53 protein-coding genes and 1 tRNA gene (1 of these 54 running past the window's edge) are annotated in these 56,500 nt (G+C 69.0%); 23 read left to right on the forward strand and 31 right to left on the reverse strand.

The annotated features are described in order from the left end of the window. Positions 1-157: 157 nt before the first annotated feature. Together VHB92_RS13055 and VHB92_RS13060 are read left to right on the forward strand one after the other, a co-directional pair. The gene (locus tag VHB92_RS13055) at positions 158-1,498 is read left to right on the forward strand and encodes an ABC transporter substrate-binding protein (protein ID WP_325454195.1); all 1,341 of its coding nucleotides are present in this window, start codon (positions 158-160) and stop codon (positions 1,496-1,498) included. Next, complete coding sequence (locus VHB92_RS13060; RefSeq protein WP_325454196.1) at positions 1,495-2,664, forward strand: hypothetical protein; 1,170 nt, start codon at positions 1,495-1,497, stop codon at positions 2,662-2,664. The genes VHB92_RS13055 and VHB92_RS13060 overlap by 4 nt, the downstream gene beginning before the upstream one ends. On the opposite strand, the gene VHB92_RS13065 is transcribed toward VHB92_RS13060, so the two are convergent. The 4 genes from VHB92_RS13065 to VHB92_RS13080 form a co-directional block, all read right to left on the reverse strand. After that, positions 2,646-3,158, reverse strand: coding sequence for a mycothiol transferase (locus VHB92_RS13065; protein ID WP_325454197.1), 513 nt, complete (start codon positions 3,156-3,158; stop codon positions 2,646-2,648). The genes VHB92_RS13060 and VHB92_RS13065 overlap by 19 nt on opposite strands. Positions 3,159-3,376: 218 nt before the next feature. Next, complete coding sequence (locus VHB92_RS13070) at positions 3,377-4,294, reverse strand: cyclase family protein (protein WP_325454198.1); 918 nt, start codon at positions 4,292-4,294, stop codon at positions 3,377-3,379. A 79-nt stretch (positions 4,295-4,373) separates the two neighbouring features. Then, positions 4,374-5,552: a cystathionine gamma-synthase gene (locus VHB92_RS13075; protein WP_325454199.1), complete on the reverse strand. Its 1,179-nt coding sequence runs from the start codon at positions 5,550-5,552 to the stop codon at positions 4,374-4,376. A gap of 67 nt (positions 5,553-5,619) precedes the next feature. Continuing rightward, positions 5,620-6,984, reverse strand: a complete 1,365-nt coding sequence (locus VHB92_RS13080; RefSeq protein ID WP_325454200.1) for a cystathionine beta-synthase — start codon at positions 6,982-6,984, stop codon at positions 5,620-5,622. Positions 6,985-7,534: 550 nt separating this feature from the next. On the opposite strand from VHB92_RS13080, the gene VHB92_RS13085 reads away from it, so the two are divergent. Continuing rightward, complete coding sequence (locus VHB92_RS13085) at positions 7,535-8,206, forward strand: metal-dependent transcriptional regulator (protein WP_325454201.1); 672 nt, start codon at positions 7,535-7,537, stop codon at positions 8,204-8,206. Here the strand turns inward: VHB92_RS13085 and VHB92_RS13090 are convergent. Beyond that, positions 8,203-9,396, reverse strand: a complete 1,194-nt coding sequence (locus tag VHB92_RS13090; protein WP_325454202.1) for an MFS transporter — start codon at positions 9,394-9,396, stop codon at positions 8,203-8,205. The genes VHB92_RS13085 and VHB92_RS13090 overlap by 4 nt on opposite strands. 293 nt (positions 9,397-9,689) lie before the next feature. Between VHB92_RS13090 and VHB92_RS13095 the strand changes: the two genes are divergently transcribed. After that, positions 9,690-10,367, forward strand: coding sequence for a GntR family transcriptional regulator (locus VHB92_RS13095; RefSeq protein WP_325454203.1), 678 nt, complete (start codon positions 9,690-9,692; stop codon positions 10,365-10,367). A gap of 25 nt (positions 10,368-10,392) precedes the next feature. Then, positions 10,393-11,274: a LysR family transcriptional regulator gene (locus VHB92_RS13100; protein WP_325454204.1), complete on the forward strand. Its 882-nt coding sequence runs from the start codon at positions 10,393-10,395 to the stop codon at positions 11,272-11,274. 91 nt (positions 11,275-11,365) lie between these two features. Here VHB92_RS13100 and VHB92_RS13105 read toward each other — a convergent pair whose 3' ends face one another. Then, complete coding sequence (locus VHB92_RS13105; RefSeq protein WP_325454205.1) at positions 11,366-12,340, reverse strand: aldo/keto reductase; 975 nt, start codon at positions 12,338-12,340, stop codon at positions 11,366-11,368. A 305-nt stretch (positions 12,341-12,645) separates the two neighbouring features. Between VHB92_RS13105 and VHB92_RS13110 the strand changes: the two genes are divergently transcribed. The 5 genes from VHB92_RS13110 to VHB92_RS13130 all read left to right on the forward strand — a co-directional run bounded on the left by VHB92_RS13110 (position 12,646) and on the right by VHB92_RS13130 (position 17,302). After that, positions 12,646-13,938: an ABC transporter substrate-binding protein gene (locus VHB92_RS13110; RefSeq protein WP_325454206.1), complete on the forward strand. Its 1,293-nt coding sequence runs from the start codon at positions 12,646-12,648 to the stop codon at positions 13,936-13,938. 114 nt (positions 13,939-14,052) lie between these two features. Continuing rightward, the gene (locus VHB92_RS13115) at positions 14,053-15,069 is read left to right on the forward strand and encodes a sugar ABC transporter permease (RefSeq protein ID WP_325454207.1); all 1,017 of its coding nucleotides are present in this window, start codon (positions 14,053-14,055) and stop codon (positions 15,067-15,069) included. Beyond that, the gene (locus tag VHB92_RS13120) at positions 15,066-15,989 is read left to right on the forward strand and encodes a carbohydrate ABC transporter permease (protein WP_325454208.1); all 924 of its coding nucleotides are present in this window, start codon (positions 15,066-15,068) and stop codon (positions 15,987-15,989) included. Before VHB92_RS13115 ends, VHB92_RS13120 begins: the two co-directional genes overlap by 4 nt. A gap of 4 nt (positions 15,990-15,993) precedes the next feature. After that, positions 15,994-16,290 (forward strand): hypothetical protein, encoded by a 297-nt coding sequence (locus VHB92_RS13125; RefSeq protein WP_325454209.1) that lies wholly within the window; start codon positions 15,994-15,996, stop codon positions 16,288-16,290. A 7-nt stretch (positions 16,291-16,297) separates the two neighbouring features. Further along, entirely contained in the window at positions 16,298-17,302 is a 1,005-nt protein-coding gene (locus tag VHB92_RS13130; RefSeq protein ID WP_325454210.1) for a LacI family DNA-binding transcriptional regulator, read from the forward strand. A gap of 51 nt (positions 17,303-17,353) precedes the next feature. Here VHB92_RS13130 and VHB92_RS13135 read toward each other — a convergent pair whose 3' ends face one another. Next, on the reverse strand, positions 17,354-18,694 hold the full coding sequence (locus tag VHB92_RS13135; protein ID WP_325454211.1) for an MFS transporter: 1,341 nt from the start codon (positions 18,692-18,694) through the stop codon (positions 17,354-17,356). 4 nt (positions 18,695-18,698) lie between these two features. Beyond that, positions 18,699-19,208, reverse strand: coding sequence for a MarR family winged helix-turn-helix transcriptional regulator (locus VHB92_RS13140; protein WP_325454212.1), 510 nt, complete (start codon positions 19,206-19,208; stop codon positions 18,699-18,701). A 372-nt stretch (positions 19,209-19,580) separates the two neighbouring features. Here VHB92_RS13140 and VHB92_RS13145 point away from each other — a divergent pair, with 372 nt between their 5' ends. After that, positions 19,581-19,787, forward strand: a complete 207-nt coding sequence (locus VHB92_RS13145) for a hypothetical protein (protein ID WP_325454213.1) — start codon at positions 19,581-19,583, stop codon at positions 19,785-19,787. Here VHB92_RS13145 and rplL read toward each other — a convergent pair. Beyond that, on the reverse strand, positions 19,780-20,172 hold the full coding sequence (rplL, locus tag VHB92_RS13150; RefSeq protein WP_325454214.1) for a 50S ribosomal protein L7/L12: 393 nt from the start codon (positions 20,170-20,172) through the stop codon (positions 19,780-19,782). The two genes, VHB92_RS13145 and rplL, sit on opposite strands and share 8 nt — an antisense overlap. 71 nt (positions 20,173-20,243) lie before the next feature. Then, on the reverse strand, positions 20,244-20,759 hold the full coding sequence (gene rplJ / locus VHB92_RS13155; protein WP_325454215.1) for a 50S ribosomal protein L10: 516 nt from the start codon (positions 20,757-20,759) through the stop codon (positions 20,244-20,246). Positions 20,760-21,355: 596 nt separating this feature from the next. Between rplJ and VHB92_RS13160 the strand changes: the two genes are divergently transcribed. Next, positions 21,356-23,155 (forward strand): MDR family MFS transporter, encoded by a 1,800-nt coding sequence (locus VHB92_RS13160; protein ID WP_414653113.1) that lies wholly within the window; start codon positions 21,356-21,358, stop codon positions 23,153-23,155. Between the two features lie 23 nt (positions 23,156-23,178). Beyond that, complete coding sequence (locus tag VHB92_RS13165) at positions 23,179-23,661, forward strand: MarR family winged helix-turn-helix transcriptional regulator (RefSeq protein ID WP_325454216.1); 483 nt, start codon at positions 23,179-23,181, stop codon at positions 23,659-23,661. 77 nt (positions 23,662-23,738) lie between these two features. On the opposite strand, the gene VHB92_RS13170 is transcribed toward VHB92_RS13165, so the two are convergent. The 3 genes from VHB92_RS13170 to VHB92_RS13180 all read right to left on the reverse strand — a co-directional run bounded on the left by VHB92_RS13170 (position 23,739) and on the right by VHB92_RS13180 (position 27,425). After that, positions 23,739-24,593, reverse strand: coding sequence for an NAD(P)-dependent oxidoreductase (locus VHB92_RS13170; RefSeq protein ID WP_325454217.1), 855 nt, complete (start codon positions 24,591-24,593; stop codon positions 23,739-23,741). Positions 24,594-24,699: 106 nt separating this feature from the next. Beyond that, positions 24,700-26,421: a HAMP domain-containing sensor histidine kinase gene (locus VHB92_RS13175; protein ID WP_325454218.1), complete on the reverse strand. Its 1,722-nt coding sequence runs from the start codon at positions 26,419-26,421 to the stop codon at positions 24,700-24,702. 236 nt (positions 26,422-26,657) lie between these two features. Further along, a complete protein-coding gene (locus VHB92_RS13180) occupies positions 26,658-27,425 on the reverse strand; it encodes a response regulator transcription factor (protein ID WP_325454219.1) in 768 nt (255 codons plus the stop codon). A 227-nt stretch (positions 27,426-27,652) separates the two neighbouring features. On the opposite strand from VHB92_RS13180, the gene VHB92_RS13185 reads away from it, so the two are divergent. Together VHB92_RS13185 and VHB92_RS13190 are read left to right on the forward strand one after the other, a co-directional pair. Then, the gene (locus VHB92_RS13185) at positions 27,653-29,248 is read left to right on the forward strand and encodes an ABC transporter permease (RefSeq protein ID WP_325454220.1); all 1,596 of its coding nucleotides are present in this window, start codon (positions 27,653-27,655) and stop codon (positions 29,246-29,248) included. A gap of 86 nt (positions 29,249-29,334) precedes the next feature. After that, complete coding sequence (locus VHB92_RS13190; RefSeq protein WP_325454221.1) at positions 29,335-30,006, forward strand: ABC transporter ATP-binding protein; 672 nt, start codon at positions 29,335-29,337, stop codon at positions 30,004-30,006. A 4-nt stretch (positions 30,007-30,010) separates the two neighbouring features. Here VHB92_RS13190 and VHB92_RS13195 read toward each other — a convergent pair whose 3' ends face one another. Genes VHB92_RS13195 through VHB92_RS13205 form a run of 3 tightly spaced genes read right to left on the reverse strand, consistent with a single transcriptional unit; the run spans position 30,011 to position 33,005 of the window. After that, positions 30,011-31,129: a Gfo/Idh/MocA family oxidoreductase gene (locus VHB92_RS13195; protein ID WP_325454222.1), complete on the reverse strand. Its 1,119-nt coding sequence runs from the start codon at positions 31,127-31,129 to the stop codon at positions 30,011-30,013. Beyond that, complete coding sequence (locus VHB92_RS13200) at positions 31,129-32,259, reverse strand: Gfo/Idh/MocA family oxidoreductase (RefSeq protein WP_325454223.1); 1,131 nt, start codon at positions 32,257-32,259, stop codon at positions 31,129-31,131. The genes VHB92_RS13195 and VHB92_RS13200 overlap by 1 nt, the downstream gene beginning before the upstream one ends. Next, complete coding sequence (locus tag VHB92_RS13205) at positions 32,256-33,005, reverse strand: sugar phosphate isomerase/epimerase (RefSeq protein ID WP_325454224.1); 750 nt, start codon at positions 33,003-33,005, stop codon at positions 32,256-32,258. Before VHB92_RS13205 ends, VHB92_RS13200 begins: the two co-directional genes overlap by 4 nt. Before the next feature lie 222 nt (positions 33,006-33,227). Between VHB92_RS13205 and VHB92_RS13210 the strand changes: the two genes are divergently transcribed. Next, positions 33,228-34,418, forward strand: coding sequence for an ROK family transcriptional regulator (locus VHB92_RS13210; protein WP_325454225.1), 1,191 nt, complete (start codon positions 33,228-33,230; stop codon positions 34,416-34,418). A gap of 374 nt (positions 34,419-34,792) precedes the next feature. After that, the gene (locus VHB92_RS13215) at positions 34,793-35,461 is read left to right on the forward strand and encodes a YqaJ viral recombinase family protein (RefSeq protein ID WP_325454226.1); all 669 of its coding nucleotides are present in this window, start codon (positions 34,793-34,795) and stop codon (positions 35,459-35,461) included. Positions 35,462-35,742: 281 nt separating this feature from the next. On the opposite strand, the gene VHB92_RS13220 is transcribed toward VHB92_RS13215, so the two are convergent. Further along, on the reverse strand, positions 35,743-36,279 hold the full coding sequence (locus VHB92_RS13220; RefSeq protein WP_325454227.1) for a GNAT family N-acetyltransferase: 537 nt from the start codon (positions 36,277-36,279) through the stop codon (positions 35,743-35,745). Positions 36,280-36,541: 262 nt separating this feature from the next. Between VHB92_RS13220 and VHB92_RS13225 the strand changes: the two genes are divergently transcribed. Next, positions 36,542-37,909: an NAD-dependent succinate-semialdehyde dehydrogenase gene (locus VHB92_RS13225; RefSeq protein WP_325454228.1), complete on the forward strand. Its 1,368-nt coding sequence runs from the start codon at positions 36,542-36,544 to the stop codon at positions 37,907-37,909. 367 nt (positions 37,910-38,276) lie between these two features. On the opposite strand, the gene VHB92_RS13230 is transcribed toward VHB92_RS13225, so the two are convergent. Further along, complete coding sequence (locus VHB92_RS13230; RefSeq protein ID WP_325454229.1) at positions 38,277-38,630, reverse strand: iron chaperone; 354 nt, start codon at positions 38,628-38,630, stop codon at positions 38,277-38,279. A gap of 111 nt (positions 38,631-38,741) precedes the next feature. Here VHB92_RS13230 and VHB92_RS13235 point away from each other — a divergent pair, with 111 nt between their 5' ends. Then, positions 38,742-39,038: a DUF503 domain-containing protein gene (locus tag VHB92_RS13235; protein WP_325454230.1), complete on the forward strand. Its 297-nt coding sequence runs from the start codon at positions 38,742-38,744 to the stop codon at positions 39,036-39,038. Between the two features lie 191 nt (positions 39,039-39,229). Here the strand turns inward: VHB92_RS13235 and VHB92_RS13240 are convergent, their stop codons facing one another. The 8 genes from VHB92_RS13240 to VHB92_RS13275 form a co-directional block, all read right to left on the reverse strand. Beyond that, positions 39,230-41,164 (reverse strand): S53 family peptidase, encoded by a 1,935-nt coding sequence (locus VHB92_RS13240; RefSeq protein WP_325454231.1) that lies wholly within the window; start codon positions 41,162-41,164, stop codon positions 39,230-39,232. A gap of 426 nt (positions 41,165-41,590) precedes the next feature. Further along, complete coding sequence (gene rplA, locus VHB92_RS13245; protein WP_325454232.1) at positions 41,591-42,280, reverse strand: 50S ribosomal protein L1; 690 nt, start codon at positions 42,278-42,280, stop codon at positions 41,591-41,593. A gap of 17 nt (positions 42,281-42,297) precedes the next feature. Then, the gene (gene rplK, locus VHB92_RS13250; protein WP_325454233.1) at positions 42,298-42,726 is read right to left on the reverse strand and encodes a 50S ribosomal protein L11; all 429 of its coding nucleotides are present in this window, start codon (positions 42,724-42,726) and stop codon (positions 42,298-42,300) included. 322 nt (positions 42,727-43,048) lie between these two features. Continuing rightward, entirely contained in the window at positions 43,049-44,026 is a 978-nt protein-coding gene (nusG, locus tag VHB92_RS13255; RefSeq protein ID WP_325454234.1) for a transcription termination/antitermination protein NusG, read from the reverse strand. Between the two features lie 99 nt (positions 44,027-44,125). Beyond that, entirely contained in the window at positions 44,126-44,401 is a 276-nt protein-coding gene (gene secE, locus VHB92_RS13260) for a preprotein translocase subunit SecE (protein ID WP_325454235.1), read from the reverse strand. Positions 44,402-44,440: 39 nt separating this feature from the next. Then, positions 44,441-44,513: transfer RNA gene (locus VHB92_RS13265), tRNA-Trp, on the reverse strand. Positions 44,514-44,891: 378 nt separating this feature from the next. Further along, positions 44,892-45,545 carry a response regulator transcription factor gene (locus tag VHB92_RS13270; RefSeq protein WP_325454236.1) on the reverse strand — a complete coding sequence of 218 codons (654 nt, stop codon included), beginning with the start codon at positions 45,543-45,545 and terminating at the stop codon, positions 44,892-44,894. Further along, the gene (locus tag VHB92_RS13275) at positions 45,542-46,759 is read right to left on the reverse strand and encodes a PspC domain-containing protein (protein ID WP_325454237.1); all 1,218 of its coding nucleotides are present in this window, start codon (positions 46,757-46,759) and stop codon (positions 45,542-45,544) included. The genes VHB92_RS13270 and VHB92_RS13275 overlap by 4 nt, the downstream gene beginning before the upstream one ends. A gap of 114 nt (positions 46,760-46,873) precedes the next feature. Here VHB92_RS13275 and VHB92_RS13280 point away from each other — a divergent pair, with 114 nt between their 5' ends. Together VHB92_RS13280 and VHB92_RS13285 are read left to right on the forward strand one after the other, a co-directional pair. Further along, positions 46,874-48,472: a PspC domain-containing protein gene (locus VHB92_RS13280; RefSeq protein ID WP_325454238.1), complete on the forward strand. Its 1,599-nt coding sequence runs from the start codon at positions 46,874-46,876 to the stop codon at positions 48,470-48,472. Between the two features lie 17 nt (positions 48,473-48,489). Next, positions 48,490-49,101: a hypothetical protein gene (locus VHB92_RS13285; protein WP_325454239.1), complete on the forward strand. Its 612-nt coding sequence runs from the start codon at positions 48,490-48,492 to the stop codon at positions 49,099-49,101. Positions 49,102-49,158: 57 nt separating this feature from the next. On the opposite strand, the gene VHB92_RS13290 is transcribed toward VHB92_RS13285, so the two are convergent. From VHB92_RS13290 to VHB92_RS13300, 3 genes are read right to left on the reverse strand one after another with little or no spacing between them, the layout of a single operon-like run. Further along, positions 49,159-50,349: a UDP-N-acetylmuramate dehydrogenase gene (locus VHB92_RS13290; protein ID WP_325454240.1), complete on the reverse strand. Its 1,191-nt coding sequence runs from the start codon at positions 50,347-50,349 to the stop codon at positions 49,159-49,161. 40 nt (positions 50,350-50,389) lie between these two features. Continuing rightward, on the reverse strand, positions 50,390-50,833 hold the full coding sequence (locus tag VHB92_RS13295) for a MaoC family dehydratase (protein WP_325454241.1): 444 nt from the start codon (positions 50,831-50,833) through the stop codon (positions 50,390-50,392). Continuing rightward, the gene (locus tag VHB92_RS13300) at positions 50,833-51,279 is read right to left on the reverse strand and encodes a MaoC family dehydratase N-terminal domain-containing protein (protein ID WP_325454242.1); all 447 of its coding nucleotides are present in this window, start codon (positions 51,277-51,279) and stop codon (positions 50,833-50,835) included. The genes VHB92_RS13295 and VHB92_RS13300 overlap by 1 nt, the downstream gene beginning before the upstream one ends. 807 nt (positions 51,280-52,086) lie before the next feature. Here VHB92_RS13300 and VHB92_RS13305 point away from each other — a divergent pair. After that, entirely contained in the window at positions 52,087-53,073 is a 987-nt protein-coding gene (locus VHB92_RS13305; RefSeq protein ID WP_325454243.1) for a hypothetical protein, read from the forward strand. Positions 53,074-53,218: 145 nt separating this feature from the next. Then, positions 53,219-54,931, forward strand: coding sequence for a chaplin family protein (locus tag VHB92_RS13310; protein ID WP_325454244.1), 1,713 nt, complete (start codon positions 53,219-53,221; stop codon positions 54,929-54,931). Positions 54,932-55,143: 212 nt separating this feature from the next. On the opposite strand, the gene VHB92_RS13315 is transcribed toward VHB92_RS13310, so the two are convergent. Continuing rightward, positions 55,144-55,533 carry a VOC family protein gene (locus VHB92_RS13315; RefSeq protein ID WP_325454245.1) on the reverse strand — a complete coding sequence of 130 codons (390 nt, stop codon included), beginning with the start codon at positions 55,531-55,533 and terminating at the stop codon, positions 55,144-55,146. 456 nt (positions 55,534-55,989) lie between these two features. Further along, a protein-coding gene (locus VHB92_RS13320) for an aldo/keto reductase (protein WP_325454246.1) crosses the window boundary here: on the reverse strand, positions 55,990-56,500 show its 3' portion. Its footprint extends 1,493 nt past the window's final position; only the last 511 of its 2,004 coding nucleotides appear in the window; its start codon lies off the right edge, out of view — the gene reads right to left on this strand; it ends in the stop codon at positions 55,990-55,992.

Below are 56,500 nucleotides of genomic sequence, written 5' to 3' on the forward strand. Positions count from 1 at the left end.
AGCCGCCAGGAACCTCTGAGAAGGTCTCAATCAGAAAGCGATTTCTGAAAAGCGCTCCGCACGCTTGACACGTTCCAACGAGCCTCACCATAATGTGGCAGACGGCGCGGGAAAGCGTTTGCCCGTCGTGACCACAGCATGGCAAGGAGGCCACAACATGTCACAGCAGATGTCCCGGCGCCAGTTCGGTGCACTGGCACTCACGGGGATCGGCACGACGTTGCTGCTCGCCGGGTGCGGAACGTCGGCCACGCCTGCCGGAGGCGGCGCAAGCTCGACCGCGGCAGCGGGAGACGCGTTCAAGAAGGCGACGCTGAACTTCGAGTGGTGGACCAACCCGGTGCGGTCGGAGTACACCGACAAGATCATCACGCAGTACACCGCGGCCCACCCCAAGGTGACCATCAATCAGGCCCCTGGCCAGTGGGCGACGTACTGGACCAAGCTCTCGACGCAGGTGGCAGGGCAGACCGAGCCCGACGTCATCCAGATGGACCAGGCGTACATCGCCGAATACGGCGCGCGCGGCGCGCTGCTCGACATGTCCACCGTCGCCTCGATCGACACGAAGCCCCTGAAGTCGTCGCTCGCCGCCGGAACGCTCGGCGGCAAGCTCTATGGCATCCCGACCGGCAACAACGCCTACGGCATCGCCGCCAACAAGACGCTGTTCGAGAAGGCCGGCGTCAAGGTGCCAGACGACAAGACCTGGACGTGGGACGACTACCTCGACCTGTGCAGCAAGCTCAAGCAGGGTTCCGGCGGCGCCTTCACGGGAACCACGTGGCAGAGCGGCGACCAGGACATCCAGATCTGGCTGCACCAGCACGGCGAGCAGCTCTACACCGACAAGGGCAAGCTGGGCTTCAAGGTCGGCACCCTCACCGACTGGTTCGCCATGATCAAGAAGCTCTTCGACGCCGGCGATGCGCCGACGCCTGACGAGTTCACGAACGACGTCGCCGCGTCGCTGCAGCAGACCCTGTTCGGCACGAACAAGGCTGCGCTCGGCTGGACGTGGAGCAACCAGATCACCGCCTACCAGCAGTCCAACGGCGGCGAGATCGTGCTGCTGAGGCCGCCGAGCGTCGCGGGATCCGCGAGCAAGAACGGGTTGTACTACAAGCCGTCGATGTACTGGTCGATCGGCTCGCAGAGCAAGTACCCCGCTCAGGCAGGCGGCATCATCAACTATTTCCTGAACAGCACGGATGCCGCGAAGCTCCAGCTCGCCGAGCGCGGCGTGCCGGCGAACGCCGAGGTTCTCAAGGTCGTGAAGCCGAAGCTGTCGCCGACGGATCAGCTCGCCGTCGATTACCTCCAGAACATCAAGAGCGAGATCAAGTGGGTGCCGCCGGTGCCGCCGAAGGGCACGAGCACCGCGGCGTCCGTCGCCCAGCGCCACACGCAGGATGTCGTCTTCGGACGCGCGACGCCGGCCGATGCGGCGAAGGCGTTCACGACCGAGCTGCAGGGACTCATCAACTCCGCGTCGTGACGGCGCAGGAGGAGGATGCAGCCGTGGGACGGGACGGCCGGGCGGGCGAGCGCTCCGCCACCCGGCCGTCCGCCATCCCCGGCTACGAGGACTGGCCGGCGTTCGCGTCGTCCGCTGAACCGTTCGCCGCCGACGATCCGGCGGTGCAGTCGCTCGCCGACGTCCTCGGCCTTCGAAGGATGCCTGCCGCGGCCGACCTCGAGCGCGGAGCGCCTGCCGTGCACGACGGCGTGGCCATCATCCGGCTCACGTGGCGCACGCCGTACGGACCGACGACTCGTGCCTGGGAGCTCAGACCGGCCGCGCACGGCTCGCCGGACGGCGACGAGGAGCGGATGCCCGGCATCCTGGCGCTGCATCCGCACGGCGGACGGCGGTCGACAGGCGCGGCCCAGCTCATCGACTTCGACGGCGAGAACCCGTCGGCGCCGGCCAACCGCCTGGCGCGGGCGGGCTTCGTGGTGCTCGCGCACGACGCGTTCTCGTGGGACAGCAGAAGGTTCGACCTGTCGGAGCCGCCGCCGAAGCTCGCTCGCGCACGCGACGCGATGCTCGCGCTCTGGGCGGCCGAAGGGCATCGTCCGACCGATGCCGAGGTGTTCGATGCCGTCTCCAGCGCGCACGAGGACCTGGTGGCGAAGGCCGCCGGCGTGCTCGGTCAGTCGTTCGCCGGCATGGTGGTGGCCGACGACCTCGTGGCACTCGACGTGCTCGCCGGCCTTCCCGCCGTGGATCAGCAGAGGATCGCGGCACTCGGCTTCTCCGGAGGTGGCGGCCGCGCCCACCTTCTCGGCGCACTCGACGCGAGAGTCGGCGCTGTCGTCATCGCGTGCATGATGGCCACGTTCGGCTCACTCGTGCCGGACTACCTCGAGACGCATTCCTGGCTGCTGCACAGTCCAGGCCTGCCTGGCCTCTGCGACTGGCCCGAACTGGCCAGCGTCGGGTGCCGGCGCGAGCTTCTCGTGCTCTACGGGGAGCGCGACCCGCTGTTCCCGCGAGAGGGCATGCACGCCGCCCACGCTCTGCTCGCCGGAGTGCCCGGGTACCAGGGTCGCTTCTTCGATGCGGGCCACGAGTTCAACGACGAGATGCTGGGCGTCGCGATCGACTTCCTGCTCGAGTCGCGCTCGACTGGCGCCCGGGCTCAGCTCCCGGCGCGCTGAGCGAGCCCCTTCACGTACTCGGCCTGCCCGAGGTGCTTGACGTCGTCGTCGATGATGCTGATGAGACGAACGCCGAGCGTGACGGGCGGGTCCCACCTGGTGTCGACGACGCGATCCAGGTCCGCGTCGCTCGTCGCCGCGATCCGGGCGAGCGTCACGTCCTGCGTAGCGTCGTAGTAGCCGAGCAGGAGCTGCGGATCCACGCGCACCGCGGCGACCTCGTCACTGGACTGCCCGTATCCGGTGGCCCCCTGCGAGAACGGCAGTCCGAAGCGCTTCGACCACCCGCCCGACGTCCACACCTGCTCGAGTCCGTACACGTCCGCGATCTGCGCATCCTGTCCCCTCGTCAGATGCCAGACGAGCCAGGCGACGGTGTTCGCGTCAGGGTCGGGCCGGTAGCTCAGCAGCGCCTCGTCCGCTCCCTGCACGAGCCTGTGCACGCCCTGCCCGACCCGCTGCACGGCGTCTGTCAGTAGCTGCCTGGTGTCCATATCGCCTCCGTGATCCGTCGTCGGTCGTGAGCCGTTCATCAGCCGCTGCCGGTGAACGACCCGTCGTTCTGCCTCGCGCCTCAGCACGCCGCGGCGCGCCCGGTCGCCTGCAGGCGAGCGCCGGCGGCGCCGCCTCTCGGCATCCGGTTCGACACGTTACGCGGACGACCCCGGCACGTGGGCCGGCCCGGCCCGCTGCCGGGCCTCGCGGTCGGACCTCACGGCCAGACGATCGCGAACGCCCGCACCGGGAAGGTGCCGAAACCCTCGACGGCGGGTGGGGCCGCCGTGAAGCGGGCTCCGCGCGCCGGCAGGCTCCCGAGGTTGGTCAGGTGCTCGACCACGTGGATGCCCGCGGCAAGCAGCCCGGAGTGCGCCGGCCGTTCGCCTCCCGCCTCCGTGTCGTCGATGTTGAGCGAATCGATGCCGACGAGCGCGGCGCCCTGCTCCACGAGGTACTCGACGGCATCCGTAGCGAGGAACGGAGCTCCCTTCGCATACTCGGGCGAGCCGAAGTGCCGGTCCCACCCGGTGTGCACGAGCACGGCGGCGCCTCTCACATCGCGGTCGAAGAACACGGATGCCGGCACGCCGCGCTGCGACGAGTCCGTCACGTGCAGCACTTCGGCGCGCAGATCGACGAGTGTCTCCAGGTCGAGCGAGGCCAGGTCGCCGCCCTCCGCGTAGCGATGGTACGGGCTGTCGAGATACGTTCCCGTGTTGCCGAGCATCGTGATGACATCCATCGCGAACTCCGTGCCGGGCGCGTACACCGACCGGGATGCCTCCCTCGTCAGGTGCGGTGCGATCCAGGGCGCCGGCAGGCCGGGATACGTGATCATCCCCGCCCGGATGCGATGGCTCAGATCGATCACGCGGCGGGCGGACGTGCCGGCCGCGGCCGAGTCCGCCTGCTCCATGCCACGGCTACCCCTGTGCTGCTCCGCCACGATCCGCAGGTCGCGCACGTGCACGTCGCCCACGAGCGCGAGACCCAGGTGCTGCACGAAGAGCCGTCCGACCTCGGTCTCGTCGACGTCCGGCCGAGGGAGGTCGAGGCGGAAGCCCTCAGCCTTCAGCGATCCACCGTTGACGAACTCCACCGTCGCGTCGAAGTGGGCGCGGTACTCGGTCATGCTGCTCCGATCGGCGAAGAGGGGCGACGAAGCGCCAGACTATCCGGGCCGGGGCGGAGCATCCAGCCGCGGGTCGCCGCTACCGCGCGCTCTGGGCAGCCTGGTCGAGGGCCTGCTCGAGGTCGCCGATCAGATCGTCGACCGACTCGATGCCCACCGACAGCCGCACGATGTTCGCCGGCACCTCCAGCGCCGTGCCCCGAACGGACGCGTGCGTCATCTCGCTCGGGTACCCGATGAGCGATTCCACGCCGCCGAGCGACTCGGCCAGCTGGAACACCCTGGTGGATTCGACGAAGCGACGGGCCGCGCCCTCTCCGCCTGCGAGGGCGACCGAGAGCATGCCACCGAAACGAGACATCTGCCTCGCCGCGAGCTCGTGGCCGGGATGCGTCGGCAGGCCGGGGTAGTAGACGCGCTCGATGGCGGGATGCCGCGACAACCGGTCGGCGATCGCCTGCGCGTTCTCGGAGTGCCGTTGCATGCGCACCTCGAGCGTCTTGATGCCTCGCAGCGTGAGCCACGCCTCCATGGGTGCTGCGATGGCTCCGGCGGCGAACTGCTGGAAGGCCAGCTTGTCGGCGAGTTCGCCTGTGTTCAGAACGACGGCGCCGCCGATCACGTCCGAGTGGCCGCCCAGGTATTTGGTGGTCGAGTGCACCACGACGTCGGCGCCGAGCGCCAACGGCTGCTGCAGCGCGGGCGACGCGAACGTGTTGTCGACGACGACGGCGGCGCCCACGGCGTGTCCGAGCTCGGCGAGCGCCGCGATGTCGCTGACCTTCATGAGCGGATTGCTCGGCGTCTCGATCCACAGCAGTCGTGTGCCGTCCACGTCGAGCGCGTTCCGCACGGCATCGAGGTCGGTCAGGTCGACGGCGGTATGCCTGATGCCCCACGCTCCGTGGATTCGATCAATCAGACGGTGCGTTCCGCCGTAGACGTCGTTGCCGAGCACGAGGTGGTCCCCTGCTGCGAGGGCGCAGCGCAGCAGTGCGTCCTCCGCCGCGAGGCCCGACGCGAAGGCGAGCGCTCGATCACCGCCCTCGAGGGAGGCCAGCGCCACCTCGAGCGAGGTGCGCGTCGGGTTGCCGGAGCGGCCGTACTCGTACCCGCCGCGCAGGCCCCCGACGCCGTCCTGCACGAACGTCGAGGTCTGGTAGATGGGCGGCACGACAGCCCCGGTGGTCGGGTCGAACGCCTGCCCGGCATGGATGGCGCGGGTCGCGAATCCCTGTTCCGCATCGGCGTTGGTCATGGTCGTCTCTCCTCCGTGTGGTCGCGGGCCTGCTTCGTCGGAACGGGCACCGGCATCCTCTCGGCCGTCAGCGGCTCAGGAACGCGAGCAGGTCGGCCCTGGTGATCACCGAGACCGGCTTGCCCTCGTCGGTCACGAGCAGCGCGCTCGTCTCGCCGAGCGCCGCCCTTGCCGCACCGACGGGCTCGTTGAGGCCGATCAGGGGCATGGGCGGGGCCGCGAGCGATCCGACGCTGTCGGCCATCTTCGCCTCGCCCGCGAACACGCGGTCGAGCAGCGTCCGCTCGTCGAGCGATCCCACCACTTCGCCGATGACGACGGGCGGCTCCGCGCTGAGCACGGGCAGCTGGCTCACGCCGTACTCCGCCATGATGGCCACGGCGTCGTGCACCGTGTCGCTGGGATGCGCGTGCACGAGATCCGGAAGCGAGCCCGCCTTCGTCGCGATCACGTCGCGCACGGTCGCCACGCCCGAGACCTCGCTGAAGCCGTAGGAGCGCATCCATGCGTCGTTGAAGATCTTGCCCAGATACCCGCGGCCCCCGTCCGGAAGGAGCACGACGACCACGTCGTCAGGGCCGAGGTCGCGCGCAGCGCGCAACGCGGCGACGACGGCCATGCCGCTCGATCCGCCGACGAGCAGGCCCTCCTCGCGCGCGAGCCGGCGCGTCATCGCGAACGAGTCGGCGTCGGAGACGGCGATGATCTCGTCGGGGACCGACGGATCGTAGGCATCCGGCCAGAAGTCCTCTCCGACGCCCTCGACGAGATACGGCCGCCCGGTGCCGCCGGAGTACACGGAGCCCTCGGGGTCGGCGCCGACGATGCGCACGCGGCCGTCGGACACCTCCTTGAGGAATCGTCCGGTCCCCGTGATCGTGCCGCCCGTGCCGACACCGGCCACGAAGTGCGTGATGCGCCCATCGGTGTCTCGCCAGATCTCCGGACCCGTCGTCTCATAGTGGCTGCGAGGGCCGTTCGGGTTGGCGTACTGGTTGGGCTTGTACGCGCCCGGGATCTCGCGGACGAGCCGGTCGGACACGCTGTAGTACGAATCGGGGTCGTCGGGTGCGACGGCCGTCGGCGTGACGACGATCTCGGCTCCGTATGCGGTGAGCACGTTGCGCTTGTCCTCGCCCACCTTGTCAGGCAGCACGAAGACGCACCGGTACCCGCGCTGCTGCGCGACGAGCGCGAGCCCGACGCCGGTGTTGCCGCTCGTGGGCTCGACGATGGTTCCGCCCGGCCCCAGCAGACCGTCTCGCTCGGCTACGTCGATGATGCGCTCGGCGATGCGGTCCTTGCTCGAACCGCCCGGGTTCAGATACTCCACCTTCACCAGCACCGTAGCCCGGATGCCTTCGGTGACGCGGTTGAGGCGGACGAGCGGGGTGTTTCCGACCAGGTCGGTGACTGAGGCGGCGAACTTCATGGTTGTCCTGGCTTCTCGTAAGGTCGGTCGTCGGTCGGATGCCGCGCGCACGCCTCACGGGCGGCACGCTCTCAGCGACGACAACAGTTCAGGAACACGTGCACCAGCCTACGGGAAGCTCCGGGTTTCTCCGTACACCGCCGGTCGAGCCCGTCGAAACCGGGCCACCCCTACCGCCGGTTGAGCCTGTCGAAACCGGGCCACCCCAGCCGCCGGTTGAGCTCATCGAAACCGCGCCACCCCTACCGCCGGTCGAGCCCCGCCGAAACCGGGCCACCCCAGCCGCCGGTTGAGCTCATCGAAACGGGGCCACCCCTACCGCCGGTTGAGCCTGTCGAAACCGGGCCACCCCTGCCGCCGGTTGAGCTCGTCGAAACCGGGCCACCCCTGCCGCCGGTTGAGCTCGTCGAAACCGGGCCACCCCAGGAGGGTTTCGACATGCTCAACCCTCGGTGGCGGCTCAACCCTCGGTCGCAGCTCAACCCCCCGGTCGCGCTCGACAGGCCGACCCGCGGTGCTCGACATCGCGGGCGTCCCTAGACTGATCGCCATGTCCGTCTCGTCCCTCACGAACACGGCGCAGGACTACCTCAAGGTGATCTGGGCGGCGAACGAGTGGGAGCAGACCCCCGTCACGGTGTCCGCGCTCGCGGCCCGCATCGGGGTGCGAACGGCCACGGTGAGCGACGGCATCCGGCGTCTGACCGAGCAGGGCCTCGTGGTGCACGAGCCGTACGGCGCGGTGGCACTCACGGAGTCGGGCCGCACGCACGCCCTGGCCATGGTGCGCAGGCACCGGCTGATCGAGACCTTCCTCGTGGAGACCCTGGGGTACCCGTGGGACGAGGTGCACGACGAGGCCGAGGTGCTCGAGCACGCCGTCTCGGACACGCTGGTGGATCGCATCGACGCGGCGCTCGGGCATCCGGTGCGCGACCCGCACGGCGACCCGATTCCCACTGTCGACGGCGACCCCCGCACACCGCGGGCCCATCGGCTGGTCGAAGCCGATGCCGCTGTGGATCAACGGATCGTGCGCATCTCCGATTCCGATCCTGCCGTGCTGCGGTACCTGGCCGAACGCGGAGTCCGGCTGGATGCCCGGGCCACCCTCCTGGAGACCCGGCCGTTCGCCGGCGACGTGGTCGTCTCGATCGACGGCGGCGACCCGATCACGGTCGGCGTTGTCGCGGCAGACGCGATCTGGGTGGCGACCGTCTAGCCCCGGGCCGGCTGCGACGCGGCCCCCGCCTGCTGCAGTTCGGGCTCGACCTCGGCGGATTCCCGCGGAACGATCGGCACGGCCGCGAAGGGCGCGAGCGCGACGACGGCGAACGCGATCGGGAACCCGACCAACGAGATGAGACCGCCGACCGCCGGGCCCACGATCGAGGCGGCCAGGAACTGCCCGGTGTTCTGGGTGCCCAGCGCCCGTCCCGACCAGAACGGCCCGGCGATCTCGGCGACCGCGGTGTACGCGAGCCCGTTGTCGGCGACGGTGATCGTGGCGGCGAGGATGAGCGCCGCGGCACCGGCCCACGCCGGCGCAAGCTCGGACAGCGCCAGCACGATCATGACGGCCGCGGCCGTCCACGCCACCCAGCGCAGCGGGCGCAGCCTCGAGCCGACACGGTCGGACAGCACCCCGACGGCCACGCGGCCGAGGGCGCCGACGAACTGGGAGACGCCGACCACGATGCCTGCCGCCGTGGTGTTCATGCCTCGGTCGGCCGTCAGCCAGATGAGGCCGAAGATCGACACCGTGAACTGCGGAACGACCAGCAGCGCCGATGCCAGGTGGATGCGGGCCAGCGTCGCCCCTCCTCGGTAGGGGTTCGCCGGCTTCTGCCCTGCGGCGGCCTTGGCCGCCTGCCGCGGCGGATCGGCGATCACGATCGCGCTGAGAACGGCCAGCGCGCCGGTGAGCACGAACGGCAGCAGCATCGCCACGGAGATGCCACCCGCCGCGGCCAGCGGCGGCACCGCGACCGCGGCCACCGCAACGCCGAGCGGCTGGCACATCTGCCTGACGCCCATCGCCAGCCCGCGGCGCTCCTTGGGGAACCATCCGACGACGACCCGGCCGCTCGCCGCGTTCGTGCTCGCGGATGCCGCGCCGCCGAGCAGCAGGAACCCGGCGAGCCCCAGGTATCCCGACGCGGTCATCGCGCCGAGCGCGGCGAGCGCCGTGAGCGCCATACCGCCCGCGATCACCCACCGCTCCCCCACGCGATCCGTGAGAGCTCCCCAGGCGACGAGCGTCAGCACGAGTCCGAGCGTCGGCGCCGACGCCAGCAGCCCCGCCTGCGCGAGCGGGATGCCTCGCTCGGTGTGCAGCAGCGGGATGAGGAACGCGGGCGCCGACTGGAAGACGGTCCCGGCGCCCTGCGCCAGTACTGCCGTGCCGAGCATGAGCCACGGCCGAACGGATCCCGTTCGGGGCGTCGAAGCGGTGTGTGCTGGTCGTCTCGGCGCCATAAGGCCTTCTCCTCACCGACGGGCCGCGCGCCCGGAGAACGTGCCGTCTCCGTGCGGCGGCCGCGGGCTCGATCGACCGTGACTCGTGCTCGTTATGGGATACCATAATGGTATACCAAGCATCGGGCAACATCCTCTTGATCGGCTCGCCCTCGTTCGGCCCATACTGGATCGGCCCGTGCCGTCGGCGACGGGGCCGAACGCGACGAAAGCGGGAACGAGCATCCATGCAAGGCGCCTCACAGACCGACCAGGTCTACGACCAGGTGCGACAGGCCATCCTGTCGCTCGACATCGTGCCGGGTGCCCGGCTCAGCGAACGAGGTCTCGAGGCGGACTTCGGTGCGTCGCGCACGCCCGTGCGTGCCGCGCTCATGCGGCTGCAGAACGAGGGCCTCGTCGCCCGCGACGGCCGCGCGTGGCTGACGACCCCCATCGATCTCGACGAGGTCGCCGCGCTGGCCGAGTACCGGGAGGCGGTCGAAGCGGCGGCCGCCAGGCTGGCCTGCGAACGGGCATCCGATGCCGAGCTGGCGCGGTTCGCCGAGGCGGTCACGGCGCAGAGCACGGAGCCGGACGACGAGCACGCCGGCATGCGGCGCGGATCAGACTTCCACGAGGGCCTGGCGGCGCTGAGCGGCAACAGCTTCATCGTGCAGGCGGTCGCGGATGCCGTGACCCGCATGGCACGGGCCCGCTGGCTGGAGATGCGCACGGAGGAGGGCAGGGCTGCCGCGTGGAAGGAGCACGCGGAGATCGTGGATGCCATCGCGCACCGCGATGCCGACGCCGCGGCCACCGCGATCGCCAGGCACACGCAGGCGAACCTGGACCGGCTGCTCGCCTCGATCCGTTCGGATCGGCGGGCCTTCGGAGCGCGCGGACTGCGCATCGTCGGCGAGTGACGTGCAGGTGGCGTAGCGTCGCGTCGTGGAATTGCGGCAACTGGAACACTTCATCGCCGTCGCGGAGGCACGGCACTTCACCAAGGCGGCACGCTCGCTGAACATCTCGCAGTCCGGCCTGTCGGCATCCATCAGGGCTCTCGAGACCGAGCTGCGCACCGAGCTCTTCCTGCGCAGCACGCGCAAGGTGGAGCTGACGCAGGCGGGACGCGCCCTGTTCGCCGAGTCGGTGCGCACCGTGGCGAGCGCCGCTGCCGCGAAAGACGCGGTCGCGGCCGTTCGCGAGGTGATCTCCGGCACGCTCTCGGTCGGGTCGGAGCAATGCCTCGGGCTCGGGGACCTGCCTGCTGAGCTCGCGGACTTCAGATCCGCGCATCCCGGAGTGCGCGTGCGTCTCGGCTTCGCGGGCTCTGCCCGCCTGCTGGATGACGTCGCATCCGGTCGCCTCGACGTCGCGCTGATCGCCGAGTGCGGCGTGAATCCGCTGGGCGTGCGCGTTCGCAGGGTCTCGACCGAGCCGTTCACGGTGCTGTGCAGCACGAGCCACGACTGGGCGTCGCGGGCGTCGGTCACCCTGCACGACATCGCGAAGGAGACCATCGTCGGCTTCCAGAGCGACTGGGGCGCTCAGCTGCTGGTCGGCAGGGCGCTGGCCTCGATCGGCGCGAATCACACGGCCGACCTGGAGACGAACGACGTGCACTCCCTGCTCGACCTCGTTCAGCACGGCCTCGGCGTCGCCGTCGTGCCCGCGCACTTCGCGAAGAAGCGGCCGAACGCGTTGGCGTCCGTGCCGCTGGATGCGCCCGGCCTCGAGTGGTCGGTCGGCGTCGCCACGCCCGAGATCGTCGGGCCCGCCGCCACCGCCTTCCTGACACAGCTGGAGGGGTCGGCCCTCGCCGCGTGAACGGGCCCGCTGCGGGCTGAGCCTGTCGAAGCCCGGCACTGGGCACGGTATTCGACAGGCTCAACCCGCGGTATCGGTCGGCGCCGACGATCTACCAGGCGTAGTCCTCGGGGGCCGTCTTGTACCCGGGGAAGATCTCGTCGAGGCGCGCGAGCGCTGCCTCGTCGAGCTTCACGTCCAGCGTTCCGAGGATGCTCGTGAGCTGCTCGGGCGTGCGGGGCCCGGTGATCGGACCGGTCACCGCCGGCTGGTGGAGCAGCCAGGCCAGGGCGAGCTGCGCCGGCTCGACGCCCAGCTCGTCGGCGAATGCCTCGTACTCCTCGAGCTGCTGGCGGTGTCCCTCCAGCGACTGCGCAGAACGGCCCTCGTTACGACGGGATGCGTCGGCCTGCTTCTTGATGATGCCGCCGAGCAAACCGCCCTGAAGCGGGGACCAGGGGATGATGCCGAGCCCGTACTGCTGTGCGGCGGGGATCACCTCGCGCTCGAGATCGCGAACGATGAGATTGTAGAGCGACTGCTCGCTCACGAGTCCCAGGAAGTGGCGTGAGGCCGCGGCCTCCTGCGCCTGAGCGATGTGCCAGCCGGCGAAGTTGCTGCTTCCCGCGTAGATGACCTTGCCCTGCTGAACGGCCACCTCGATCGCCTGCCAGATCTCGTCCCACGGGGTGTCGCGGTCGACGTGGTGAAACTGGATCAGCTCGACGTGGTCGGTCTGAAGCCGGCGAAGGCTGGCGTCGATCGAGTTGCGGATGTTCAGGGCGGACAGCTTGCCGCTGTTCGGCCACGAGTTGCCCATGTCGCCGTAGAGCTTGGTGGCCAGCACGGTCTTCTCCCGGCGTCCACCGCCCTGCGCGAACCAGTTGCCGATGATCTCCTCGGTTCGGCCGTGGTGGTCCGGGCCGCCGTAGCCGTTCGCGGTGTCGAAGAAGTTGATGCCCTCGCCCAGGGCGGTGTCCATGATGGCGTGAGAGGTCTGCTCGTCGGTCTGGGGGCCGAAGTTCATCGTTCCGAGCACGATGCGAGACACCGTGAGACCGGTGCGTCCGAGATGCGTGTAGTCCATGCCATAAAGACTTGTCTCCCGAGCACTCATGCGTCCAACGGGAGAATTCGATCATTTCGAACGACCAGCGTTCTCAATAACGGCTCGGATACAGCTTGTAAGCGTTTGACGCAAACGCTTACATTTTGGGCCTGGGTGGGCTTATCGTTCCCTGTGACACGGTGCGGTCTTGCCTGTGCGCCGCTGTTGGCGGTGCAGCGAGGGGCAGAACGGCATCCGCTGGCATCTCACAAGGAACGCCACGTGTCGACACTCAGCACATAGGCACACAGCACACGAAGCATCACGCTCGAAGAGGAGTGGACATGAGAAGAGCGCGCAAAACGGCCCTGCGGATGTCGGGGGTCGCCGGCGTCGCCATACTCGGCATGGTCTTGGCCGGTTGTTCTGGCGGCGGCGGAAGCTCCAACCCGTCGCAGGAGAACCTCGACGGCAAGGGCCCGATCACATACGTGCAGGGCAAGGACAACAGCAACGTGGTCCGCCCCCTGATCGCCAAGTGGAACAAGGCGCACCCGGACGAGAAGGTCACCTTCAAGGAGCAGTCCGACAAGGCCGACCAGCAGCACGACGACCTCGTGCAGAACTTCCAGGCGAAGAACGCCAATTACGACGTCGTCGACGTGGACGTCGTGTGGACGGCCGAGTTCGCGGCCAAGGGCTGGCTGCAGCCGCTGACCGGAAAGATGAAGATCGACACGTCGAAGCTGTTCAAGCCCACCATCGCGACGGGCACGTACAACAACACGCTGTACGCAGCGCCCCAGACCAGCGACGGCGGCCTGCTCTACTACCGGACTGACCTCGTCAAGACGCCGCCCACCTCGTGGGACGACATGATGAAGGACTGCGACATCGCGAAGCAGGCGGGCATCGGATGCTACGCGGGCCAGTTCGCGCAGTACGAAGGCCTCACCGTGAACACGGCCGAGGCGATCAACACCGCGGGCGGCACGATCGTCGGCAAGGACGGCAAGACGCCGACGGTCGACTCGCCTGAGGCGAAGAAGGGCCTCCAGCGACTCGTCGACGGCTTCAAGGACGGCAACATCCCGGCTGAGGCCATCACGTATCAGGAGGAGCAGGGTCGTCAGGCGTTCGAGTCCGGCAAGCTCCTGTTCCTGCGCAACTGGCCGTACGTCTACAACCTCGCGAAGACCGACGGCTCGAGCGTGGTGAAGGACAAGTTCGGTGTGGCGCCGCTGCCCGGCAACGGCGACGGCAAGCCCGGCGCATCCAGCCTCGGTGGACACAACGCTGCGATCAGCGTGTACTCGAAGCACAAGCAGACCGCGCACGACTTCATCGAGTTCCTGCAGAGCGCCGAGACCCAGAAGTTCTTCCTCACGCAGGGGTCCCTGGCTCCCGTTCTCGCCTCGCTGTACGACGACGCGGCGCTGAACAAGCAGTTCGGGTACCTGAGCACGCTGAAGAAGTCGATCGAGAGCGCGGTTCCTCGTCCGGTGACGCCGTTCTACCCGGCCGTCACCAAGGCCATCCAGGACAACGCGTATGCGGCGCTCAAGGGTGACAAGACGGTGGACAAGGCGCTGAGCGACATGTCGGCGGCGATCAAGTCGGCGGGCTCGGGCAGCTAGCCGAAGCGGCGGTCCGGCGACGAGGCATCTGCTCGCCGCCGGACCGCTCCATACTCTCCTCGGCTCCGCCACGATGCACGGCGGGCCATCGGCACCAAGCGACTGGAGACGCGCATGTCAACGGAGACAGCGACACCGATCGGGACGGTCAGGGCACCGCGCCCCGGCCGGCAGCAACGCAAACGCGGGCAGGTGAGGGTGGCCCTGTGGCTGCTCCTGCCCACCATGGCCCTGTTGGCGGTGGTGATCGGCTACCCGATCGTCAGCGCCGTCGTGATGTCGTTCCAGAAGGACGCCGGGCTCGATTCAGCCACCGGCATGTTCGTTCAGGGCGGCTTCGCGGGCTTCTCGAACTACACGCACTGGCTTCTGCAGCAGTGCTCCTCGTCGACGGGAACCGTCGCCTGTCCGCCTGGCAGCCTCGGCGCTCAATTCTGGAACGCCGTCGGCGTGACCTTCTTCTTCACCGTGGTCACGGTGGTGCTCGAGACGCTGTTCGGGCTCTGGATGGCCATCATCATGAACCGCACGTTCCACGGCCGCGGCATCGTGCGGGCCGCCATCCTCGTGCCGTGGGCCATTCCGACGGCCGTCACCGCGAAGCTCTGGTTCTTCATCTTCTCGGCGGCGGGCATCGCGAACGCCCTCATCGGGCAGCGCGTGCTGTGGGTGAGCGGCGAATGGTCGTCGCGGTGGGCGATCATCATCGCCGACACGTGGAAGACCACGCCGTTCATGGCGCTGCTCATCCTGGCCGGCCTGCAGCTCATTCCCGAGGAGCTCTACGAGGCGGCGAAGGTGGACGGCACGACCACCGTGCAGCGCTTCTGGCGCGTGACGCTTCCGCTGCTGAAGCCTGCTCTGATGGTCGCCGTGCTGTTCCGCATCCTGGATGCGCTGCGCATCTACGACCTGCCCGCCATCCTCACCGGCGGCGGAGGCGGCAGCGGCAACGCGACCACCACCCTCTCGATCCTGGTCGTCGACCAGATCAGACAGGGACCGAACAGCGCATCGGCGCTGTCGACGATCACGTTCATCATCATCTTCCTGGTCGCCTTCATCTTCGTGCGCTTCCTCGGCGCCAACGTCGTGCGAACCCAGGAGTCCCAGCAGAAGGGCACGCTATGAGCGCCATCGCGGGGCCGACCACGGCGACGGTCGAAGGAGACCAGCTGCGACGATCGGGGACGAAGACGGCGAACAAGACCGGACGCCGCCGCCGTCGGAATCAGAGCATCCGCACCGGGATCAGCGCGATCATCATCGTCGTCTGGTGCCTCGCACCGTTCTACTGGATGATCGTCAGCTCGTTCCGCGACGTGGGCTACACGTTCGACACGACGCCGTGGTTCACCCACTTCACGTTCGACAACTACGTGACCGCCCTGTCGACCAACCTCGGAAACCACCTGGGTCTGGCGCTGCTGAACAGCCTCATCATCGGCGGCGTGACCACCGTGGTCTGCCTGCTGTTCGGCATCTTCGCGGCGTACGCCCTTGCCCGGCTCGACTTCAGGTTCAAGGGCATCGTGATGGGCGTCATCCTCGGCGCATCCATGTTCCCGGGTGTCGCCCTGCTGACCCCGCTGTTCCAGCTGTTCACGAACTGGGGCTGGATCGGCACGTACCAGGCGCTGATCCTCCCTGACATCTCGTTCGCGCTTCCGCTGACGGTGTACACGCTCACGTCGTTCTTCCGTGAGATGCCGTGGGACCTGGAGGAGGCGGCGCGGATCGACGGATGCACGCCGGCGCAGGCGTTCCGCAAGATCATCCTGCCGCTGGCCGCTCCTGCCGTGTTCACGACCGCGATCCTCGCGTTCATCGCGAGCTGGAACGAGTACCTCATCGCCAGCCAGCTGACCACTGATGCCACGCAGACCGTCACCGTCGCGATCGCCGGCTTCACGGGCAGCCAGCCGCACCAGGAGCCGTACACCGCGGTCATGGCGGCCGGCGTGGTCGTGACCATTCCGCTGGTGATCCTGGTGCTGATCTTCCAGCGCCGCATCGTGGCCGGCCTCACCGCCGGTGGGGTGAAGGGGTAGAGCCATGCACGGCATCCGGGTGATGAGCAGCAACGCCCAGCGCGACCCGCGGGAGATCCTCGACCTCTTCCTGGGAGCCACGGGGTTCTTCACTGCCGCGTTCTTCGTCATCACGGTGCTCTACGAGGTCACCGGTCAGGATGCCCTCGGCTGGGCGCTCGCGCTGCTCGCGTTCGTCGTGCTGCTGGCGCTGCTGCTCGCAGCACGCCACCGCATGACCAGACGGATGCTCGCGGCGCAGGAGACCGCGGCCGCCGCGAGCTCCGGCCCGGCAGACGGCGCCGACCCGCTCCTCCCCTAGAACGGCCATGACGGGCATCGACGACGTCGCGCGCGCGAGCGGTGTGTCAACGGCCACCGTCTCGCGCGCGCTGCGCGGCCTGCCGAACGTCGCCCCGACGACGCGGGAAGCCGTGCGGCGCGCGGCAGACGATCTCGGGTACGTACCGTCGTCGAGCGCCGCTGGGCTGGCATCCGGGCGCACGCTCGCCATGGGCGCCGTGGTTCCTTCGGTGAGCCGGTGGTTCTACACGGCGGTGCTCGAGGGCATCGACCGGGAGCTGCGCGCGGCCAGCTACGACCTCATCCTCTTCAACCTCGGCGGCCGGGGAGGCGACCGTTCCCGCGTCTTCCACCGCTCCATCCTGCGCAAGCGCACGGATGCGCTCGTCGCGCTGTGCCTCGACTTCAGTGCGGAGGAGCGCAGGCAGCTGGCCTCGACGGGACACCCCACGATGGTCGTCGGCGGGCCGGTGCGGGGCATCAGGCACATCGGCATCGACGACAGAGGAGTGGCTGAGGCGGCGACACGCCACCTCATCGAGCTCGGGCACACCGACATCGCGTTCCTCGGCGGCGACGACGAGGAGGGGCTGAATCACGTGGTGCCACAGGCGCGGGAGGCGGGCTGGCGCCGAGCGATGACGTCAGCCGGCCTGCCCGTCCGCGCCGACCGCGTGCTGCACGGCAGGTTCGACACCGAGACGAGCCGCAGGTCGGTGGATGCGATGCTCGACGGCGGCGCTCGTCCTACGGCCGTGTTCGCGGGAAGCGATGAGATGGCGATGGGCGGCATGCTCTCGCTGTGGGCGCACGGGCTGCGCGTGCCGCACGACGTGTCGGTGATCGGGATCGACGGGCATCCGCTGTCGCCCGTGTTCTCGCTCAGCACGTTCGAGCAGGACCCCGCCGCTCAGGGCGCCGCCGCAGTGCGGATGCTGCTCGAGGAGCTCACGGGGAGCAGGACGCGCCTGCGCTCTGAACGGTATCCGGTGCGGTTCGTCGACAGAGGCAGCACGGCGCCGCCTCGGTGATCCGGCGGCGCCGCGGTACCGCGCGTGATCAGGCGGTCCGAGTGCGCGTGATCAGGCGGCGTCGCCGATGCCGATGGCCTCCGCCTCGTCTTCCACGTCTTCCACCGCGCCGTCGGCACGGCGAAGAGCGCGACGGCCGACGATCACGATGAGCGTGGCGATCACGAGCACGGCTGTGCCGAAGAAGAACGGCACGGCGGCCCCGAAGGCGTTACCCAGGGCGGCCGCCACCGGCGGGGCGATGGCACCGCCGATGAACCGCACGCCGGAGTACGCAGACGAAGCGACCGGACGCGGCAGGTCGGTGGCCTCCATCGAGCATTCGGTCAGCACCGTGTTCAGAACCCCGAGGAAGATTCCACCGAGGATCACGAGCACGATGATCGCGACGATCGACGTGACGAGCAGCGCGACGAGGAGCAGATCGAGCGCAAGCAGCGGGATGACGACCATCAAGACCGTCGTGCGGCGCATCCGGTTCGTCAGGGCGGGAGCGAGCCACACCGACGAGATGGCGAGGCACACGCCCCAGCCGGTGAAGATGAGGCCGAGCGGGATGGCCGCATCCAGTCCCAGATCGGCGAGCGCGAACGGCGTGTACGCGAGCAGCACGAAGAAGCCCATGTTGTAGAAGAGGGCGGCCGAGGCCATCACGCCGAGGCCGGGCCTCGCCAGGCCTCGGAAGGGCGCCGTCAGCTTCGTGGGGGTCGGCTTCGTCTCGCTCCCCTTGCGCAGCATGGTCATGATGGCGATGAAGCCAACGGCCATCAGCGTGGCCGTGCCGAAGAACGGGCCGCGCCAGGAGATGTTGCCGAGCAGGCCGCCGACGAGCGGTCCGAGCGCCATGCCCAGTCCGAGTGCCGCCTCGTAGAGGATGATCGCCTGCGACGCGCCGCCGGATGCCGCGCCCACGATCGCGGCGAGCGCCGTCGAGATGAAGAGCGCGTTGCCGAGACCCCAGCCGGCTCGGAAGCCGATGATCTGCCACACGGATCCGCTGGCACCCGCCAACGCGGCGAAGACCACGATCACGGCGAGGCCGATGAGCAGCGTCTTCTTCGTTCCGATGCGGGTGGAGAGCCAGCTCGTGAAGAACATGGCAGCGCCCGTGATGAGCAGGTAGGTCGTGAAGAGCAGCTCGGTCTGCGCCGCCGACGCCTTCAGGCTCGAGGCGATCGCCGGCAGGATGGGGTCGACGAGACCGATTCCCATGAAGGAGACGACGCAGGCGAACGCGACGGCCCACACCGACAGCGGCTGCTTGAGGATGTCCTTGCCGCCGGAGTGGCCGGCCGCATGAGGCGCCGCCTTCGCCGAGGCGCTGCGGGATGCCGCCTCGCCTGGCGCTTGGCGAGGTGAATTCGTATCGGAGGGAATGCCGGTCTGGGTCATCGATTCAGTCGTTCGTCTTTCGTGAGAGGGAGTCTTCTGCTGTCGACGCCTGGGCCACACGGGGCAGCACGAGCTCGATGGCGCGCTGCACGGTGCGGCGGTCGTCGTCGGAGAGATCGGCGAACAGCGGAAGCAATGAGTTGGCCAGATTGTCGCGCCACTCCGCGAGCTGGATGATGCCCTTCGCGGAGATGCCGATCTGCCATGCCCTGGCGTCGTCGGCATCCGCGATGCGCTTCACCCATTCCCGCTCGACGAGTCCGGCCACGATCTTGGTCATGGTCGGCTGCGCGACCTGGCTCATAGCGGCGAGTTCGCCGAGGCGCATCGGCCCCGACTGCTGCAGCACGGCGAGCGTGCGCCAGGTGGCCGGACCCTCGCTGCCACCGGAGAGGCGGTGCGCGAGGCGGGTGACACGGCCGGCGAGCTGAACGAGGTCGCTGAGAACGTAACGGAGTTCGGCTTCGCTGCCCGTGTCATCCCTGAACGGAAGGGAGATCGGTTCGGTAAGCATCCCACCAGTATACATAGCCATGCTATATATCTCAAGTCGGGGCGGTCTCGGCCGATCCCAACGTGGCAACAGGCAAGATCGCGCTCTCCTCGCCGGAACAGGCGGAATCGGCCTGTTCTCGCGAGATGTGCCTCTTCGCCGACGCTGGGGCGGCGCAGCTGGAGGCGGCCCCACTGGCCACTCCCTGCAGTGCCGACCACCCCGCGCCGGTGCCGACGCCCCGCCGGCGTGGACCACTCCCCCGCTGGTGCCGAAAACAGCAGGAAGGGCGGGATTGCTGCGAGAACAGCAGGATTGCTGCTGTTTTCGACGACACCTGCTGTTTTCAACGCACCCCGGCGGCGGGTGCGATCCGGCCGAGGACCGTGCTCAGTGCGCGAGCGACCCCGCCCATCGGGGTGGGGTGGGGCCAAGAGCCACGCCCGACGCGCCGTGCGAGTCATCCGCGGGCCGTGGTCGGCGGATGACGACGACACGACGAAGGGCGCCACACCCGACCAGTGGTCGGACGTGACGCCCTTCTACAACTCCACGCCGGAGCGCGGAACGGGTGCCCTTGAGGGGCGGCGAACTACTTGAGCGTGACGCTCGCGCCGGCCTCTTCGAGAGCGGCCTTCGCCTTCTCGGCGGTCTCCTTGTTCGCGCCCTCGAGCACGGCCTTCGGAGCACCGTCGACGACGGCCTTCGCCTCGCCCAGGCCGAGCGAGGTCAGCTCGCGCACGACCTTGATGACCTGGATCTTCTTCTCGCCAGCGCCCTCGAGGATGACGTCGAAGGAATCCTTCTCCTCAACCTCTTCGGCAGCGGCACCGGCGCCACCGGCGGCCGGGGCTGCGACGGCGACGGGCGCAGCGGCGGTGACCTCGAAGGTCTCCTCGAACGCCTTGACGAACTCCGACAGCTCGATGAGCGTCAGACCCTTGAACTGCTCGAGCAGCTCCTCGGTGGACAGCTTGTCAGCCATATTTCCTTCTCCTTGGTTTGTGCGTGTACTCACCGCGGCGAGCATCCTGGTCCCCTGCGGGGAGAGGATGCCTACGCAGCGGACTCCTGCTTCTCACGCAGCGCGTCGACCGTGCGGACGGCCTTCGACAGCGGCGCGTTGAACAGATATGCGGCTCCGAACAGCGAGGCCTTGAAGGCACCGGCCAGCTTGGCCAGCAGCACCTCACGGGACTCGAGGTCGGCGAGCTTGCCTACCTCTTCGGCGGAAAGGGGGCTGCCATCGAAGTAGCCGCCCTTGACCACGAGAAGAGGGTTCGCCTTGGCGAAGTCACGCAGGCCCTTGGCGACGTTCACGGGGTCACCGTGCACGAAGGCGATCGCGGACGGTCCGGCGAGCTCGTCGTCGAACGCCGAGATGCCGGCGTTGTTCGCCGCGATCTTGGTCAGCGTGTTCTTCACCACGGCGTAGGTCGCGTCTGTGCTGATGGACCTGCGGAGCTCCTTGAGCTTCGCAACAGACAGACCGCGATACTCGGTCAGCAGAACGGCGGTCGAGCTCTTGAACTTCTCTTCGAGCTCGGCAACCGTGGCTTCCTTGTTCGCCATGGCCACTCCTCTTGCATACGAGACGCGCTGCGGATGCTGCGCGCCGCCTGCCGACCACCGGAGAAGAAAAAACGCTCCATGCGCAGGCACGGAGCGTGTCGGATGCCGCGAACGCGGCCATCCTCTCGATCTCACCTGCGCGGGCCGTCTCGTTTCGGTCGTCACCGTGGTGACGTCCGGCTCGAGAACCTTCGATCGACATGCGAGCACGTCGATGACCGGCGGTCTTGGGCTCCAACAAGGGTACGCGAAGGGACGCGGATGCCCAAATCGGCGCGTGCATCGGCGTCGCGGCGTCGGGGTCGGCATCGGCGCCGGCCTCGGCGAGGGCGTGGAGCGAAGCCGAGCCGAGCCGAGTCGAGTCGAGTCGAGTCGACTCGAATCAAGTCAAGTCGAGTCGAGTCGAGTCACGTGAAGTCGAATCAGCCTAGTCGCGCCTGTGAAGCCCACTCGCGGAATAGTTGACGATCCGCATTAGTTGACTGTTGTGAACTAGTTTAGCTATAGTTGACCGTCATCAACGAATTCGGCGCTGTCGTCGAGCAGCCCGAACTGCTCCTGCACCGTTCGTCCTCATCACCGCAAGGAGTACCGCCATGGCGCACGCCGTCACCGAGGCGAAGCCGGAGTCACCCACCTCCGGCGCGCCCAAGATGTCGCAGCGGCAGGTGCTCGAGGCGTTGTCCGGCCTGTTGCTCGGCATGTTCGTGTCGATCCTGGCCGGCACCGTCGTCTCGACGTCGCTGCCCAAGATCATCTCCGACCTGAAGGGCGACCAGACCGCCTACACCTGGGTCGTCGTCGCCACTCTGCTGGCGACCACGGTCACCACGCCCATCTGGGGCAAACTGGCCGACCTCTTCAATCGCAAGCTGCTCATCCAGCTCGCCCTCGCCATCTTCGTGGTCGGATCGGCCCTGGCCGGATTCTCGCAGGACACCAGCATGCTGATCGGCTTCCGCGTGCTGCAGGGCGTCGGCGCGGGCGGCCTCACCGCGCTCAGCCAGGTGATCATGGCCGACATCATCAGCCCGCGCGAGCGCGGCAAGTACATGGGCATCTTCGGCGCCATCATGGCCATCGGCACCGTCGGCGGCCCGCTCATCGGCGGCCTGCTCACGGATTCCATCGGCTGGCGCTGGAACTTCTACGTCGGCGTGCCGTTCGCCATCCTCGCCATCCTGCTGCTGCAGGCCACGCTGCACCTGCCCAAGGGCGCGCGCAGGAAGGTGTCGATCGACTACCTCGGCGCCGCGCTCATCGCGGCCGGTGTCTCCGTTCTGCTCATCTGGGTGTCGCTCGCCGGCCAGAAGGGCCAGTTCGACTGGGTCTCCGCGACGAGCTTCTGGATGGTCGCCGCTGCCGCCGCCGCACTCATCGCGGCCGTGCTCGTCGAGCTCAAGGTGAAGGAGCCGATCATTCCGCTCCGGCTCTTCAAGAACCGCACGTTCACGTTCTCGGTGATCGCGAGCATCTCCGTCGGCGTGGCCATGTTCGGCACCTCGGTGTTCCTCGGTCAGTACATGCAGCTGGCGCGTGGCGCGACGCCGACGCAGTCCGGTCTGCTCACGCTGCCGATGATCGCCGGCCTGCTCGTCTCGTCGGTCGTGATCGGCCAGATCATCAGCCGCACCGGAAAGTGGAAGTCGTACATGGTGGTGGGCAGCATCCTGCTCATCGTCGGCCTCGCGCTGATGGGCACCATCGGCTACGACACCAACTTCGTCGTGCTCTCGATCTACATGTTCGTGCTCGGCTCCGGCGTGGGCATGGTGATGCAGAACCTCGTGCTCATCGTGCAGAACGTCGTGTCCCCCTCGGAGATGGGCGCCGCGAGCGCATCCGTCACGTTCTTCCGCAGCCTCGGCGGCACGGCGGGCGTCTCGGTGCTGGGCTCCGTGCTCGGAACGCAGGTGGCGAACCACATCGCCGACAAGTCGCACGAGCTCGCCGAGGCGATCACGAAGCTCGGGCCTGCGGGGGCGACCATCGGCAAGGCGCTGCAGAGCGGGACGATCCCGAACGTCTCATCGCTTCCCGAGAGCGTGCGGGTGATCGTCGAGTCGTCATACGGCCAGTCCGTCGCGTTCGTCTTCTTGGTCGCCGTGCCGCTCGCCGTGATCACGCTCATCGCCGTGTGCCTGCTGCCCAACAAGAAGCTCGGCACGAAGACGACCATCGAGCGTCAGTACGAGGAGGATGCCGCGGCATCCGCCACCGGCCACGCGCACTCCACGGGTCTGATCGCGGCCGCCGCTGCCGAGCTGATCGACGACGCCGACGCGCTCATCGCAGGCGAACCGCTCGAGGCGGCGGAGGCGCAGGCGCGTGCGGGTGACGGAGGCGAGCCGCAAGACGGACGCGTGGCAAGCATCCGCTCGATCGAGCACAGGTAGAGCGCCTCGCTATGATGCCCACCATGACCGAGAGCGAGCGCGGCGCCCGCCCCACGCCGTGGAAGCCCCGCGAGGCCTCGAACCTCGACGACGCCATCGAATCGGTCGAACGCGAGTTCGGGTCGCTCTTCGTCAGGCTGCGCACGAGGATGCGCATGCAGGCCCAGGAACTGCATCCGCAGATCCAGCCGGCCGGCTACCTCATGCTCACCACGTTGGCCCGGTCGGGCCCGATGCACGCCGGCGCGCTGGCCGAGGTGCTGTACGCCGACAAGAGCCTGGTGAGCAGGCAGGCGTCGCAGCTCGAGCAGCTCGGACTGCTTCGGCGCGAGGTGGACCCCGCAGATCGACGGGCGACCTACTTCGCCGTCACCGAAGAGGCCGAGCGTCGTCTCGCCGAGCTCGTCGAGCGCAATCGGCGGGAGCTGCGCGCCGGACTCGCCGACTGGGACGTGGACGAGCTGCAGCTGTTCGCCCGGCTCCTGCACCGGCTGAGCGAGTTCTGAGCAGAGCACTCCCCAGAACGAGAAACGCCTCGGGAAGCACGAGCTTCCCGGGGCGTTCTCGTGTCGCACCCGCCGTGTCAGGCCCGGTGGTCGCGCCAGGAGTGCTGCGGTTCGTAGCCGAGAAGCCGTCTCGCCTTGTCGATGGACAGCAGCGTGTCGTGCTCGCCGAGCTCGCGCTTGACAGGCACGTCGGGGTACTCGGCCGCGACGAGCTCGACGTTGGGACGGTCGGACACGGTGTCCGCCTCCGCGACGATGAAGACCTCGAAGCCCGTCGCATCCGACTCCAGTGCCTTGAGGATGGCCTGCGATCCGTCGCGCGCGTCGATGTAGCCCCAGGCGTTCCAGCGCCGGTTCTTCGGGTCGGTGTCGTACTCCGGGAACTTGGCGTAGTCCTCCGGGTCCATCACGTTGGAGAAGCGAAGGCCGAAGATCTTGAGCTGCGGATCCCACCTGGTGAACTCGCGCGCCATGGTCTCCTCGAGGTGCTTGACCAGCGAGTAGGTCGACTCCGGACGTCCCGGGTACTCCTCGTCGATCGGAAGGTAGGGCGGATCCTGCTCGAACGGCAGGCCCAGCACGGTCTCGCTCGATGCGTACACGATGTTGCGGATGCCGAGCGTGCGCGCCGCCTGGAAGACGTGGTAAGTGCTCAGGATGTTGTTCTCGAACGTCGCCACGTCGCTGCGGATGCCGGGAGCCGGGATCGCGCCGAGGTGCACGATCGCGTCGTAGCTCTTGCCGGGCGTGCCGTCGCGCACGCCGGCGAGAGCGTCGATGACCTGTCCGTAGTCCGTGAGATCCACCTGCAGGTAGCCGGGACCGCGCTGGCCGACGACGTCGAAGGATGTCACGTCGTGGCCGGACTCGCGGAGAACCCGCACCGCCGTTCTGCCGAGTTTTCCGGATCCACCGGTGAGTGCAATACGCATGGTGCACATTCTTTCAGCGGCGCCCCGCGGTCGCTGGCGCCTTTGCAACATTGCGTTGCAGTGCCGAGCCGCATCGCGTGGCTCCCCGGCAGGACCCTTCGCGGCATCAGGCCGGGCGCGTCTCCTCCTGGACCGGGGCGTCGGACTCCGCGTCCGTCCGCTGGGCATCGGTCTCGTCATCGGACAACTCGGGCGCGTCATCCGTCGGCTCGGCTTTCGCTTGCGCGTCCGTCCGCTGGGCACCGGTCGCGTCATCCGTCGGCTCGGCTTCGGCCTCCGCCTCCACGACCGGCTCGGCCTCCGCCTCCGCGTCGCCCGGCTCCTCGTACAGCGGCAGCCGGACCGTGAACCGCGTGTCGCCTGGCTCGCTCTCGACGTGCACCGTGCCGCCCTGAGCCTCGACGACCGCGCGCACGATGGCGAGACCCAGTCCGGTCGAACCCGTGTGCCGGGAGCGCGACGAATCCCCGCGCACGAATCGCTCGAACAGCGTCGGCTGCAGGTCGTCGGGGATACCCGGACCGTCGTCGGCGACGGTGACGACCGCGAACGCCCCCTCGTCACCCCTCTCGACCGTCAGCCGCGTGGTGACGCTAGTGCCCTCCGGCGTGTGCACGCGGGCGTTCGTCAGCAGATTGGCGATGACCTCGTAGAGGCGCGGCGAGTCGCCGAGCACGGAGACCGGCTCTGGCGGAAGGTCCATGCTCCACTGGTGATCGCGCCCTGCGACGTGGGCGTCGGAGACCGCGTCGATCACGAGGCGCGACAGGTCCACGGGTTCCCTGTCGAGCTCGCGCCCCTCGTCGAGACGAGCGAGCAGCAGCAGGTCTTCGACGAGGGCCGTCATCCGCTCCGCCTCGGACTCGATGCGCCCGAGCGCGCGCACCGTGTCACCGGGCAGCGGCTCGGGCGAACGGCGGGTGAGCTCGGCGTAACCGCGAATGGAGGCGAGCGGCGTGCGCAGCTCGTGGGAGGCATCCGCCACGAACTGCCGCACCTTGTTCTCGCTCGCCTGCCGCGCCGACAACGCAGACGACACGTGCCCGAGCATATGGTTGAACGCCGCCCCGAGCCTGCCCACCTCGGTGTGCTGGTCGGTGTCCTCGCTCGGAACCCGCACGGCGAGCGCCACCTCTCCCCTGTCCAGCGGAAGGCGCGACACTGCCGTCGCCGTCGCGGCCACCCGGTCGAGCGGGCGGAGTGCGAGCACCACGATGAGCAGCCCCACTCCCCCCGCGGCCGCGATGGCGACCGCCGTCACCAGCAGGATGATCGTAAGCAGCTGCGCCGTCGTGGACTGCACCGTCGCGAGCGGAAGCCCGATCACCAGGGTGCCGGAGGGCAGCTGCACGGCGACCATGCGGTACTCGCCGAGCGTTCCACCGAGGTCGACGTCGGTCGGCGCGCCGCTGGCCGGGATCGCCGCGATGTTCGAGTTGGCGTCCTTCGACACGGACTGCTTCGTCGCGCTGGGATCGCGCGGACTGAGGTAGATGCTGTTCACGTCGCCGTGATCGCTCACCACAGCGATGACGGTGCCCGCGCTCAGGCCCGGCGCACCGACGACATCCGCCAGCAGGTCGTTGGCCGTCACGCCGCCCGGCTGGTTCACGGCCTGCAGCGCGACGAAGTAGCCGCGCCGCGCGGCCTGCTCGAGCTGATTGTCGAGCTGCCCGACCAGGTAGTCGCGCAGGAACAGGGCACTGACCAGGCTGATCACGACACCGAGAAGGGCCACGAGCGCGACGACGGAGAACACCAGCTTCGTGCGAAGCGTCGTGTGCCGAAGCGGATGACGGACGGCCTCCCAGCGCTCCCCGCGGGACATCCCGGTCCTGCCGGGCCCTCCCCGGCCGGATCTCGTCGCGTAGGGGTTCGCCGTTCCGGGGTTAGCCGTGCCCGGCCTCGCCGTTCCTGGGCTGCCGCTAGCCCGGCTCGGTGTTCCCGGGCGCCCCGCTGCCGAGCTCGGGGCCGCAGGGCGCCCGGTTCCTGGGGTCGCCGATCCTGGGTTCGCCGTCGCGTTCACGTCCTGCTCATTCTCGTGCCTGTGGCGGCGGTCGCGGCCTATGCCGCCTTGATCATGTAGCCGGCGCCGCGAACCGTGTGGATCATGGGCGAACGGCCGGCGTCGATCTTCTTGCGCAGGTAGGAGATGTACAGCTCGACGACGCTCGAGGTTCCGCCGAAGTCGTAGCTCCACACCCTGTCGAGGATCTGCGCCTTCGAGAGCACGCGGCGCGGGTTGCGCATGAGGTACCGCAGCAGCTCGAACTCGGTCGCGGTGAGCGAGATCGGCTCGCCGGCCCGCGTCACCTCGTAGGAGTCCTCGTCCAGCACCAGGTCGCCGACGACGATGCGGGGGTCCTGCGCATCCGCGATGAGCGCCCGGGAGCGCCGCAGCAGAGACCGGAGCCTGGCCACCAGCTCCTCCAGGCTGAACGGCTTCGTCACGTAGTCGTCGCCGCCCGCCGTGAGCCCGGCGATCCTGTCGTCGAGCGAGTCCTTCGCGGTGAGGAACAGCACGGGCGTCTCCCCGCCGCCCTCACGCATCCTGGCCATGACCTGCAGCCCGTCGATGTCGGGCAGCATGATGTCGAGCACGACGGCGTCGGGATTGAACTCCCGCGCCACGGTGAGCGCCTGCTGGCCGCTCGCCGCCGACTTCACCTCCCACCCCTCATACCTCAGCGCCATCTGCAACAGGTCGGTGAGTGTGTGCTCATCGTCGACGACCAGGATGCGGATGGGTGAGCCGTCCGCGTGGTGCAAGGGTGCAGACGCAGGACGAAGCTGGCCGCGCTCGGAGTCGGCGGCGGTGAGAGGGGTGGACATGACTTCCATTATCGAAAGCAGCGTCCGAGACGGCTGTGGACAACTTATGCGAAGTCTGAGAGTGAGCCATCCGGCTCTCATGGATTCCTCAGGCCGGATGACGCGCAGGCGACTCGCGGCGCCTTCCCCCACCGTCGCGAGCGCTCCCCAGGGCGAAACCACAAGGCCGGCATAGCGGCGCCATAACGCGCATCTCTACGGTTCCTCCAGACCCACGGAGGACCGCCATGTTCGCAACGTATCTGCGCCGAGAACTGCTCGGGCGACGCAGACAGACCATCATCATCGCCATCGGCATGGCGTTGGCCATCGCGCTCGTGATCATCGTGAACTCGGTGGCCGCCGGGGTGAAGAACGCGCAGGCCCAGGTGCTGCAATCGGTGTACGGCGTCGGCACGGATGTGACGATCACGAAACCGGTCAGCGCGCCGAAGGCGGGAAGCACGGGTGCCGAGGGGCCGAGGTTCGATTTCGGTGCCGGCTCCGGTTCCGACTCCGGCAACGGAAGCCGGACCGTCGACTCGTCGCACCTGAGCGTGGGATTCGGCACCTCGACCATGAGCGACTCCGCTCTGACGAAGGCGGAGCAGACGACAGGGGTGGCCGGTGCGTCTGCCGCGCTCTCGCTGCAGGACACCAGCTTCAAGGGCACGCTGCCCGACTTCAGCCGGCTGCGCGACGACCAGCCGGACAACGGGCAGGGCTCGACCCAGCCGAACTCCGGAGCCTCGAACGGAGGCTCGAACGGAGGCGGCTCGGACGGAGCCGGCGGCAGCTCCTTCCAGGTGAACTCCTTCAGCGTCCTCGGCATCGTTCCCGGCGGCAAGCCAGTCGGCCCCGTCGCCTCGACGGCTCTCGCGAAGGGTCGCACACTCGCGTCCTCGGACAAGGGCGACGACGTGGCCGTGCTCGACGCGAGCTATGCGAAGTCGAAGAGCCTGTCGGTCGGCGACTCGATCAGCATCGGCGGCACGGACTTCAAGGTCGTCGGCACCGTGAAGCCCACCGGGTCGGACTCGGCGACGGCATCCAATGTGTACATCCCGCTCGATGTCGCGCAGAAGCTCTCGAGTGAGACCGGCAAGCTCTCCACCATCTACGTCACGGCGCGGTCGGCCTCCGATGTCGACTCGCTGAAGACGGCTCTGCAGAAGACGCTTCCCGGCTACACCGTGTCCACGCAGGCGGATCTCGCCTCCAGCGTGTCCGGCTCGCTCGGAAGCGCCAGCCAGCTGGTGGCCAATCTCGGCACCTGGTTATCGGTCATCGTGCTGGCGGCCGCCTTCCTGATCGCGATCCTGTTCACCATCTCCGGGGTCACGCGGCGCACCAGGGAGTTCGGCACACTGAAGGCCATCGGCTGGTCGAACCGCCGCATCGTGGGTCAGGTGGCAGGCGAGTCGGTCGTGCAAGGCGTGCTGGGTGGCGTCGCCGGAATCGTCATCGGCCTCATCGGCGTGCTGGTCGTCAACGTGATCTCGCCGACCCTCACCGGAGGAGTGTCCCGGGGCGGCGTCGGTGGCGCGCTGGCGGATGGCGCTCGGCGGGCATTCGGGGGCGGCGGCGCGACGTCGACCGGCTCGACCGGCGGCGGAGGCGGATTCGCCGCCCGTTTCGGCGGCGGCTTCGGCGGAGCACTGACCGGAGCGCGGTCCGGAGCCGGATCGGCAGCAGCGCAGGCCGATCTCAGCGCCCCGGTCACCGTGTGGATCATCGTCATCGCGGTGGGTCTCGCCGTCCTCGGCGGCCTGCTGGCCGGCGCGATAGGCGGATGGCGGGCGTCACGGCTCCGGCCCGCAGAGGCGCTGCGGTCCGTTCAGTAGACCCGGCAGCAGAACGCGGCCTGACACCGGGACGACTCCCCGCATCGGCTTCCTGCACAACGCAGCACGACCACGAAGGAACTGGCATGTACACGCTGAAGAACGTCACGAAACAGTACCCGGGCAAGGGACGCCAGGTGACGGCGCTCAACGACGTCACGCTGGACATCCCGGACGGACAGCTCGTCGCCATCCAGGGACCGACAGGCGGGGGCAAGTCGACCCTTCTGCAGATGCTCGGCGCACTCGATCGTCCGACGTCAGGAACCGTGGAGCTGGAAGGCTCGAGCCTCGGTCGGCTCGCGGACCGCAGGCTCACCGGCATCCGCGGCAAGGAGATCGGCTTCGTGTTCCAGGGCTTCAACCTCATTCCCACGCTCACCGCGCTGGAGAACGTGGAGACCGCGCTCGTGCCGCTCGGCATCCCCGCCGCGCAGCGTCGCGAACGCGCGCTGAAGGCGCTGGAATCGGTGGGCCTCGCCGACCGCGGCGATCACCGCCCGGCCGAGCTCTCCGGCGGCCAGCAGCAGCGCGTCGCGATCGCGAGAGCGCTCGTCAAGGAGCCGGACGTGCTGCTGGCCGACGAGCCGACGGGCAACCTCGACGAGGAGACCCGCGACGAGATCATGGACCTGCTCGAGGGTCTGTGGCGAGACCGCGGCCTCACCCTGGTGATCGTCACCCACGATTCGGCGGTGGCCCGTCGTGCTCAGCGCCGCCTGCACATCAAGCAGGGCAAGGTGAAAGAGGTCGCGTAACGCTTCAGGCGGCGACGTCGACCCAGGCGCCGCTCTCCGCGGACTCGATCACCGCATCCGAGACCCTCGCGGCTCGCAGCCCGTCCGCGAACCGGGGCAACCCGTCGGGGTCGTCCCCCGCGATCGCCGCATAGGTGTCGGCGACGAACGCGTTGAACGCGTCCTGGTAGCCCTGAGGATGCCCGGCTGGCGTGGTCACCAGGCGCGCGGCATCCGGCTGGAGCTGGTCGGCATCCCTCGGCACCAGCAGCGATCCGCGGCGGCGACCCACCCAGAGCGTCTCCGGCTGTTCCTGATCGAAGACCACCGATTCCGCTGAGCCGGAGAGCTCGACGTGCAGACGGTTCTTGCGACCGGCGGCGGCCTGAGAGACGAGAAGGGTTCCGATGGCGCCGCCCGCTGTCTGCACCGCGACGGCGACGGCATCCTCCGTCGTGATCGCCGCGTGCTCAGCGCGGGAGTCGAAGAACGTGCGCTTGGTCGCCGCCACCCGCGACACCCGGTCGCCCGTGACGAACTCGATCAGGTCGACGAGGTGCGACCCGATGTCGGCGAACGCGCGGGATCGGCCGCCCGCTGCGCTGTCGACCCGCCAGTTATCGTCGGCGGAGTCCAGCAGCCAGTCCTGCAGGTACGAGCCGGCGATGGTGAGCAGGCGGCCCGTCTCCCCCGACGCGAACCTGGCGCGCGCCTCGCGCACCAGCGGGTGGAAGCGGTACACGAACGGGACCGTTGCGGTGACGCCCGCGGATGCCGCGGCATCCGCCAGCCTCACGGCGTCGGCCACGGTCGTCGCGAGGGGCTTCTCGCACACCACGTGCTTGCCCGCCTCGATCACGGCGAGCGCTTGCTCCGCGTGCAGGGCGTTGGGCGTCGTGACGTGCACCACGTCGATCCCCGGATCGGCGATGAGCTCCTCGAGCGACGCGAACGCGCCGTCGATCCCGAGCTCGGCCGCCGCCGCGACGGCCCGTTCGGGCCGCGACGACGAGACGCCGACGAGATGCGCCCTGGCGGCTCGTGCCGCACGGGAGTGCACGGTCGCCATGAAGCCGCCGCCCACGATGCCGACGCCCAACGGCGCCGGCATCGCGTGCGAGACGGACTCGCTCGACTCGGTCATCAGGAGAGGGTCGACGCTGCGGGATCCCAGCCGTCCGGCAGAACCGGGGTCGGCGTGAACGTGCTCTCGACCTCGACCCACTCGCCGCGTTCGGCGGCCTCGATGGTCGACACCATCACGTCGAGGGCGTGATACGCCTGCTCACCGCTCGCCCGCTCCGGCACACCGGCGCGGATGGCCCGGGCGAGCTCGACGACACCCGTGCCGCGCGCTGCCCGCTCACCCTCCACCGCGATCGTCTTCGGCTCCTCCGAGCCGTCGTGCAGCACGAGGTCGCCCACGAACATGTTCGGGTCGTTGACCTCGAGCGCTCCGTCGACGCCAGTGACCTCGAACAGCGTGCGCCGGATCTGCGAGTCGAAGCTGAAGATGCTCTGCGACGTCTGGCCGCTCTCGAACTCGAAGACGGCCGTCACGTGCGACGGCACGGTGACCTCGAACGTCTGCCCGGCCAGCGGACCGGAGCCGATCGTGCGCACGGGCTTCGCGGTCGACGCTACGGCGGCGACGCGCTTGACCGGTCCGAAAAGTTGGATGAGCGCCGTGACGTAGTACGGGCCGACGTCGAACAGCGGCCCTGCGCCCTCCTGGAACAGAAAGGCAGGGTTCGGATGCCACGACTCCGGTCCCGGCTGCTGCATGAGCGTGAGCGCCGTCTGCGGGCGTCCGATCGCTCCCGATTCGAGCATTCGACGGGCGGTCTGGATGCCTGCACCCAGGAACGTGTCCGGCGCGCACGCGGCGCGCAGGCCCGCCGCCTTCGCCGTGGCGAGCACGCGCTTGCCGCTCTCCCGGTCGAGCGCGATCGGCTTCTCGCCCCACACGTTCTTGCCTGCAGCGAGCGCCTGGAGCGCCACCTCGGCGTGTGCCTTCGGAATGGTGAGATTGACGACGATCTCGATCTCGGGATCCGCCAGCAGCTCCTCGACGGTGCCGGATGCCGGAACGCCGAACTTGGCCGCCTGCTCCTTGGCGCGCTCGAGGTCGATGTCGGCGACGAAGCGAACGTCGAGATCCGGGAACGCGGTGAGGTTGGTCAGATACTGCGTGGAGATGTTTCCGGCGCCGATGACCCCGACGCCGACCGGGCCCGTCTTGCGAGCGCCCGATGCGGCAGCGGACTCGCTCATGCCAGGCCTTCCTTCGTGAGGTACGCGAAGCTGTCGGAGACCGCGGTGAAGCGGTTGTCGCGGGAGTCGTCGAGCTCGATGACCCGGAGCGCGTTCGGAGCGGCCTCGATGATCTCGCGGATCGGCAGCGAGCCCGCGCCGACGGCGACCTGGTCCTTGGTCTCCTTCGTGGCCGGGCCGTCCTTGATGTGCAGCGCCACCACCCGGTCGCCCAGCCGGCCGAGCACCTCGACCGGATCCGCGCCGCCCACCGCGACCCAGTACGTGTCGAGCTCGATGACCACCTCGGGGTCGAGCTTCGAGACGAAGTACTCCAGTGCGTTCTGGCCGTCGATCTTGTTCTCGAACTCGTGCGCGTGGTTGTGGTAGCCGACGCGGAGTCCGCGCTCGGCAGCGATCTTCGCCGCGTCGTTGAGCTGAGCGGCGATCCCGTCGACACCCTCGGCCGTCTTCCACAGCTCGTCGGGAGCGTGCGGGTCGATCACGGTCTGGATGCCGAGCTCGCGCGCGGCGTCGAAGACGGCCGCGATGTCCTCGTCGCTCTCGCCGAGGAAGTGCACGTGCACGGTCGGGGCGGTCAGCCCGGCAGCCTTCAGCGCATCGCCGAGACCCGGGAAGTTGGTGAAGGCGAACGGCTCCACCTGGGTGAAGCCCACCTCGGCAAGCTTGTTCAGGGTGCCCTGCAGGTCGTCTTGCAGCGCCTCGCGTACGGTGTAGAGCTGCACGGAAACGGGTGAGCTGGTCACGATTCTCCTCGTCGAGTGCCTCGGTGCGGCGAGCGTCTCGCCAGCCGCACCGGGCCGAACTTTCGTTGGGGACTCTCCGCCGACGTGCGCGAGCACAGCGCGACACGAGAACTGCTGCGGGGGTCGAATCGATTGAATCACACTTCTGCCGGGGCTCCAACAAAAGTTGACCTACAGCAACCGACTTCCGATCGCCGCTCGGCCGTGTGATTCAATCGGTCTATGTCGGCGCCGTCAGCAAGCACCTCGGCCGGTGCCGTGCCGACCCCCGGCGGACTGGTTCCCCGCGAGACCGTCGAGCTGCTCCGCATCCTGCGCGACGGTGTTCCCCGCACGCGTGCCCAACTCGCCGAGAGCTCAGGGCTGGCACGTTCGACCGTCGCCGCGCGCCTGGAAGCCCTGATGGATGCCGGTCTCATCGCGCCTGCGGCAGACGCGGCGTCCTCGGGCGGGCGACCGCCGGCACGCGTGACGTTCAATGCGGGGGCGCGGTTCGTCGTCGCCATCGATCTCGGCGCGACGCACGGTGTGATCGCGATCGCGGACCTCGCCGGGTCGGTGCTGCTCGCCGAGTCGTCGCCGCTCACGATCGCTGACGGCCCGGAGCGCGTGCTGAGCTGGGCCCTCAGCACGGCCAAGCGCCTCGTTAAGGTGAGCGGACGGCCGCGGTCGGAGCTCGCCGGCGTGGGGATCGGTCTGCCCGGACCCGTCGAGCATTCGACCGGCATGCCCATCAACCCGCCGATCATGCCGGGGTGGGACAGGTTCGACGTTCCCGCCTACGTGCGGCGCACGTTCGACGTTCCCGTGCTCGTGGACAACGACGTCAACGTGCTGGCGCTCGGCGAGCACGCCGTCTCGTGGCCGCTCGAAGACGACCTGCTGTTCGTGAAGGTCTCGACCGGAATCGGGCTCGGCATCATCGCGGGCGGCAGGCTGCAACGCGGTGCGGCCGGCTCGGCGGGCGACCTCGGCCACGTGCGCGTCCCGTTCACCAGGGACACCCCGCGCCACGGCGACGTCGACGCCGACCTGGAGGCGCTCGCCAGCGGGCCGGCCATCGCGAGGTACATCGCCGAACGCGGCACGCCGGCCGCCTCGAGTGCCGACGTGCTGGCGCTGTCGCGGGGCGGGCATCCGGATGCCGTCGCGGGCATCCGCCAGGCCGGTCGCGACCTCGGCGAGGTGCTCGCCACCTGTGTGAACCTGTTCAACCCATCGGTCGTCGTCGTCGGCGGCTCCATGGCCCGGGCGGGAGAGCACCTCATCGCCGGCGTGCGCGAGGTGGTGTACCGCCAGTCGACGCCCCTGGCGACGCAGCATCTGCAGATCGTGCCGGCCGCTGCGGGCGAGACGGGCGGCGTGCTGGGCGCCGCCATCATGGTGGCGCAGCACCTGCTCGACCCGGTGTGACCCGCGCGCTGGTGCGTGCGTCGCGCTTGCGCGCGGTGGCGCCGAGCGGTCGACATGCCGCCGAGCGGTCCACTTCCTGTCGATCGGTCCACTCGCCGACGCCGTCCACTTCCTCGCGTCGGGTCCACTTGCGGCTGACCGGTCCGCTTGCTGCCGAGCGGTCCACTTGCTCACGGCGTCAACTTGCTCATGTGAGTCCTCTTGCTGACGACCGGTCCGCTTGCTGCCGAGCGGTCCACTTGCTCACGCAGGCAACCGGACCGCTCGTCAGGATCCGGACCCGTCAGCGAGTTCGCCTCCGCTCGACACCGCTGTGGGCGGGAAACCCCGACGCGCGCGACGGCACGGTCGCCGGCGAGGGGCAGAATGGACGCGTGACCGACACGATGCTCTCTCTGTTCGACGAGGAGCTCGAGGCCACACTCCACTCGCTGCCGAAAGCCGTCACGAACGCCGCCGCTCAGGTGCCTCTGCCGCATGAGCGGCGCATCCTCGCCCACTCTTCCGACCGGGTCGCCTGGCTTCGCGCTCGGGCGCGCGGCATCACCGCGACGGATGTCGCCAAGCTGTCCACGCAGGCATCCGTGCTCGCCGCCGCTCGGCAGAAGGTGCACGGCTCGGGGTTCGGCGGCAACGTGTACACAGAGCACGGCAAGGCGCGAGAGCCGCAGATCGCGCAGTGGGTGCTGCGCGAGCACGACATCGCGCCGAGCGACGCCCTCTTCCACGCGGTGCACGACCGCCGCCACCTGGCGACGCCCGACGGCATCGCCGCACGCGACTCCGGATGCCTTGAACTCGCCGAGATCAAGACGACGAACAAGCCGTGGCGCAGCATTCCGCGCCACTACCTGCGCCAGGTGTGGTGGCAGCAGTACGTGCTCGGCGCGGAGCGGACGCTCGTGGTGTGGGAGCGGCACGACGGCTTCGTGCCCGTCGGCGACCCGGAATGCCGCTGGATCGACCGCGACGAGAACGAGATCGAGCTGCTGGTCAGGCTGGCCGGTCAGCTCATCTCGGTGCTGGCCACCGGGCGGGTCTGAAGCCGCGGTCGATTCAGGCGAGCGCCGGTCGAGCCGGTGCGGGCAACCCAGTGTCGGCCAGGCGTGTGCCGATCGGGCCGGTGCCGGTCAGGCCAGAGCCGGGCAGGCCAGAGCCGGGCAGGCCGGTGCCGGGCAGGCCAGAGCCGGGCAGGCCAGAGCCGGGCAGGCCGGTGCCGGTCAGGCCAGAGCCGGGCAGGCCAGACCCGGTCAGGCCAGAGCCGGGCAGGCCAGAGCCGCTCAGGCCAGGGCCGGTCGAGCCAGAGCTAATCGAGCGGAGCCGCTCAGGCCAGAGCCTGTTCGAGCACGAAGTCATCCTCCCAACGGTTGCCCACGCGGAATCGCTTCACACCGACCTTCTCGAACCCGCTCTTGCGGTAGAAGCGCTGTGCGCGCTCGTTCTCCTCGTTGACGCCGAGCCAGATGCCCGCCGCCCCGCGCTCGCGTGCTGCCGCGATGGATTCCTGCATCAGACTCCCCGCCACGCCCTGCCCGTGGTGCCCGGGCAGCACGTAGCACTTGCTCAGCTCGATCGTGGGCCGGATGGTGATGGCTGAGGCGACATCCGGGTCGTGCGGTTCTCCGAAGACGAGCATCGTGTAGCCGACGACCTGGCCGGCCTGCTCCGCCAGAAACAGGACGCGGTCGGGATCGGCGAGGTACTCGCCGAACGACTGCGCGGAGAGGTGCTCGACCACGAACGCGGCCGCATCCTCCCTCGTCGTGTGCGGCGGACAGGCGAGGGGAAACGTGACGGCGGCGACGAACGCCAGCCGATCAGCGTCGGCAGACACGGCCCGACGGATCGCTGCTTGGCTCATGTGCCAACGTTACCGAGCGGCGGTGACGGACGAATCGCTCGCCGGTGTCCGTCATTCCGGACGCCGGCGCCTGCACCGCCGGCCTACCCTCCGCCTAGGCTGGGCAACGAATACCTGCCGGTGCAGCGAAACGGCCGCGCACCCGGCCGACTTCGCGACAGTACCGCGCCGGCATCCGCAGCGGCACCGCGGAGCCGGGGCCGGCATCCGTGCCGCCGTGTTGGCACCGCGGCAACCTGCCGCAGACGGAGAAAGGACTCCCATGAGCGACTACGCCGTGATCAACCCGGCGACAGGCGAGACCGTGAAGGAATACCCGACCATCGCCGACGATGAACTGCGGGACGCGATGGGCCAAGCGGATGCCACCTTCCGCACCTGGGGCCGTGGAACCTCCCCGGCAGAGCGAGCGGAGCTCATCCGCAAGGTCGGCGACCTGCACAGCGAGCGCCGGGAGGAGCTCGCCCGGATCATCGTGCGCGAGATGGGCAAGCCCATCGAACAGGCGCTGGCCGAGATGGACTTCGCCGCCGACATCTACCGGTACTACGCGGACGTCTCTCCGAAGGTGCTCGAGGACGAGCCCATCGAGCTGCTCGCGGGCGAGGGCAGCGCCGTCATCAGGCGCAGCCCGCTCGGAGTTCTGCTCGGCATCATGCCCTGGAACTTCCCCTACTACCAAGTCGCCCGATTCGCCGGACCCAACCTCATCATCGGCAACACCATCCTCTTGAAGCACGCGCCCCAGTGCCCGGAGTCGGCACTCGCGATCGAGCGGATCTTCCACGACGCGGGCCTCCCCGACGGCGCGTACATCAATATCTTCGCCACCAACCAGCAGATCGAGTGGGTCATCGCCGATCGTCGTGTGCAGGGCGTCTCGCTGACCGGGTCGGAGCGAGCGGGAGCCGCCGTCGCCGAGATCGCCGGCCGCAACCTCAAGAAGGTCGTTCTCGAGCTGGGCGGATCCGATCCTTTCATCGTGCTGTCCGCCGACGACCTCGACAAAGTGGCAGAGGATGCCGCGGCAGCGCGGCTGGACAACAGCGGCCAGTCCTGCAACGCCGCCAAGCGGTTCATCGTGGTCGACGACCTCTACGAACCGTTCGTGGACAAGCTCACCGCGAAGCTCGCGCAGTCGCAACCAAGTGACCCGACGAGCCCGGACTCCGCGCTCGGCCCGCTGTCGTCGACCACGGCCGCCGAACGCCTGCAGGATCAGCTCGACCGCGCCGTCGAGCACGGCGCCACCCTGAACGCCACGGGCGAGCGGCACGGCAACTTCTTCGCGCCGATCGTGCTCACCGACATCGCGGCGGACAATCCGGTTCGACAGGAGGAGTTCTTCGGCCCCGTCGCCTCGGTCTACCGAGTGGCGAACGAAGACGAGGCGATCGCGGTGGCCAACGACATCCCGTTCGGACTCGGCTCCTACGTGTACACGACCGACCCGGAGCAGGCGCAACGCGTGGCCGACCGCCTCGAAGCCGGCATGGTGTTCGTCAACGTCGTGCTGGCCGACGGCGTCGAGCTTCCATTCGGCGGCGTAAAGAGGTCCGGCACCGGCCGCGAGCTGGGTCGACTGGGCGCCGACGAGTTCGTGAACAAGAAGTTGATCCGTATCGGCTGACCTGCGCCGTTCCCTGGGCGGGTTTCCGGGGCAACGCGCGGGCCGACGCGAGACGTCGATGCGGGGGTCCGGTTCTCGGGGACATGCCCCCGCGGCGCTTCGCGTCGCTCCCGCCAGACCCGATGCCAGCCCTGGGAAACGGACCCCCGCACCGACTCGGACACCTCCAGAGCCGTATGCGACCGGCGTGGGCTTGGCGGCACATCTGCGCCGCGGCCACTCCCGGGAGCATGCGCCCGCGGCGCTTCGCGGCGCTACCGCCAGACCCGATGCCAGCCCCGACAAACGGACCCCCGCACCGACTTGGACACCTCCAGAGCCGATGTGCGGCGGCCGGGCTCGAGCCGCGTGCGCCGGCGCCGGCGAATCAGGACGACTTGTCGTCGAGCTCGCCCACGCGCGACAGGATGACGTCGTCGAGTACGTCCGGCGGAATCGGGTGGTCGACACTGAAGCGGATCGCACCCTTCGAGACGGAGTAGTCGGCGAGACGATCGGCGATGGAAGCGACCACGGTTCCGCTGAATGGGTAGATGGCCAGGTGCGTCCTGGTCTGCATGGTGGAGAGCAGGCCCTTGCCCCGATAGAGGAGCGCGGGCATCCCGTAGCTGCGTCCCTCGACAGCGTCGGGCACGAGCTCGATCACACGGCGACGGATGCCGTCGAACGTCTTTCGCACCTCGTCCGGAAGCGTTGCGTAGTACTCGGTCAGTTCCCCCATGCCGCCAAGACTAGGTCGGAGCGGCGTCCGGGACGAGAGCGTTCGATGAGGGCATCCACCGCTTGTCGTCGGCGCGCGCCCGAAATCGGGTCGCGTGTCACACTCGAATCGATGTGGATCGGATGGGTCGAGTTCGACCTCCTGCTGGGCGACGTGCACTCGCTCAAGGAGAAGCGCGCCGTCATCCGCCCCCTCATCGCGGAGCTGAGCCGTCGCACCGAGGCGTCCGCTGCGGAAGTGGGCACGCTCGACCTTCATCGCAGAGCGACGATCGGCGTGGCCGTTGTGGCCCGCGACGCAGGCCACGCGCGAGACGTCGTGGAGCGCGCCGAGCGGATGCTTGCCGACGAGCATCCGGAGGTCACGTTGCTGTCCGCGCACCACGGGCTGCACTCCAGCGAGGACTAACACGACGCAGACGGCAGGCGCGGTATGAGCCGACCGGAGTCGCCGGATCGGAGTCGGCCGGGCCGGAATCGATAAGGCGGCTCGAGTGTCGACGCGCGGGTCCCGGCACACGGAACGGGCCGGCCCCGAAGGACCGGCCCGCCATCCCGTGACGACGTCGCGTCGGCCGCGACGTCGTGCTCGCTAGCGCCTCAGTGTTTGCCGAGCGCGAGCAGGTGTGCGAGATCGAACGACATGGCGCCCATGCCCGTCACGTCGTCGTATCCCTTGGCGACGCTCAAAGACGTGTCGTGGTTGAGCGTCATGAGGAACGAACGCCCGCTCGTCGCGCTCGTGTACGCGACGGCGACCTCCTGCGACGGCGGCTGCACGTCGCGGAACGCCGACGGCAGGATGCGATCGAGCCCGTACAGTGTCGGGTTGGCGAACCCGATGACGGAGTGCGTCAGCTGCTGCGCGAGCGCGACCTGCGCCGCCGTGAGCGGCGACGCCAGCGAGGTTCCGCCGTACGTCTCGTTCGCGTAGTCGCCGGTCTCGAGCGTCGAGTCGTCGATGATCGGCGAGATCCCGATCTCGAATCCGGTGTACGGATCGGCCAGCGCCGCCAGGTCGGGCGAGACGCGCTTGCCCTGCGACAGCGAGTCGGGCACGACGCCCTTCTGATAGGCCGGCTCAGCGTTCACGGCACTGACGCCACCACCGGCACCGCCAGCGAACAGCGATCCGGGAAGCGGGTCAGTGTAGGTCAGGTTGCCGTCGGCATCCTTCACGATGACGTCGGCCTGCACACCCCAGCCGACCTCCATGGCCAGCTTGCCGTTCTGATCGACCCCGATCGACGTTCCGCCGACGGACGTGACGTAGGGCGAGGATGCCGGGAAGTCGGGAGAGGGATACCCGAGCGCCGCCGCCTCGTCGCCGTTGTCACCGCTGGAGAAGTACAGTCCGATGCCCTCGGCCGCGGCCTGCAGGTGGATGTTCTGCTCGCCGGCGATCACGTCGGCGGGCACATCCTCCCCGACGTTCCCGTAGCTGTTGCTCACGATGTTGGCGAGCTTGCCGTCGAGGATCTTCGACATCGCGATGTCGAGACCGCCGCCGCAGTTGAATCCGCCGACGTACAGCACCTTCGCCTGGGGAGCGATGGCGTGCACCGCCTCCACGTCGAGCGTCTGCTCGCCCTGCCAGCCGCTAGGCTCCTGGCACAGCTCGGTGTCGGTGAACTCGCTCGGATCGGGCACGATCTGGCTGTACTGGCCTCGCGAGAGCGCAGGCTCCCCGTTCTGCGCTGAGTACTGGTTCACATCCGACTCGATCGTGGGCGACGCGTAGGCGTCGATGATCGCCACGGTCTGGCCCGACCCGTTGACGCCGAACCGCGACCACGAGTCGAGGTTGTACGCCGAACGCAGCTGCTTCGGCACGTATCCGCAGATGTTGGTCGGGTACTGCGTCTGCCCGTTGTACGCGGGAGGCACGGTCACCGTGTTCTGCCCCCAGTACGTCGAGCACGGGGCATCGACGGTCGGCGCCGCTGCCTCACGCCTCTGCATCTGCGGACTGGTCGGTCCCGTGGACGACGGGATGTCGCCCTGCTTGATCGAGTCCGGCTTCGTCAGCATGCGCGACTGGTCGAGACTGACCGCGCTGACGGATGCCCCGACATCCGCGGGAAGAGACGGCGCGGCAGACGGCGCGATCAGTTGCCGCCCGCTGTGGTCGTAACTGTGCAGCGTGGTCCCGAACGCCGCGTTCAGCTGATCGACCGTGCCGCGGTAGACCACGTACTGCCTGCTGGCCGGAGTACCGGTGATGGTCAGGCCCTGCGCCTTGAGATAGGAGACGACGGCGTTGTACGTCCTCTTCGTCGGCGAGTACCGCGCGATCCACTGCTGCGGGCTGAGCCAGTGCCGGTACTGATGCGATGTCGGCGTCGAAACGGCGAGCGCGAGGTTCGCAGCGCCCTGCTCGTCTCGGAGGTGGAGATAGAGCTCGCCCTCCACCGTGGTGTCGGCGGCCGGTGTGCCGCTCTCGTTCGCGCTCGTCGCCCACGCGGGCACCGAGCCCGAATAGTCGATCCGCGACGCGGCGTTCGCCGCCGGCATGCCCACCGCGGAGAGTGCCACGATGCTCGCTCCTGCGGCAAGAATGGCCGTCGCGCGCCTTGTGAGCGCACGTCGGCCGACTCGTATGGTCATACGATCCGTTCCTTTCGATCGTTCTCGCGCGCCGCCCCTCGGACGCGCATGGTTCGGACCCTATGCCTGCACCCATGACCCTCACAAGGGTTACATACGCGCGTCACACAAATGGGCGTTATGGCGGCGCAATGCGCGCGGCTTGCGTTCCCGCCGGACTCCCCACGGATCGCGAGACGGCCTGCGGGAATGCGCTGTGCACACAGAAGGGGCCGTCCGAACCGGGGCCCGCTGCACACACAGAAAGGCCCAGCCGAAGCGGCGTCCGCTGCACAGACAGAAAGGCCCCGCCGAAGCGGGGCCTTTCTGTCTGCGTCGATGCTCAAATCGCGCGACGCCTGATCGTTCGGATGCTCAGATCGCGTTGACGTCGAGCGGGATGCCGGGACCGAACGTGGTCGAGACGGCACCCTTCTGGATGTAGCGCCCCTTGGCGGCGGACGGCTTGAGCCGCACGACCTCGTCGAGCGCGGTCTTGATGTTCTCCGACAGCTGCTCGGGGCTGAACGCCGCCTTGCCGACCACGAAGTGCACGTTGGCGTGCTTGTCGACGCGGAACTCGATCTTTCCGCCCTTGATGTCGGAAACGGCCTTCGCGACATCCGGGGTCACGGTTCCGGTCTTGGGGTTCGGCATGAGGCCGCGCGGGCCGAGCACCTTGCCCAGACGACCGACCTTGCCCATGAGCTCGGGAGTCGAGACGGCGGAGTCGAAGTCCGTCCATCCGCCGGCGACGCGCTCGATGAGCTCGTCGCCTCCGACCTCGTCTGCACCCGCCGCGATGGCCGCCTCGGCCGCGGGGCCGGTGGCGAACACGATGACGCGAGCGGTCTTGCCCGTGCCGTGCGGAAGGATGACGGTGCCGCGCACCATCTGGTCGGCCTTGCGGGGGTCGACGCCGAGCTTGAGCGCCACCTCGACGGTGGAGTTGAACTTCGCCGAACCGGTCTCGCGAGCGAGCGCGACGGCCTCGTCGGGGGTGTAGAGCTTGCCTTCTTCGATCTTGGCTGCTGCGGCCCGGTAGGCCTTGGACTTCTGTGCCATTTTCTGACCTACCTTTCCTACTCGACCGTGATGCCCATGGAGCGGGCGGTGCCAGCGATGATCTTGGATGCCGCGTCGAGGTCGTTCGCGTTCAGGTCGACGAGCTTCTGCTCGGCGATCTCACGGACCTGCGCCGCGGTGAGCTTGCCCACCTTGGTGGTGTGCGGAACGCCGGAACCCTTGGCGACGCCCGCCGCCTTCTTGATGAGTTCGGCGGCCGGCGGCGTCTTGAGGACGAACGTGAACGAACGGTCCTCGTAGACGGTGATCTCCACCGGGATGACGTTGCCGCGCTGCGACTCGGTCGCGGCGTTGTACGCCTTGCAGAACTCCATGATGTTGACGCCGTGCTGACCCAGCGCCGGACCGATCGGCGGGGCGGGGTTGGCGGCGCCGGCCTTGATCTGAAGCTTGATCAGACCCGTGACCTTCTTCTTCGGTGCCATTGATTTTCCTTTCTTCGAGCGGATGCCGCGGCATCCTCTCTCCCACGAAGCCGGACTGTCCGGAACGTGGTGACGTGCGCGAACGCACAAACCACACAATTCTACAGGATGCCGACACACCCCTCTGCCACGGGCCCCGTCGAGGTCGCGCCGTGCGTGCACGTCACGCCGCAGGTCCCCCTAGTGACGTCGGGTCCGCTTGTTCGCGCCGCGAACGGGACCCGTGGACAGCAGACGGACCCGTGGCGGAGCAGCGGGGCTGCCGAAGGATGCGAGAAGGGCCGACCGCCAGGTGGTGGTCGACCCTTCTCGCGAGTGGCTGCTACTGCTTGGTGACCTGGTCGAAGCTGAGCTCGACAGGAGTCTCGCGTTCGAACAGCGAGACGAGAACCGTGAGCTTGCCGCTCTCCGGCTTGATCTCGCTGATGGAACCCGGAAGGCCGGCGAACGAGCCCTCCTTGATCGTGATGGTCTCGCCGATCTCGAAGTCGACCTCGATGGGAGCGACCCGCGTGGCGGACTTCGCACCCTTGCCCGCCGTGGCCTTGCCCGTGGCGACCGGCTCGACCTGCACGAGCGACTTCAGCATGTTGAACGCCTCGTCGAATCGCAGCGGGGTGGGGTTGTGGGCGTTGCCGACGAACCCGGTGACACCGGGCGTGTGGCGCACGACCGACCAGCTGTCCTCGTTGAGGTCCATGCGCACCAGCACGTAGCCGGGGATGCGCACGCGGTTGACCATCTTGCGCTGGCCGTTCTTGATCTCGACCACGTCTTCCATCGGCACCTCGACCTGGAAGATGTAGTCCTCCATGCCCATGGATGCCGTGCGGTTCGCCAGGTTCTGCTTCACCCGGCGCTCGAAGCCGGCGTAGGAGTGGATGACGTACCACTTGCCCGGCAGGTAGCGAAGCTCGCGCTTGAACTCGTCGTACGGGTCGACCTCGACCTCGGCCTCAGCGTCGGCGTCGTCGGCATCCTCCGACCCGTCGCCGTCCACCTCGTCCTCGTCTTCGATCGCCTCGAACGCGGCCTCCGCCTCGTCGGCGTCGTCGATCTCGAGGGCCTCGTCGACCGCGGCATCCGCCTCAGGGTCCGCCGTCTCGGCGATCGCGTCGAGCACGGCATCGAGGTCGACGTCGTTGCCGTCGGCATCGGTCACGTGCACGGCCTCGCGCTCGGCTGCGTCGACGGACTGCTCCTCGGCGGCCAGTCGGTTGCCCTCCTGCGCCTCATCGTCTCCGGCGTCCTGCTCTGCGGCGGTCGCCCAGTCGACGTCATCGCGCTCTCGTTCAGACACTTGGCTATTCCCAATCCATTCCTGTTGTTGCGTAGGTCACGGCCCACGCCGCCGATTCGTTCAGGCCCCGTCACCCGTGTCCCGCGGCCCTCTCGGCCGTCAGGATCCCGAGGTTCCGAAGACGAGGATGACGAGCCAGCCGAAGAGCTGATCAAGCCCGAACACGATGGCCATCATGATGATCACGAAGACCAGCACGACGCCCGTGTAGCTGAACAGCTCCCCGCGCGTCGGCGTGACGACCTTGCGCAGCTCGCCGAAGACCTGCCGGATGAACAGAGCGATCCGAGAGAAGGGGTTGCGCTTGGCATCCCGCTCCTTCTTGGCGTTCGCGACGACATCCTCGCTGGGTTCGTCGATGACTTTTCGGGCCACCTCATACCTTTCGTGGGCCGGCGCCAGAGCACCGACTTGCAGGGCGGACAGGACTCGAACCTGCAACCTGCGGTTTTGGAGACCGCTGCTCTACCAATTGAGCCACCGCCCTACGGTGAAGAAATCGTGGCGGCGCCTGCCTCGGTCGAACGCGGGATTCTCAGCCTGCGGCCTCCGGGGACGGCGTCGCATTCAACCCGTTCCGCACCCGACGAAAATGGGCGCAGAAAAGCTTGGCTGACTTCAACAACCTCGGTCAAGTGTAGGCGAGCGGTACCCGGTAGTGCAAAGCGGCCGGAACGCCGGAGGCGGGCGCCCGTGTCGCCCCAGAGAGCGATTCTCACAAGCACTCAGCGGTTCCGGCATGCGCCGAGCGGTCCCAGCAAGCGGTGAGCGGTTACAGCAAGAACCGAGCGGGTCCAGCAAGCACACAGTTGTTTCGAAACGCGATGGGAAGGGCCCGCAGCCGGATGCGCGTCCGCCCCCGGCGCTAGAGGAGCCGTCGCGCGAGCGCCCAGGCGGTCAGCTCGTGCCGGGACGACAACTGCAGCTTGCGCAGCACGGCCGACACATGCGTCTCGACGGTCTTGACCGAGATGAACAGCTCGCCTGCCACCTCCTTGTACGAGTAGCCGCGCGCGATGAGGCGCATCACCTCGCGTTCGCGTGACGTGAGGCGGTCGAGCTCGTCGACGCTCTCCGCCTGTTCTCCGGATGCCGCGCCGAAGGCATCCAGCACGAATCCCGCGAGACGAGGCGAGAACACCGCGTCCCCGCCGGCGACGGCGTGAACGGCCCTGGTCACCTCGGCGCCCGAGCTGCCCTTCGTGATGTACCCGCGAGCGCCCGCCCTGATGGCGGCGACGACGTCTTCCGCAGAATCCGACACGCTCAGCGCGAGGAACCGCGTGGCCGGTGCCAGCGGTCCCGCCCGCCGCGCCACCTCGGCGCCGCCGCCCCCGCTCCCGCCAGGTAGGTGCACGTCGAGCAGCACCACGTCGGGTTTCAGCGCGGCGACGGTCTCGATCGCGGAGTCCACGGCATCCGCCTCACCGATCACGCGGATGCCGTCGCCGAGATCGGCGCGCAGCCCCGACCGGAAGATGGAATGGTCGTCGACGATGACGACGGTGATCTCGCTCACGGCTGCTCCTCGGCCTGCTCCAGGTGCAGGCGCACCTCGGTACCCTCACCGCCGGCACCGGAACCCACGGATGCCTGACCGCCTGCCCTGCGCATCCTTCCGATGATCGACTCCCGCACTCCCATGCGATCGCCCGGCACGTCATCGACCCGGAAGCCAGGCCCGCGGTCTCGCACGAACACGTCGACCGACCGCGCTGTGCCCTCGACGTACACGCTCACCTCTCCGCCGGCGTGCCGTGCCGCGTTGAGCATCGCCTCCCTGGCCGCTGCCGCGACCTCGCCACTGGAGCGCTCCTCGGTCTCGCCGACGGCGACCACGTCGAACCGAACGGGATAGTCCAGCTCGAGCGCTGCGGCCGTGTCACGCAGATCCGTCACGAGATCGCTGTCGTCACGTCTCTCGCCGGAATACAGCCAGTCCCGCAGCTCGCGCTCCTGGGCACGGGCGAGCCGGGCGACCTCACTGGAAGCGCCCGCCCTGGTCTGGATGAGCGCCAGGGTCTGCAGCACGGAGTCGTGCAGGTGCGCAGCCAGCTCGGCGCGCTCCTCCTCGCGCACGCGCTTCGTGCGCTCCTCGATCAGCTCCCGCCACACGCGAAGCGCCCACGGGCCGGCCAGCACAGCCACGCCGGCGAGCACCGCGACGACGAACAGGATCCACGCCCATCCGGGCGCCTCGCCACCCCACACCATCGGGCCCAGGATGCCCGCGCCGACGAGCAGGAGCCCGCTCGCGGTGCGCAGCCAGCGGGCCGTCGTCTCGGTGCGGGGCGCAGCAGCATCCACGAGCTGGTCCCACGCCACGGCGCCCGCGCCGAACACGGTGACGCCCATGACGAGCGGCAGCAGAACCCCCGGGTCGATGACGTGCGTGCGGAAGGCTCCGCCGAGCGCGAAGATCAGTGCCGTGAACAACGCGGCGATCGCGAACAGTAGCCAGGGCACCGAGACGCGGCGATGCACGAGCCCGTGCGTGCCTGCGGCGGCCGGCTCGAGCGGGGTCAGCGCCCACAACCACGCGTACAGCAGGATGCCGGCCCCTCCGCACAGCGCCAGCCCGGCGGCCACCCATCTGGTCGCTCCGACGCTCCAGCCGAGGTGCCTGGCGACGGCCGCGCACACTCCGCCGAGAACGCAGTCCCGAGGGCGCTCGAGCGGCGGACGCCCGACGCCCGAGGGCATCGGCGTGGGCTGCGCGCGCGAGGTGGACATACTGGCATCCAATCACCGTCCCAGGGGCGCGGGCGCCCCCGGAGACGGATCTCAGGGGCACATCAGGGGCATCCCGGATCGCGCGGCGGCCGGCGGCTCGGGCACCATCGGAACATGCCTGATGAACCCAGCCAGCACAGCGGCGCGGCCGCGTCCGACTCACCTCATTCCGGTGGGCCCGGCAGCGGTGGCAGCGCTCCGTACGGAACGTGGACGAGCACGTCACGGCCGGAGAACCCGGGGACCGCACGGTTCTTCGGCTGGCTGCGCAGCCTAGGCCTGGTGCGGCAGAATGGCTGGATCGGCGGTGTCTGCGGTGGTGTGGCCGCGCGGCTCGGCATCGATCCGATCATCGTGCGCGGCATCGCCGTCGTGATCGCCGTGCTCGGGGGGCCCGCCCTGCTGCTCTACGCGGCGGCGTGGCTGCTCCTGCCGGACGCCTACGGCGACATCCACCTGCAACGACTCCTCAAGGGACACTTCGACCCGCCCATCATCGCCATCATCGTGATCGCGCTGCTCTCACTGCTGCCGTTCGCGCAGGGGTTCTGGTGGACGGGTGCGCAGTTCTGGAGCGGCCTGTCCTGGTTCCCGTCAGCCGGACGCGTGCTGTGGACGGTGCTCGTGATCGCCTTGGTCGTCGCCGTGATCGTGTGGGCGGCACGCAGCGGTCGTGTCCCGCCTGCACCACCTCACCGTTCCTCGACTTCACCGACGGATGCCGGTGGCGGCGCCGCGCATTCGGCTTCCGCGAGCGCCGCCCCGGCATCGACCCCGTCCGCATCGACTCACTCGGAGCCGACCCAGTCGCAGTCGACCCAGTCGCAGCCAACCCAGGACACGACGCTTCAGGACACGACACCGCAGGACACGACACCTCGAGCCACGCCACCTCAGGACGGCGACCTCGCCGACTGGCGCGCCAGGCAGGACGCGTGGAGAGCCGACTACGCGGCCTGGACGGCTCAGCGCGACGACGCCAAGGCGGTGCGCCAGCAGCGCTCCGCCGAGATGCGGGCGCAGGCCCAGGCGCTCGCCGCGGAGGCCGAGGAGGCACGCAGGCGCAGACGCACCGCGAACCCGCGCACCAGTGCGGCGTACGTCTTCATCGCGCTCGGGGCCGCGCTCGTCGCCGGCGGCGTGGCGGCGGCGGTCGCGCTCATGGGCGACGCATCCGGGTTCGCGCTCGCGATCGCCCTCGCCGTCGCGACCGGGGTCATCGGCCTCGCGATCGTGACGGCCGGCATCCTGCGTCGACGCAGCGGCTTCCTCACGTTCGTCTCCATCGTGCTCGTTCTCTGCACCATCGGTGCCGCTCTTCCGCCCCGCGGTCACGACCTGATGCTGCTACCTCGCGCGACGTACTGGAACACGCAGGACATGTCGGTCTATCAACCGGTGGGCGACCTGGACCTGTACTACGACGAGGCGGGGTCGCGCAGAGCGGACATCGTGCAGGGCGCCGGCGCGATCATGGTGCAACTGCAGCGCGGCGTGAGCGCGCGGGTCGAGATAGTGCAGCACACGCCCGGCAGCTCGGTGCACGCGAGGCGGTACGACGACCAGGGTGAGTCCCACGCCGTCGCGGCGACGGGCCGCTCCGCCGCGGGAACCCGCACGTACCTGTTCGGCGGGTCCTCGCCCGAGGTGAGCGTGCGCATCGAACAGGGTGCAGGCGACGTCGACGTTCTGTACTACCCGGCTGCGAAGTGATGAGGGAAGGCGACACCATGCACGAAGACGACACCGGTGCGCAGGATGCGACCGGTCCGGGCGGGAACTCCGCGTCCCGCCCGGACCGTGACGACAGCTCCGCCGGCACCGACGCAGAGGCGACGGGGGCCGAGGGCCGGGATCGCTCAGACGAGACCACCGAGGTCATCGCCGGGAGCGTGGCGTCGCAGACGGCGGACACCGAATTACTCTCCCCGGCCACGGCCGCCGCAAGTCCTGGACTCGGCTCCACGCCGGTAGCCGGAACCGAGGGGCGGAAGGCGACGGACGAGCATCCTGGGACCGGGAACAGCCGGATGCCGCGGAACACAGCACCCATGCCGTCACCCCGTTATGGATCGCCGGGCGCGTACCCGTCGACGCCCGAGCGCCCTCGCCTGCGTGCCGGAGCGATCGTGTGGGGACTGCTCGTCGTCGCGTTCGCCGCCGCCGTGATCGCCGTGTCGGCCACACCGGACGCACGGAACGCGTTCGACGCGTGGCAGGCATCCCTCACGCCAGCGGCCTGGGCGATCATCGGCGTTGTCGCGCTCGGCGTCATCGTGCTGCTCATCGCGGGCGTCTCGGCCATCCGGAGCGCACAGCGCCGTGCCGACGCAGCACGCTGAGCGGCGGAGCCGTCGCGTCGGCGCTGAACCGTCGGAGCCGGCTCGTCCGGAGTCGGCTCAGAGGGTGAGCCCCACCAGCACGGGTTCCGGGTGCAGCAGCACGCCGAACTCGGCCTGCACCCGTCCCTGCACGAACGACGCCAGCTGAGCGACCTCCTCTGCGGATGCCCCTCCCCGGTTCGTTACGGCGAGCGTGTGCTTGCTCGAGATGGCGGCACGGGAGCCGGGCAATGAGAATCCGCGCCGGATGCCTGCATGCTCGATGAGCCACGCCGCGCTGAGCTTGACGCCCGATCCCGTCGCCGAGTCGGCGTTGGCGCGACGACGCTCGCGGTCGACGGCGGCATCCGCCAGCATCCCGACCGCGACGCTCTGCTCGGCGTTCTCACCGTCGAGCGGCGCGACGAGATCGGGCTCCTCGGGCACCAGGGGCCACCGCGGCGCATCGGAGGGCAGTGTGGCGGCGAATCGCGTCGAGACGATGGGGTTGGTGAAGAACGATCCAGCGCTCACCGAGTCGGGATCGTCGTCGTCGAGCACCATGCCCTTCGATGCGCGCAGCGACAGCACCATGCGCCGCATCTCCCCCAGCGAAACGCGCGATCCGATCTCGACGGCCAGCGCATTCGCCAGCTGCCCGTAGGCGATCGGTTCGCCGAGTGCAGCACCCACATCCTGACGTTGCGTCAGCTCCAGCTCGACAGCGACCACGACGCCCTCGAGCCCGCGCTTGAGCGCGGACGTGCGATAGCCGAGCTCGAGGTCGGCGGCGGTGAGCCTGCGCACGTCGCCGGTGACGGCATCCAGAAAGTCGACTGCGACGAGCACGGACTCCAGCTCCTGGCCGTACGCGCCGATGTTCTGCACCGGTGCTGCGCCGACGCTGCCGGGGATGCCGGAGAGCGCCTCGATCCCCGCCCACCGGTTGCGCACGGCGAGGGCGACGAGGCCGTCCCAGTTCTCGCCGGCCTGCACCCGGAGCCGCACGGCATCCGGATGCCGCGAGTCCGCCGCCTCGATGCGTTGCACGCCCTTCGTCGCCACGCGCACGACGGTTCCGTCGAAGCCGTCGTCGGCGACGATCGTGTTCGATCCGCCGCCGAGCAGCAGCACGGGCTCACCGCTCCCGTAGGCGTCGGAGGCGAGCGCGATGAGCTCGTCCTCGGTCGACGCCGTCACGAGGTGAGGAGCCGGACCGCCGACGCGCATCGTGGTGAGCTCGGCGAAGGTGGACACGGACACCGTCACGCCCCGGCTCCTGTGCGACGCGCGTCGGGCTTCGGCCGGTTCACGCGAAGGAGACCCATGCCTGGGCCTTGCCCAGCACCGTCTGACCGTTGAAGGTGGCGATGATGTCGACTCGAACGCGGTGGTTCTGCAGCTCGACGACGGCGGCACGCGCCGACACCGACAGCGTGGCTCCGTCGTTGCGATCGACGACGACGGGACGCGTGAACCGCACCTGGTAGTCGACGACGCGAGCGGGATCGCCCGCCCAGTCCACGACCGTCTGCACGGCGATGCCCATGGTCAGCATGCCGTGAGCGAGCACGCCGGGGAGCCCGACGAACTCCGCAACGTCGTCGCGGTAGTGAATGGGATTGAAGTCGCCGGATGCCCCCGCGTATCGAACGAGGGAGTCGCGCGTGATCAGGTGCTCGGCCTGAGCCACCTCGTCGCCGACGGAGAGTGCGGTCAGATCCGGGGCGCCTGATGTGGACCGCTCGGCCATCACTCGTCCCCCCGCACCACGAGAGTTGACGTCGCCGTGACGACGTGCTCGCCGGCCGCGTCGCTGATCTCGGTGGCGGCCGTGACCATGGAGTTGCCGCCGAGCGTCTTCACGGCGGTCACCGTGAGGCGCGCCGTCAGCTCGTCGCCCGCCACGATCGGGCGCGTGTACTCGAAGCGCTGGTCACCGTGCACCACACGGCCGAAGTCGATGCCGGCATCCGCGTCGCCGAGCAGCTGGGCGAGCGTGTGCTCCTGCACGACCACCGGGAACGTCGGGGGCGCCACCACGTCGGCGTGCCCCGCTGCCCTCGCCGCTTCCGGGTCGAGGTTGATGGGGTTCGTCGCGAACACGGCTCGCGCGAACTCCCTGACCTTCTCTCTTCCGACCAGATACGGAGGCGTCGGCGGATAAGCACGGCCCTGGATCGCGGGGTTCACTGGCACCCGTTCATTCTAGGGATGCCCCGACCGCCGATTCCCGGCGCCGTCGGTCGAAGGACGCCCCGCCTACGAGCAGAGCGTCCGCTACGCACGAACACCTGTGCACGGCCGTGCGTGCAGAGGGGCGAGTGCACAGGGGCGAGTGCACGGCCGTGCGTGCACAGCTCCGTATGCACGAGGGGTCCCGCCTGCGACGCGATGGAGTTCCCGGGAACGCAAAAAGGACCCCGGCTCGATGCCGGAGTCCTTTTAAGCCTGTCGATGTCGACTGCGCTCAGCGACGACCGCTCACTGGCAGCTGTCGCACTGCAGAAGGTCCATCGGGTCGACGGGAACTGCGTAGCCGCCGACGCTGTCGTTTTCGTAGTCCATGGTGACCTCCCCTGACGTTCCGTTCCCGGACTCTTCCCCGGCCCGCTCGGTGTTTCCCCCCGCGGTGTTCACCCACTATATAACGTGAATCACACGAATGTCATCCCACTAGATGTTGTGTTTTCACGATTCTCGTTGCCGATGGACGTCAACGTACCCGGCACCCCCGACAACGCCAGGAAATGCGCGGTATGACCGCCTCAGGACGACGTCCGGATCGCGGATGGACCGGCGTGTCGAACGGCGTGTCGGAAGCGGTTGGCCGGCGTGTCGGAAAGAGTCTCGAGGCCGGCGCGGATGCCGCGCGAGGCACGAGTCCTCCCGCATCCGTGTCCCCCGTTTTCGGTACACGAGAAGCGCGTCTTCAACCCCGCGCCCCCTTCCCAGACGACGAAATCCGTGATTAGGCTCGAAATCGCTTCACGCTAGGGGGAAACGATGGAGCTCGTCGGGGCAGCAACGCCCGGCCGACTGCTCCGCCTGCTGTTATGCGGGCTGGGCGTCGCCGGGGGTCTTGTGCTGCTCGGTCTCGCCTTCGGTTCGCTCTCCGCGTCCGCCGACGAAGCATCCGATTCTCCTGCGGCATCCACGTCGTCTGTCTCACCGTCGGCTCCCGCCGCCTCGAGCCCGGGATCGGGCGTTCTCGGCTCCGTCGGCTCGGTGCTCGGCGCCGTCACGACGCCGGTGTCGAACGCTGTCGGGGCCGTGACCTCGACGGTCTCCTCGGTCGTGAACCCGGTCGCCCAGGCCCTGCCGGCGCCGGTGCAGCAGGCGGTCGCTCCCGTGACGGATGCCGTCGCATCCGCGACGCAGTCCCTATCGGCCACGCAGACCCTCGCGCCCGTCACCGGCGCACTCGACCAGCTGGTCGGCGAGGTCCCGGTCGTCGGCGCACCCCTGCACGCCGCACTCGGCTCGTTCTCGAGTGCGACGGCGGGCGCGACGAATGCGATCGACGCCACGACCGGCCACGTGAGCCAGCTCGCCGGCAGCGTCTTCGGCCCGCCATCAACGGCGGCCGGCACCGGCGCATCGGCAGGGCACGCATCCGCTGGGAGCGGCCCGGTCGTCTTCGGCGTCGACACTCCGGGATGGGAGCTTTCGACCACGGCGTCGCCCGCTGTCGTCCGCGCCTGGGCCCCGTGGCCCGTACTCGGAACGGGCATGGGCGCCGGCGCCGCCGCCGCGAGCGGTGGCACTCCGCCGGGTCCGGGGGACAGCTCTGCACCCCAGGCTCCACCGGGAACTGCGGACGGCCCACCGTCCGGCTCGTCCGGCGGCTCGGGAGGAGCGGGTGGCGCCGTCGCGCTGCTCTCGACTCCGCCGACCGCAGCGACGGCCGCTGTGAGCGACTCAGCGGCATCCGACTCCGACGATCGACTTCCGTCGACGCCGACCTACGACACCGACTCCACCCCCGACTGAGTGGGTCTCGCCTGCCCTGGTGCGGCACGGCATCGTTGCGATGCGCCGCGCCCGGAGGCAGGAGACGAGACCTCAAGTCTCCTCGGGTTCCGCGTCTTCGACGCGATGCGAGGAGCGAATCCATCACTCTTCGGGGAGTTGAATCATGAACAGAATCGTGTCGAGAGGGCTGTGGTTCACAGTCATCCTCGGCGGTCTATCACTGGCGGGAATCGGGGCTGCCAACGCCGCCGAACCCTCCACGAGCGGTACAGACGGAGCAGGCTCCGGCGACGTGCTCGGCATCAATCTCAGCGTTCCGGTCTCGCTGGCAGGCAACGCGATCAGCGGGCTGGGCGACGCCCTCACGGGCGGCTCCAGCTCGGCGCCCGTCGTGCCTTCGTCGTCGGCGCCCGCGGCTCCGTGGACCTCGGGGGACGGCGGCATCGGATCGGGGAACGTCGTCGACACCTCCGCATCCGTGCCGGTCGCCGTCTCGGGAAACGCCGTGAGCATCGTCGGAGACTCGACGAGCTCGGACGCCACCGCGGCGCCGGCATCGTCGGGCGCGTCGACGGGGTCGAGCACGAGCTCGGCACCGGCGACCAGCGGCGATGACAGCGTGCTGGGCGGTGCCGTCGCGCCGATCGCGGTCAACGTGCCCGTGACGATCAGCGGCAACGGGATCAGCGTGCTGGGCGACTCGACGTCCGACAAGGCGGACACCTCGAGCGCCTCGAGCGCGACGACCGCTGCCGAGCAGCCCTCGTCCACCTCGGGCGACGACAGCCTGCTCGGCGGACTGCTGCTCCCGATCGGCGTCAACGCTCCCATCACGGTCAGCGGCAATGCGATCGGCGTGGCGGGCGACTCGTCCACCTCGCAGTCGACGACCGCGACGAGCGGAAGCGGCCCGGCCTCGTCTTCTGGTGACAGCACCTCCGGTGACGGCGGCGTGCTCAACGGGTTGCTCGCCGATGCGGGGGTGAACGCTCCGATCACGATCAGCGGCAATGCGATCAGCGGTCTCGGCGACGCCGGCACCACGGGTGCGACGACCGCGAACGGTTCGGGCTCGGGCTCAGGCTCGACGCCATCGACCGGAGGCACCACTTCGGGCGATGACGGTGTGCTGAGCGGCGCGCTGGCCCAGGTCGGGGCTGCCGCCCCGATCACGGTGAGCGGCAACGCCGTGAGCGTGATCGGCGACTCGTCGAGCACGGATGCCGCCACCACGCCTGGTACGGAGGCCACGACGGCCCCGGCCGGCGGCAGCACCTCCGGTGACGACGGCCTGCTCGGCGGGGTGCTCGCCTCGGTCGGCGCCAACGCACCCGTCACGGTCGCAGGAGACGCGATCAGCGTCGTCGGCGACTCGAGTACGAGCGGCGCGACGACGGCCGGATCCGGCGCCACGGGAACCACCGGTGCGACCGGCGGCGACGGCGGAATCCTGGGAGGAATCCTCGCGCCGATCGGCGTGAACCTTCCGATCACCGTCGGATGCGACGCCGTGAGCGTGCTCGGAGACTCCGGCACCTCGGGGTGCATGACGGCCGCCACTCCCGGCAACCCGGGCGACCCGGGCACGCCTGGGACGCCTGGCACTCCTGGAACACCCGGCACACCGGGTACGCCTGGCACACCGGGAACGCCCGGCACGCCCGGCACTCCGGGAACGCCTGGCACGCCGGGCGGGATCGTCCCCGCATCGTCCGTGCACACCGTGGCGGCTTCGGGCGCGACGGCTGCCGGTGGCGCACACGGGCTGGCCGACACCGGCTCGGACCTGCTAGGCACGCTGGGCGCCGCTGCGCTGGCGCTGCTCGCAGGTCTCGGCGCGCTGCTGTTCGGCCGTCGCCGTACGCTGCGGGCGTGACCGAAGGGGTCATCGAAAGCGAGTGACGGCGGATGCCGGAGGCTTGGCAGAAGAGTCTCCGGCATCCGCCCGAGCGCGCTCCACGTCGGCGCACGGCGCGCCCGCGCTGCCCGGGGCACACGGCACGCCCGCGCTGCCTGCGGCGCACGGCAGGTCCGCGCTACCTGCGGCATCGAGCGATGACGGCGGTGTCACGCGGCACCGCCGCTTCGTCATGCCTGGATGACGGCCAGCACGTTTCCGGCCGGGTCACGGAACCAGGCGATCTCCGGTCCCCACTCCGGGTTCGTCGGGCGCGCGATACCCTTCTCGTCCGTCGGCAGCACGTCGTCGGAGTAGATCTTCGTCTGCACGCCTGCCGCGTTGAGCTCCTCCACCGCCTGGTCGATGTCGTCGACCACGAAGTTCAGGATGGTGAACGAAGCAGGGGTGTGATCGGGCTTGCCGTACACGAACACCTCGGCACCGCTCGGCATGGTGACCCGCATGCCCATGTCGCCCTCGTTCTCGACATGGAGCCCGAGGGTCGTTCCGTAGAACTCGTGCGCGACGGAGACGTCATCGACGCTGAACCCGCTGAACGAATCGATGGCACTGAACATCGCTGCTCCTCCGGATTGCGCCCACCCGGTCGCTCTCGCACAACTCTCGACGAGAGCGCGACCCTTGAAGCACGAAGCCCGACGAACCTGACTTTCGGCTCATCGGGCGGAAATGGGGTAAGCGGGCGAGTTATCGAATGGGCCGCCTGCTCACCGCCCCCACGGGAGCAATGACCGGCCCATCACGAGCTTCGTACCGGCCACAGGGGTTGTCAAGCGTTCCGGCGCGCACAGAGGCCGCGCGCTCGTACCCAGTTCGGGGCATCGTGTTCCCGCTGTCTCGGCGCTTTCGACGGGCCAACTGCTGCCGAGGGGCGGTGTGCGGGATGCCGGACCTCGGCATCCCGCACACGCAGCCTTTCTTTCAGCGCGCTCAGTTCTTCAGCGCACTCAGTTCCTCAGCGCACGCTACTCACGCCCGCCCAGCCCTCAGCGCACTCACTCGTTCAGGGACGCTCAGTCCCTCAGGTCGAGCCAGCGAACCTGGTCGTCGCTGAGCGTGACATCCAGGCCAGCCATGGAGGTGCGCGTCTCTTCGATGCTGCGCGGTCCGAACAGCGGGAACGTCGGGAACGGCTGAGCGAGCACATACGCGAGCGCGACCGCCGTCGGCGCCACGCCGAGCTCGTCGGCCAGTCGCCGAGCCCGAGCCAGCCGCTCGAAGTTGCCGTCGCTGTAGTAGCAGCGCACCAGTTCGGAGTCGGACGTGTCGTCCCTGTCGGCCCTCGCGAAGAACCCACGCGCCTGGGACGACCAGGGCAGCAGCGTGGTTCCCGTGCGCTCGAGCCACTCCCGGTCCGCGTCGTCGGTGACGTAGCGGCATCCCGGCCACGGCACGTCCAGCGCGTGCGCGAGGCCGAAGTGGTCGCTCAGCACCGAGAAGCGCTGCTTGCCGTTGGCATCCGCGTAGGCCAGCGCCTGCTCGTAGCGCTCGATCGACCAGTTCGAACCGCCGAACGCACGGATG

The organism is Humibacter sp. (assembly GCF_035547335.1).
GTDB lineage: Bacteria > Actinomycetota > Actinomycetes > Actinomycetales > Microbacteriaceae > Humibacter.

Excerpts from the sequence above, each read along its gene's own strand:
- VHB92_RS13220 (WP_325454227.1), bottom strand. The coding sequence starts at position 36,279 with ATGAGCCAAGCAGCGATCCGTCGGGCCGTGTCTGCCGACGCTGATCGG.
- VHB92_RS13055 (WP_325454195.1), top strand. The coding sequence starts at position 158 with ATGTCACAGCAGATGTCCCGGCGCCAGTTCGGTGCACTGGCACTCACG.
- VHB92_RS13230 (WP_325454229.1), bottom strand. The coding sequence starts at position 38,630 with ATGGGGGAACTGACCGAGTACTACGCAACGCTTCCGGACGAGGTGCGA.
- VHB92_RS13130 (WP_325454210.1), top strand. The coding sequence starts at position 16,298 with ATGACGGGCATCGACGACGTCGCGCGCGCGAGCGGTGTGTCAACGGCC.
- rplL (WP_325454214.1), bottom strand. The coding sequence starts at position 20,172 with ATGGCTGACAAGCTGTCCACCGAGGAGCTGCTCGAGCAGTTCAAGGGT.
- VHB92_RS13305 (WP_325454243.1), top strand. The coding sequence starts at position 52,087 with ATGGAGCTCGTCGGGGCAGCAACGCCCGGCCGACTGCTCCGCCTGCTG.
- VHB92_RS13070 (WP_325454198.1), bottom strand. The coding sequence starts at position 4,294 with ATGACCGAGTACCGCGCCCACTTCGACGCGACGGTGGAGTTCGTCAAC.
- VHB92_RS13310 (WP_325454244.1), top strand. The coding sequence starts at position 53,219 with ATGAACAGAATCGTGTCGAGAGGGCTGTGGTTCACAGTCATCCTCGGC.
- VHB92_RS13175 (WP_325454218.1), bottom strand. The coding sequence starts at position 26,421 with ATGTCCCGCGGGGAGCGCTGGGAGGCCGTCCGTCATCCGCTTCGGCAC.
- VHB92_RS13200 (WP_325454223.1), bottom strand. The coding sequence starts at position 32,259 with ATGAGCGAGTCCGCTGCCGCATCGGGCGCTCGCAAGACGGGCCCGGTC.
- VHB92_RS13085 (WP_325454201.1), top strand. The coding sequence starts at position 7,535 with ATGTCCGTCTCGTCCCTCACGAACACGGCGCAGGACTACCTCAAGGTG.
- VHB92_RS13160 (WP_414653113.1), top strand. The coding sequence starts at position 21,356 with ATGGCGCACGCCGTCACCGAGGCGAAGCCGGAGTCACCCACCTCCGGC.
- VHB92_RS13120 (WP_325454208.1), top strand. The coding sequence starts at position 15,066 with ATGAGCGCCATCGCGGGGCCGACCACGGCGACGGTCGAAGGAGACCAG.
- VHB92_RS13115 (WP_325454207.1), top strand. The coding sequence starts at position 14,053 with ATGTCAACGGAGACAGCGACACCGATCGGGACGGTCAGGGCACCGCGC.
- VHB92_RS13080 (WP_325454200.1), bottom strand. The coding sequence starts at position 6,984 with ATGAAGTTCGCCGCCTCAGTCACCGACCTGGTCGGAAACACCCCGCTC.
- VHB92_RS13315 (WP_325454245.1), bottom strand. The coding sequence starts at position 55,533 with ATGTTCAGTGCCATCGATTCGTTCAGCGGGTTCAGCGTCGATGACGTC.
- VHB92_RS13275 (WP_325454237.1), bottom strand. The coding sequence starts at position 46,759 with ATGTCCACCTCGCGCGCGCAGCCCACGCCGATGCCCTCGGGCGTCGGG.
- VHB92_RS13165 (WP_325454216.1), top strand. The coding sequence starts at position 23,179 with ATGACCGAGAGCGAGCGCGGCGCCCGCCCCACGCCGTGGAAGCCCCGC.
- VHB92_RS13135 (WP_325454211.1), bottom strand. The coding sequence starts at position 18,694 with ATGACCCAGACCGGCATTCCCTCCGATACGAATTCACCTCGCCAAGCG.
- VHB92_RS13225 (WP_325454228.1), top strand. The coding sequence starts at position 36,542 with ATGAGCGACTACGCCGTGATCAACCCGGCGACAGGCGAGACCGTGAAG.
- VHB92_RS13170 (WP_325454217.1), bottom strand. The coding sequence starts at position 24,593 with ATGCGTATTGCACTCACCGGTGGATCCGGAAAACTCGGCAGAACGGCG.
- rplA (WP_325454232.1), bottom strand. The coding sequence starts at position 42,280 with ATGGCACAGAAGTCCAAGGCCTACCGGGCCGCAGCAGCCAAGATCGAA.
- VHB92_RS13235 (WP_325454230.1), top strand. The coding sequence starts at position 38,742 with ATGTGGATCGGATGGGTCGAGTTCGACCTCCTGCTGGGCGACGTGCAC.
- VHB92_RS13195 (WP_325454222.1), bottom strand. The coding sequence starts at position 31,129 with ATGACCGAGTCGAGCGAGTCCGTCTCGCACGCGATGCCGGCGCCGTTG.
- VHB92_RS13295 (WP_325454241.1), bottom strand. The coding sequence starts at position 50,833 with ATGGCCGAGCGGTCCACATCAGGCGCCCCGGATCTGACCGCACTCTCC.
- VHB92_RS13105 (WP_325454205.1), bottom strand. The coding sequence starts at position 12,340 with ATGGACTACACGCATCTCGGACGCACCGGTCTCACGGTGTCTCGCATC.
- VHB92_RS13095 (WP_325454203.1), top strand. The coding sequence starts at position 9,690 with ATGCAAGGCGCCTCACAGACCGACCAGGTCTACGACCAGGTGCGACAG.
- VHB92_RS13210 (WP_325454225.1), top strand. The coding sequence starts at position 33,228 with ATGTCGGCGCCGTCAGCAAGCACCTCGGCCGGTGCCGTGCCGACCCCC.
- VHB92_RS13090 (WP_325454202.1), bottom strand. The coding sequence starts at position 9,396 with ATGCTCGGCACGGCAGTACTGGCGCAGGGCGCCGGGACCGTCTTCCAG.
- VHB92_RS13125 (WP_325454209.1), top strand. The coding sequence starts at position 15,994 with ATGCACGGCATCCGGGTGATGAGCAGCAACGCCCAGCGCGACCCGCGG.
- VHB92_RS13140 (WP_325454212.1), bottom strand. The coding sequence starts at position 19,208 with ATGCTTACCGAACCGATCTCCCTTCCGTTCAGGGATGACACGGGCAGC.
- VHB92_RS13280 (WP_325454238.1), top strand. The coding sequence starts at position 46,874 with ATGCCTGATGAACCCAGCCAGCACAGCGGCGCGGCCGCGTCCGACTCA.
- VHB92_RS13285 (WP_325454239.1), top strand. The coding sequence starts at position 48,490 with ATGCACGAAGACGACACCGGTGCGCAGGATGCGACCGGTCCGGGCGGG.
- VHB92_RS13065 (WP_325454197.1), bottom strand. The coding sequence starts at position 3,158 with ATGGACACCAGGCAGCTACTGACAGACGCCGTGCAGCGGGTCGGGCAG.
- VHB92_RS13180 (WP_325454219.1), bottom strand. The coding sequence starts at position 27,425 with ATGTCCACCCCTCTCACCGCCGCCGACTCCGAGCGCGGCCAGCTTCGT.
- VHB92_RS13190 (WP_325454221.1), top strand. The coding sequence starts at position 29,335 with ATGTACACGCTGAAGAACGTCACGAAACAGTACCCGGGCAAGGGACGC.
- VHB92_RS13185 (WP_325454220.1), top strand. The coding sequence starts at position 27,653 with ATGTTCGCAACGTATCTGCGCCGAGAACTGCTCGGGCGACGCAGACAG.
- VHB92_RS13075 (WP_325454199.1), bottom strand. The coding sequence starts at position 5,552 with ATGACCAACGCCGATGCGGAACAGGGATTCGCGACCCGCGCCATCCAT.
- rplJ (WP_325454215.1), bottom strand. The coding sequence starts at position 20,759 with ATGGCGAACAAGGAAGCCACGGTTGCCGAGCTCGAAGAGAAGTTCAAG.
- VHB92_RS13110 (WP_325454206.1), top strand. The coding sequence starts at position 12,646 with ATGAGAAGAGCGCGCAAAACGGCCCTGCGGATGTCGGGGGTCGCCGGC.
- rplK (WP_325454233.1), bottom strand. The coding sequence starts at position 42,726 with ATGGCACCGAAGAAGAAGGTCACGGGTCTGATCAAGCTTCAGATCAAG.